Annotated in this window: 44 protein-coding genes, 1 tRNA gene and 1 pseudogene (1 of these 46 only partly in view); 29 read left to right on the top strand and 17 right to left on the bottom strand. The window is 64.3% G+C overall.

Annotated elements, in window-relative coordinates; genetic code table 11:
• Positions 1–245: 245 nt before the first annotated feature.
• Complete coding sequence (gene lpxK, locus KF886_15170) at positions 246–1,262, top strand: tetraacyldisaccharide 4'-kinase (GenBank protein MBX3178698.1); 1,017 nt, start codon at positions 246–248, stop codon at positions 1,260–1,262.
• 3 nt (positions 1,263–1,265) lie between these two features.
• Positions 1,266–2,609: a hypothetical protein gene (locus tag KF886_15165; GenBank protein ID MBX3178697.1), complete on the top strand. Its 1,344-nt coding sequence runs from the start codon at positions 1,266–1,268 to the stop codon at positions 2,607–2,609.
• A gap of 427 nt (positions 2,610–3,036) precedes the next feature.
• Here KF886_15165 and KF886_15160 read toward each other — a convergent pair whose 3' ends face one another.
• The 3 genes from KF886_15160 to KF886_15150 form a co-directional block, all read right to left on the bottom strand.
• Complete coding sequence (locus KF886_15160; protein MBX3178696.1) at positions 3,037–5,055, bottom strand: hypothetical protein; 2,019 nt, start codon at positions 5,053–5,055, stop codon at positions 3,037–3,039.
• Positions 5,056–5,158: 103 nt separating this feature from the next.
• Positions 5,159–7,636, bottom strand: coding sequence for a trypsin-like peptidase domain-containing protein (locus KF886_15155; protein ID MBX3178695.1), 2,478 nt, complete (start codon positions 7,634–7,636; stop codon positions 5,159–5,161).
• A gap of 285 nt (positions 7,637–7,921) precedes the next feature.
• Entirely contained in the window at positions 7,922–9,841 is a 1,920-nt protein-coding gene (locus KF886_15150; protein MBX3178694.1) for a glycosyltransferase family 1 protein, read from the bottom strand.
• Between the two features lie 354 nt (positions 9,842–10,195).
• On the opposite strand from KF886_15150, the gene KF886_15145 reads away from it, so the two are divergent.
• The 8 genes from KF886_15145 to KF886_15110 all read left to right on the top strand — a co-directional run bounded on the left by KF886_15145 (position 10,196) and on the right by KF886_15110 (position 21,448).
• Positions 10,196–11,929 carry a DUF1080 domain-containing protein gene (locus KF886_15145; GenBank protein MBX3178693.1) on the top strand — a complete coding sequence of 578 codons (1,734 nt, stop codon included), beginning with the start codon at positions 10,196–10,198 and terminating at the stop codon, positions 11,927–11,929.
• Positions 11,930–12,000: 71 nt separating this feature from the next.
• The gene (locus KF886_15140; GenBank protein ID MBX3178692.1) at positions 12,001–12,669 is read left to right on the top strand and encodes a hypothetical protein; all 669 of its coding nucleotides are present in this window, start codon (positions 12,001–12,003) and stop codon (positions 12,667–12,669) included.
• An 87-nt stretch (positions 12,670–12,756) separates the two neighbouring features.
• Positions 12,757–13,995, top strand: coding sequence for a hypothetical protein (locus KF886_15135; GenBank protein ID MBX3178691.1), 1,239 nt, complete (start codon positions 12,757–12,759; stop codon positions 13,993–13,995).
• Positions 13,996–14,576: 581 nt separating this feature from the next.
• Positions 14,577–14,858: a HigA family addiction module antidote protein gene (locus KF886_15130; protein ID MBX3178690.1), complete on the top strand. Its 282-nt coding sequence runs from the start codon at positions 14,577–14,579 to the stop codon at positions 14,856–14,858.
• 103 nt (positions 14,859–14,961) lie between these two features.
• Positions 14,962–17,481 (top strand): hypothetical protein, encoded by a 2,520-nt coding sequence (locus tag KF886_15125; GenBank protein ID MBX3178689.1) that lies wholly within the window; start codon positions 14,962–14,964, stop codon positions 17,479–17,481.
• 188 nt (positions 17,482–17,669) lie between these two features.
• Positions 17,670–19,211 (top strand): sodium/solute symporter, encoded by a 1,542-nt coding sequence (locus KF886_15120; GenBank protein ID MBX3178688.1) that lies wholly within the window; start codon positions 17,670–17,672, stop codon positions 19,209–19,211.
• Positions 19,212–19,334: 123 nt separating this feature from the next.
• A complete protein-coding gene (gene nrfH / locus KF886_15115; protein MBX3178687.1) occupies positions 19,335–19,835 on the top strand; it encodes a cytochrome c nitrite reductase small subunit in 501 nt (166 codons plus the stop codon).
• A 77-nt stretch (positions 19,836–19,912) separates the two neighbouring features.
• A complete protein-coding gene (locus KF886_15110) occupies positions 19,913–21,448 on the top strand; it encodes an ammonia-forming cytochrome c nitrite reductase subunit c552 (protein ID MBX3178686.1) in 1,536 nt (511 codons plus the stop codon).
• A gap of 299 nt (positions 21,449–21,747) precedes the next feature.
• Here the strand turns inward: KF886_15110 and ltrA are convergent, their stop codons facing one another.
• A complete protein-coding gene (gene ltrA / locus KF886_15105) occupies positions 21,748–23,139 on the bottom strand; it encodes a group II intron reverse transcriptase/maturase (protein ID MBX3178685.1) in 1,392 nt (463 codons plus the stop codon).
• A 786-nt stretch (positions 23,140–23,925) separates the two neighbouring features.
• Here ltrA and KF886_15100 point away from each other — a divergent pair.
• Positions 23,926–24,909, top strand: a complete 984-nt coding sequence (locus tag KF886_15100) for a type II secretion system protein (GenBank protein MBX3178684.1) — start codon at positions 23,926–23,928, stop codon at positions 24,907–24,909.
• Here KF886_15100 and KF886_15095 read toward each other — a convergent pair.
• Positions 24,906–25,385, bottom strand: a complete 480-nt coding sequence (locus tag KF886_15095) for a GNAT family N-acetyltransferase (protein ID MBX3178683.1) — start codon at positions 25,383–25,385, stop codon at positions 24,906–24,908. The genes KF886_15100 and KF886_15095 overlap by 4 nt on opposite strands.
• A gap of 117 nt (positions 25,386–25,502) precedes the next feature.
• Here KF886_15095 and KF886_15090 point away from each other — a divergent pair.
• Positions 25,503–25,589: pseudogene (locus KF886_15090) on the top strand (prepilin-type N-terminal cleavage/methylation domain-containing protein).
• A 336-nt stretch (positions 25,590–25,925) separates the two neighbouring features.
• Complete coding sequence (locus KF886_15085; protein MBX3178682.1) at positions 25,926–26,399, top strand: hypothetical protein; 474 nt, start codon at positions 25,926–25,928, stop codon at positions 26,397–26,399.
• Positions 26,400–26,664: 265 nt separating this feature from the next.
• Here KF886_15085 and KF886_15080 read toward each other — a convergent pair whose 3' ends face one another.
• From KF886_15080 to KF886_15070, 3 genes are read right to left on the bottom strand one after another with little or no spacing between them, the layout of a single operon-like run.
• Complete coding sequence (locus KF886_15080; GenBank protein ID MBX3178681.1) at positions 26,665–28,524, bottom strand: HAMP domain-containing histidine kinase; 1,860 nt, start codon at positions 28,522–28,524, stop codon at positions 26,665–26,667.
• Complete coding sequence (locus KF886_15075; protein ID MBX3178680.1) at positions 28,521–29,231, bottom strand: response regulator transcription factor; 711 nt, start codon at positions 29,229–29,231, stop codon at positions 28,521–28,523. Before KF886_15075 ends, KF886_15080 begins: the two co-directional genes overlap by 4 nt.
• 3 nt (positions 29,232–29,234) lie before the next feature.
• Positions 29,235–30,365, bottom strand: a complete 1,131-nt coding sequence (locus KF886_15070) for a VWA domain-containing protein (protein ID MBX3178679.1) — start codon at positions 30,363–30,365, stop codon at positions 29,235–29,237.
• Between the two features lie 360 nt (positions 30,366–30,725).
• On the opposite strand from KF886_15070, the gene KF886_15065 reads away from it, so the two are divergent.
• Positions 30,726–32,165, top strand: coding sequence for an arylsulfatase (locus tag KF886_15065; GenBank protein MBX3178678.1), 1,440 nt, complete (start codon positions 30,726–30,728; stop codon positions 32,163–32,165).
• Between the two features lie 22 nt (positions 32,166–32,187).
• Here the strand turns inward: KF886_15065 and KF886_15060 are convergent, their stop codons facing one another.
• Entirely contained in the window at positions 32,188–32,583 is a 396-nt protein-coding gene (locus KF886_15060; GenBank protein ID MBX3178677.1) for a type II toxin-antitoxin system VapC family toxin, read from the bottom strand.
• Positions 32,580–32,849, bottom strand: a complete 270-nt coding sequence (locus tag KF886_15055) for a DUF2281 domain-containing protein (GenBank protein MBX3178676.1) — start codon at positions 32,847–32,849, stop codon at positions 32,580–32,582. The genes KF886_15060 and KF886_15055 overlap by 4 nt, the downstream gene beginning before the upstream one ends.
• Positions 32,850–32,856: 7 nt before the next feature.
• On the opposite strand from KF886_15055, the gene KF886_15050 reads away from it, so the two are divergent.
• The gene (locus tag KF886_15050) at positions 32,857–33,129 is read left to right on the top strand and encodes a hypothetical protein (GenBank protein ID MBX3178675.1); all 273 of its coding nucleotides are present in this window, start codon (positions 32,857–32,859) and stop codon (positions 33,127–33,129) included.
• Positions 33,130–33,181: 52 nt separating this feature from the next.
• Here KF886_15050 and KF886_15045 read toward each other — a convergent pair whose 3' ends face one another.
• Together KF886_15045 and KF886_15040 are read right to left on the bottom strand one after the other, a co-directional pair.
• On the bottom strand, positions 33,182–34,570 hold the full coding sequence (locus KF886_15045) for a HAMP domain-containing protein (GenBank protein ID MBX3178674.1): 1,389 nt from the start codon (positions 34,568–34,570) through the stop codon (positions 33,182–33,184).
• Positions 34,557–35,234: a response regulator transcription factor gene (locus tag KF886_15040; GenBank protein MBX3178673.1), complete on the bottom strand. Its 678-nt coding sequence runs from the start codon at positions 35,232–35,234 to the stop codon at positions 34,557–34,559. The genes KF886_15045 and KF886_15040 overlap by 14 nt, the downstream gene beginning before the upstream one ends.
• A gap of 188 nt (positions 35,235–35,422) precedes the next feature.
• Here KF886_15040 and KF886_15035 point away from each other — a divergent pair, with 188 nt between their 5' ends.
• Positions 35,423–35,989, top strand: a complete 567-nt coding sequence (locus KF886_15035; GenBank protein MBX3178672.1) for an isoprenylcysteine carboxylmethyltransferase family protein — start codon at positions 35,423–35,425, stop codon at positions 35,987–35,989.
• Positions 35,990–36,010: 21 nt separating this feature from the next.
• On the opposite strand, the gene KF886_15030 is transcribed toward KF886_15035, so the two are convergent.
• Complete coding sequence (locus tag KF886_15030) at positions 36,011–37,450, bottom strand: deoxyribodipyrimidine photo-lyase (protein ID MBX3178671.1); 1,440 nt, start codon at positions 37,448–37,450, stop codon at positions 36,011–36,013.
• A gap of 289 nt (positions 37,451–37,739) precedes the next feature.
• Here KF886_15030 and KF886_15025 point away from each other — a divergent pair, with 289 nt between their 5' ends.
• Together KF886_15025 and KF886_15020 are read left to right on the top strand one after the other, a co-directional pair.
• The gene (locus tag KF886_15025; protein ID MBX3178670.1) at positions 37,740–38,360 is read left to right on the top strand and encodes a hypothetical protein; all 621 of its coding nucleotides are present in this window, start codon (positions 37,740–37,742) and stop codon (positions 38,358–38,360) included.
• Entirely contained in the window at positions 38,357–38,647 is a 291-nt protein-coding gene (locus tag KF886_15020) for a transcriptional regulator (GenBank protein MBX3178669.1), read from the top strand. The genes KF886_15025 and KF886_15020 overlap by 4 nt, the downstream gene beginning before the upstream one ends.
• A gap of 115 nt (positions 38,648–38,762) precedes the next feature.
• Here the strand turns inward: KF886_15020 and KF886_15015 are convergent, their stop codons facing one another.
• The 4 genes from KF886_15015 to KF886_15000 all read right to left on the bottom strand — a co-directional run bounded on the left by KF886_15015 (position 38,763) and on the right by KF886_15000 (position 41,263).
• Positions 38,763–38,975: a hypothetical protein gene (locus tag KF886_15015; protein ID MBX3178668.1), complete on the bottom strand. Its 213-nt coding sequence runs from the start codon at positions 38,973–38,975 to the stop codon at positions 38,763–38,765.
• 92 nt (positions 38,976–39,067) lie between these two features.
• Complete coding sequence (locus tag KF886_15010) at positions 39,068–40,126, bottom strand: uroporphyrinogen decarboxylase (protein ID MBX3178667.1); 1,059 nt, start codon at positions 40,124–40,126, stop codon at positions 39,068–39,070.
• A 113-nt stretch (positions 40,127–40,239) separates the two neighbouring features.
• Positions 40,240–41,079, bottom strand: coding sequence for an SRPBCC domain-containing protein (locus KF886_15005; protein MBX3178666.1), 840 nt, complete (start codon positions 41,077–41,079; stop codon positions 40,240–40,242).
• Positions 41,080–41,186: 107 nt separating this feature from the next.
• Positions 41,187–41,263, bottom strand: a tRNA-Pro gene (locus KF886_15000).
• 316 nt (positions 41,264–41,579) lie between these two features.
• Here KF886_15000 and KF886_14995 point away from each other — a divergent pair.
• From KF886_14995 to nuoE, 11 genes are all read left to right on the top strand, one after another.
• Entirely contained in the window at positions 41,580–43,817 is a 2,238-nt protein-coding gene (locus KF886_14995) for a PAS domain S-box protein (protein MBX3178665.1), read from the top strand.
• A complete protein-coding gene (locus tag KF886_14990; protein MBX3178664.1) occupies positions 43,814–45,046 on the top strand; it encodes a tetratricopeptide repeat protein in 1,233 nt (410 codons plus the stop codon). The genes KF886_14995 and KF886_14990 overlap by 4 nt, the downstream gene beginning before the upstream one ends.
• A 38-nt stretch (positions 45,047–45,084) precedes the next feature.
• The gene (locus tag KF886_14985; GenBank protein MBX3178663.1) at positions 45,085–47,196 is read left to right on the top strand and encodes a hypothetical protein; all 2,112 of its coding nucleotides are present in this window, start codon (positions 45,085–45,087) and stop codon (positions 47,194–47,196) included.
• A 360-nt stretch (positions 47,197–47,556) separates the two neighbouring features.
• Positions 47,557–48,927: a VCBS repeat-containing protein gene (locus KF886_14980; protein ID MBX3178662.1), complete on the top strand. Its 1,371-nt coding sequence runs from the start codon at positions 47,557–47,559 to the stop codon at positions 48,925–48,927.
• 530 nt (positions 48,928–49,457) lie between these two features.
• Positions 49,458–50,939, top strand: coding sequence for a PQQ-binding-like beta-propeller repeat protein (locus KF886_14975; protein MBX3178661.1), 1,482 nt, complete (start codon positions 49,458–49,460; stop codon positions 50,937–50,939).
• Between the two features lie 10 nt (positions 50,940–50,949).
• Positions 50,950–51,966, top strand: coding sequence for a hypothetical protein (locus tag KF886_14970; protein ID MBX3178660.1), 1,017 nt, complete (start codon positions 50,950–50,952; stop codon positions 51,964–51,966).
• Between the two features lie 58 nt (positions 51,967–52,024).
• Positions 52,025–52,252: a hypothetical protein gene (locus tag KF886_14965; GenBank protein MBX3178659.1), complete on the top strand. Its 228-nt coding sequence runs from the start codon at positions 52,025–52,027 to the stop codon at positions 52,250–52,252.
• Positions 52,221–52,793, top strand: a complete 573-nt coding sequence (locus KF886_14960; protein MBX3178658.1) for a ferredoxin — start codon at positions 52,221–52,223, stop codon at positions 52,791–52,793. The genes KF886_14965 and KF886_14960 overlap by 32 nt, the downstream gene beginning before the upstream one ends.
• Entirely contained in the window at positions 52,790–54,055 is a 1,266-nt protein-coding gene (locus KF886_14955; GenBank protein MBX3178657.1) for a 4Fe-4S binding protein, read from the top strand. Before KF886_14960 ends, KF886_14955 begins: the two co-directional genes overlap by 4 nt.
• Positions 54,056–54,064: 9 nt before the next feature.
• Complete coding sequence (locus tag KF886_14950; GenBank protein MBX3178656.1) at positions 54,065–55,825, top strand: PQQ-like beta-propeller repeat protein; 1,761 nt, start codon at positions 54,065–54,067, stop codon at positions 55,823–55,825.
• Positions 55,822–57,671 carry the 5' portion of an NADH-quinone oxidoreductase subunit NuoE gene (nuoE, locus tag KF886_14945; GenBank protein ID MBX3178655.1) on the top strand. Its footprint extends 601 nt past the window's final position, so only the first 1,850 of its 2,451 coding nucleotides appear in the window; it begins with the start codon at positions 55,822–55,824; its stop codon lies off the right edge, out of view. The genes KF886_14950 and nuoE overlap by 4 nt, the downstream gene beginning before the upstream one ends.

The following is a 57,671-nucleotide window of genomic DNA, read 5'->3' as shown; positions in this document are numbered from 1 at the left end:
TGGCGGGAATCAATTTGCACCGCGCTGAGGAGGTTAGGCATCCTTGCCTGACCCAGGGGGCGCCCGAGAATCCATTGGAACCGGCGGATTTTGACCATCGGCGAGACTTCCAGCAGGTTTCCAGAAATCTTTGGCTTGAACAAAAATGAAATCGTTCCCAAGTCGTCGTGCCTTCTGATATCGAGCGCATGCCTTGGGTCAGGCGGGTCGAAGATGCGCCGTGGCGGAATGCCTAACCTCCTATTATGTCTCATTTCAACGATATAGCCGCCCGCGTTCGGCGGGGGGAGCCTCTCCCCCGCTTCTGGGACCTGCTCCTCCGCGCCGCCACGCCCGCAACCCGCATCGGGATGCACTGGCGCCTTCGCCAGCCCGCGGAGCGCATCGACGCCACCGTCATCAGTTTTGGCAACATCACGGCCGGCGGCACAGGCAAGACCCCCGCCGTCATTGAATGCATCCAGCAGCAAATCGCGGCGGGCCATCGCGTGGCGGTCGTCACGCGGGGCTACGGCAGCGATCGCGTCCCAGAGCCCTTCGTCGTTCTGCCCGACATGCCGCGGGCCGATATCGTGCGCCAGGTGGGCGACGAACCGGCTCTGATCCGCTGCCACGCGCCGGAATGCATTCTCGTGAAAGCGGCTCGCCGCGCCGACGGGGCGCGCGCCGCCATGAAACAGCACGGTTGCGACGTCATCGTATTGGACGACGCCTACCAGCACGTGCAGCTTGCCCGGGACCGCAACATCTGCCTGATCGACGCCACGAACCCCTTCGGCAATGGCTATCTCGTCCCCCGCGGCATCCTCCGCGAACCGCTGGACGCGCTGAAACGGGCGACGGAGATTGTATTGACCCGCTGCGATCAGGCCATTGGCCTGAACGGGTTGCGCGCGCGCCTGGCGGAATACGCCCCCGGCGCGCCTGTGCGCGAAACCATCCACGCCCCCGACGGCCTGTGGCGCGTCGCCGATGGCGCCCCCGTTTCCCTGCAGAACGCCTGCGCGGAACCGGTCACCGCCATCGCGGCCATCGGCAATCCGGAGGCCTTTTACCAGACCCTCGCGTCGCTGGGCTTCACCTTGAAAGAGACCTTCGCCTTCCCGGATCATGCCGTCATTCCGGGGGAAGTCCTGAAACGTCCAGGACTCATTATAACGACGGAAAAAGACGCGATGCGCCTCAACGCCGCGCCGGACAATGTGCTGGCGTTGCGCATCGCCCTGCGGGACTTCACCGGGCCACCCCGGTCAGGAGAGTGAAGCATGCATGCTGGATTGGTCGGACTGGCCCTGATGGCCGCCCTGTCGGGCGCGCCGGAACTGCCGGTGGTTGAGGAGGATGTTGTGGTGTTCAAGGCAGGCTACGCGGAAGTGGATATTACCCCCCAGGCGTCCGTGCCGCTCTGGGGCTATGGCGTCATGCACCGCCCGGAGAACAACTCGACCGGCGTCCACGATCCGCTCTTCGCCAAGGCCCTCGTCCTGCAAGCCGGCGAGACGCGCGCCGCGCTCGTCGGACTGGATCTCGGCCGCGCCCCCTTCGAGCCGATGGTGTTGCGCATCGAACACGCCGTGCTGGAGCGCGCGGGGATCGATCACGTCTTCCTGGTCGGCTCCCACACCCACCACGCCCCGGCGCTGGAACTCGTGCCGGTGGAAGGCCTCAACGATCCCGCGCTGGACAACGCCCTGTCGTACTACGCCGAGCTGGAAGAGAAGCTCGTGGGCGTCATCGTGGCGGCGGCCAACGGGCTGAAGCCCGCGAAGATCGGCTGGGCTTCCGCCGAGAGCAACGTTAACCGCAACCGCCACACGGAGGAGGAGCCCATCCCCCGCGACCCGGAGTTGTTCGTGCTGCGCGCCGACGATCTCGCGGGCAATCCCATCGCCATCGCGGTCAATTTCGCCGCGCACCCGACCAACCACCCCCACGCCAGCAACCAGATCAGCGCGGATTTCCCGGGGGTCATGATGGCGGCGGTCACGGAGGCCACGGGCGCGCCCTGCATGTTCCTCCAGGGCGCCGCCGGCGACCTCCAGTGCGATATCGACGACAGCCGCTGGGGCGAGGTCGATCTCATGCGCGAGCCGGGCGAACGCCTGGCCCGCGACGTCATCGCGCTGAACGGCAGCCTCGCTACCGCCGTCCCCGACCAGCCGGACCTGCGCGGCGTGAAAAACACCTTCTCCTTCCAGATGCGCCTCGACCTGAGCAGCGGGCCCGTCAGTGAAGGGCTCCGCGCGCGCTACGGAGAACCCCTCTACCACAGCTACCACCTGAAATACCCCGCGGGGATGATGCACCCCAAACTGACCACGCTGCTGATTAACGGCGAACTCGCCATCGCGGGCGGGTCCGGCGAGTTCTTCAGCGATCTCTCCGTCGACTTCAAGCGCCGTGTAGAGGGGGCCAAGGGCGTTTTCGTCGGCTACTGCAACGGCCACGATATGTACTTCCCCACCCGCCGCGCCATGGCCCAGGGCGGCTACGGCGCCGACCCCTCGACCGCCTGGGTGACGGAAGGCGGCCCGGAGAGGATGATCGACCGGGCGCTATGGAATTTCCAGAAGCTTATCGCGGAGGCCCCCGGCGCGCCCGCGCCCTGAGTCCGGCGACGCCCGATCAAAGCAGGACATGCGTCTCGCCTGTGTATTTTCGGAGCAGTCTCGCACGCTCCAGCCTTCGCGGCGGAGCCACGGAGCCACGGAGCTTGAACGTCGGAGATCTGCCGCAGGAGGATGGCGCGCGTGGCTCCCTTTGAGGTTTCAGAGCCGCCCCCGCGATTTGGGGGTGGTTTGGAGCGCTTTCGCGGCTGGATTGGAATTCGGCTGCTTCGCAACCGGTACACAGCCGGGACGGCTGTGCCACGTTCTTTGGACGCTTCACCTTGGTTATTAAGGGTACCTTTAAAGGAATGTGGCACAGGCGTCCCGCCTGTGTATTTTCGGAGCAGGCCCCCGCGATGCTGGGATGGGATGCGGCGCTTTCGCGGCTGGGGTGTTCGTCGTCGCTGTTGCCAGTCCCCGCGAGGGCTCAGCTGTGGCGGCCGCTCTTCTCGGTGGGTTCGATGCGCCAGACGGCCTCGTCGCCGAATCGGAACTGCTGGTTGGCGTGGCCGGCGAAGTTGCCGCCATACATGGCGCGGACGATGGCGGTCATGCCGAAGGCCGTGATTAGAACGGCGACCAGCCCGCCCCAGGCCGTGCGCAGGAGGGTGTCGCCGTATCGGATCTGCCCGTGTTCCGGGGGCTGGAATCCGGGCCGGGGCAGGATCAGGATCAGGACGGTGGCCAGGGTGGCGTTCAGAAAGATCATGCCTTCGGTGATGAGGCGCTGATCGGTGAAGCCGGTGAGCGCGCGCTCGAAGTTCATGACGCACACGGCCGCCAGGAACGCCACGTAGAGCATTTGTCCGCGCCCCAGGGCGGATCGGGGCACGAGGTCAATCGGCGCGCGCTGGTGACGCCAGAGGAGGGCGATCCCGGCGATGGCGGCGGCGGCGAAGATGAGGTTGAACCAGCCCCAGGCGCTCAACTGGATCGCGCCGAAAAGGGGCATTGGCATGGCCTCTGGCATCAAGTCGTTCTTTACCCACTCGAGCACGTTCTTGTACATGTTGAGGTAGGTGACGCCGAATAGGACGAAGGCGGCGGCGAAGGCGGCGGTCCAGCGGGCCTCGGCGGGGACGCCGTCGTTGCGGCTGGTGCGGCGCGCGAGAAGGCCCATGGCGATGGCCAGGGCGACGCCGTGGAGAAAACCGTGGGTCTGTTCCATGACGCTGTGCCAGTTGGCGCGCTGCCAGTGCTCCCACTGGGCGATGATCGCGGGGTCGATTTCCACGTGCGGGTTGCCCGGACGGACCAACATCAGCTTGATAAGCGCACCGCCGGCGAATCCCACGCCGCCGAGAATTCCGGTGAGCAGCATGCCGAAGAGCACGGGCACGTAGCCGTTGCGCAGGAGCCAGACGCCGGTTCCGACGACCACACCGAGGACGCCGGCCCAGTTGTCGCCGCGGGGCGGGGTCATGCGGAATAGTGTGGGGCCGCTTTCGATCGGGTGGCCGAGGAGGACGGGGAAGAGTAGAAAACAGGCGAACCAGCCGAGGGCCATGTGCATGAAAAGGGATGCGCCCGACGCGAATCGCCCGTAGCGGAAGAAATAGAGCCCGAGCCCCACGAGCGCGCCCACGAACCAGCCGACATGGTGCGGGAAGAAGAGCACGGCGTTGGGCCAGTTGATGAGCTGGTCGGCGAGCACTTCGGCCTCGGCCAGGCCGCGTTCTTCCGCCGCGCGGGCGACGAATTCGGGGCTGACCTGGTATTGAACCAGGGCGGCGGCCGCGTGCGGCGCGGCGCCGGTGGTGTTCAGGACGGCCTGCGCGCCGTAGCCCAGCAGGGCGCCCGCCGCAATGCAGAGCGGCAGGAGCACGATCGCGCGGCCCCGACGGAAGTGGTCCCAGCGGTTGTCCCAGAGTTCAAAGAGGAGAAGCGCGAGGATCGCGGTGGTGGTTTCCATCCAGTCGGCGTCGAACCAGTAGGTGTGCGCGGCCTGGCGGGACCAGGTGGGGTCGTACCCCTCCGGGAAGAGGGTTTCGAGCTCATGGAGGACGAATTTCTTGAAGATAACCCAGGCGATGAAGATCCAGCAGAGGGGCCGGAAGACTTCCGCCAGGCGCGCGCGATCCGCGATTGCGCCGAAGGCCGTGCCGGCGCCGCCCATGGCCGCCCAGAGAAAGCCGAGCACAAAGACGCCAAAGAAGCCGTAGATCTGGCTGGGCAGGTGGCCGGAATGGGTGTAGGAGACGACCTGCATGTAGGACATGGAGCCGCCGAAGGCCCAGCCGAGCGCGCCGAAAAAGGCCAGGTAGGGGGCGCGCGCCCGCCAGTCTTCGCGGCCGGAAAGCAGCGCCACCGCGAGGCCCGCGAGTGCGCCGGGAATCATCGCGCCGTATTCGTGCCCGAAATTGCCGCGAATGCCCCAGCCGATACTCAGGGAGAGTGCGACAAGAAAGATGGTGGCTGGCCGCATGGCCGTCAGGCCCGGATTCATGGCAACGGGGTCTCCTTCCGGTGGTTGCGCGGGAACGTAAACCCCGTAGTGTACCGGAAAGATGCGGACCGGCTCCCGTTTTTCTGCAATTGTCGCGGGGGGGTTACCGCGCAACCAGCGGCACGAATCCGTCCTCCGTGCCGGCGCCGGGATCATGGCTGTAGCCGGCGGCATTGAAGAACTGCACGAGCCGGAGGACTTCCGACAGGCTCACCTGCCAGTCCTGCGGGTTATAGTCGATATCGTGCGGATCGCAGTCCTCGACGCCCGGACCCGTCGCATAGCCGTCTTCGCCCGCCGCATCACAGTGATAGCCGTCCAGGTTGTAGAACTGGATGATGCGGAGCAATTCCTGGAGGCTGATCGCGTTGTTCTGGTCCGTGTCCGCGCTATGGAAGCGATCGCCCGACACGATGCACGATTGGGAAGCGGAAAAATCGTCCGAGACAAAATCGGGCATCAGGCCCAGCCCGGCGGACAGGCCCACAAAAGCCGTTCCGGTGGTCAATGCGCGGTACGAGAAACGGATGCGCCCGTCTGTGAAAAGTTCCACCTGCATCGTGTTCGGCGAACTGCTGGAAAACCGGGGGACGGCGTTCCACGTCACGACGAAACGGTCGGACAGGGATTTGTGCCAGACCTGCCCTCCGGCGGCCGGGTTCAAGTCGCAGAAGAAGGGCGAGACGCGCGGGGCGTCAAAATGCTCTTCGATGGACGTTCCGAAGGATGAGTCGCCGCTTTCAAAGGTAATATTTCCATTGGAATTCACGAAGAGGCTGGAATACGCGATCCCCTGGAAGACCACGGGCGCCTTGCCCTCCAGCGAGACCTGGACCGTGGCGTCGTCGCCGAGCACGAGGGGCGTCGCGCCAGTGCTGTCCACCGGCAGGGAAGAAATGCTCTCGCGGCAAACATCGTAGCTGCCGTTTCCATCGGGAATGAACGTGAGCGCCAGGTTGGCCAGGTCCACGGCGCGACCGGGGCCGAACGCCTCCGTGTAGTACCGCACACTTTCCACGGTGTTCAGTTCAAAGCAGGCCCCGCCGTTGTTTGCGACGGCCGGGTTGCCCGCTTCATCCTCCAGAGTGATGTGGAAGCGGTAGGCGGTCAGCGGAAGGAGCCCGGTAACGGTCACCCGGTGGTCGGTATCCAGAATAAACGGCGCCTGCGCAAGGATCTCACCGCAAGACTCGCCCACCCGTATGAATCCAGACGCGGGCTCGGTCGTTGTGAACGAAATGATGGCGAACTGGCTGCCCGCCATGGTGACCTCGACACTCGCAACGCCGGGCGGCGTGCAATCGACTGTGGCGGTGGCGGTCACTTCATCGGGCGCTTCCGGCCCGTGCATGGCGTCCAGGTAAATTACCGTGATGGTTTCGCCTTCCGCCGTCTGGAGGGCGCCGTCCCCCGGAACTGGCGCGGCCGCCGTAATTTCCAACATGCCCGAGAACTCGCCCGAAAGCATGCCGGGCGAAAGGACAATCGATTCCATGTCGCCGCCGCTCGTTTCGACGGAGACGGTGGCCGAACCCTCGCCCGCGAGGTCGCTGTCGCGAAGCGTGACCATCAGCATGTCATTACAGCCGTAGGTCTCGCGGTCCAGCGCGACAGCGCCGTCACCGCTGATCAATTGGGGCACGATATCCGCGAAAACGGAGGTCTTGGTTACATCCTCGCCGCGCCCGCCCGTATTGCTGACGACATTGGAGCGCATGCAGCCGCCGTCGAATATGAAATCGGTATCGCCCCGAACGAGAATGCCCTCAACGATTCCGGTGAGCGGATTTATCACGGGCGAGCCCGAATTGCCGCCGTAGGTGTCCAGGTTGGCGACGAAAAAGGAGGGATTACTGTTGTTCCGGACCACCGTATTGTCGCCGAACGCGATCTTCATGGGAAGCCCGGAGGGATGGCCGATCACGCCCACATTCGCGCCCACGGGCACGACGCCCTCGCGGCGGATTTCGAAGGGCACGGCGCCGGGCGCGGTGATATTGCGATCCACGCGCACGACAGCGTAGTCGAGGTCCCCGGAGAGGGCCTGTCCAACCAGTTCGACGCCGGTATACACGTTTTCGGCGTCCACATTCAGGACGGCGTTGTTGGCGTCCCGCATGACGTAGCCGAATACGAATCGGGCGTTGCCGATGTCTCCGGAGTCGTAACAGTGCCCGGCGGTGGCGATGAGATCGGGGCCGACCATGAAGCCGGAGCAAAAGGCGGCGGTGGGCTGGTTTGCGAAGGGTTCGTCCGGGCACACCCCGTAGGCGGAGGTGCGAATATTAAACGAGCCATCCGGATTCGAGGTGAGGCTGCTGCTGCTCATGAGCGCGCAGGTGGAAGCGGCCCAGGCGAGGCGCTGCGGATCGGTTTCCTGGTACACATCGATCCGGTCGTCGCTGCCATAGATGATTTTGGGCGCCGCGCCCGGCGGGGACGGGACCCAGGGATCGCCGCTGATGACCGTGCGGGAGGGCTTGCCTTCGCCCGCGAACGCGGGAACCGCGGCAACGACAATGAAACCGGCGATTACCCGCCCGAACGCTGATTGTTGTATGCGCAAGAGCCTGTCCCTCATCACTACGCCTACCTTCCTCTTCTCGCCGCCCCACGAATCGAAAACCTACCGTTACTATACCAAATCCCGCCTCAAAGTGTAGTCTTGCGGAAAATTCAGCCGAGGGCAATCGCAGATAACGTTTCGGTACGAGCCAAGCGCCATACGAACCACCCGCAACGTCAAAAGGGGCCGTGTTGGCGCGCTGGCATTTCGCCTGCGGCGAATCCGTGACTTTGCCGGCCGAGATGCCGGCGCTCCAACACGCTCACTTTCATTAATTCAAGGCTCCAAATTGACCCACGTTTACGCCCCAATGCCGCGATCCCGTTTCGATGTGATTGCCCTGGACATCCAGCCCAGGGCCTGGCGGGCGCGGGCGGCGTTGGTATGGCGTTCAAGGAAATGCGCCCGCCCCGCCGCCGCGATGGCTTCGGCCTCCGCCGGGTGCGCCAGGTAGTGGTCGATCTTTTCGATTAGTTCCGGCAGGGTGTCGAAAAAGACGGCGTGGCGCCCGTCCACGAAATTGTGCGGGATCTGTATGGGCAGGCGGTCGCTGAGCAGGAGGCAGCCATGCGCCGGCAACTCCCAGTAGCGGACGGTGTCGAACCCCATGCCGAAGCAATTGAGCCCGATCCGGCTTTCCCGCAGGCGACGCTGGTATTCGGCCTGGTCGAAGCGCTCGTTGAGATCCCAGCCGTAGCGCGCTTCCAGGGCTTCGAGGTAGAGCCGCCGCTGGCCGAATTGCCGGTGGCCCGCCCAGAAAAAGGGGCGCGGGCGCTCCGTGATCGGGCGAAAGTCGCCGGTGGGGGTGGCGTAGGCGAAGGGCAGTGGCCAGGCGTTGGGGCCGTAGTCGACGTTGTGGAGCATCTCGCGCTTGAAATAGCCGTGAAAACGTTCCAGGCCGAGGCGGTTCCGGACGAGATCGCGGAAATTACAGGGCTGATCGAGCGCGTCCATGAGAAACACCGGGCAATCCCCGCGCGCCGCCAACAGGGCCCGAATATGGTCAGGGGGCAAGTCCCCTTCGACATCGCCGTAGAGGATCGCGTCGAAATGTCCCGCCCGCAAGGCCTCCACCAGCGCCGTAACGCCCTCCGGCGCGCCGCGCCGCTGGTAACGGCAGGGGTAATCCCGGTGGGCCTCGGATTCCTGGCCGTGCAGGGTGGGTTTCCACGGAAAATCGACCACATTTTCATCGCCCAGGCAATCACAGAGGCCATCGAACAGGGCGTCCAGGCCGAAATGGGGGCGGGGATGCAGCAGGAACAGTACCCGCGCGGGGCGGCCGGGCATCCATTCGGGCGGATCCGATATATGTTCGCGGGGAAGAGTCACCTCCGGCAGGGCCGCGAGCCGGGCGTCGATTTCCGAGCCGGGCGCGGCGTATCCGATCGACTGAAGCAGCCGGCGCGCCATATCGGGAGCGCCCGCACTTGCCCAGCAGTCGGCCATGGCGAGATACGCATCTGGATCGCGCGGCGATTCGTTGGTCAGCAGGTAGAAGGCGTCCAGCGCGCGGCTGATGAGGTGGGACACATCGCGCCCGCGATCGTGGTGGATCCAGGCGGCGAGTATGGCAAGTTTTTCCAGGGCGGCGGGCCGACGCGCGTGGGGGGGCGGGGGGACAAGCTCCAGGACGGTATACGCGTACTCGAAGAGGCCCTGATTGCGGAGGCTGCGCGCGTGGGCAACCGGATCGTAGCCCGCGGGGGCCGCGAGATGGAGCATTCCCGCGTCCGGCGGCCCGTCGGGGTAGCGGCGAATGGCCGGAAAACCCGCGTTCGCGAGCCGTTCCGTCACATCGCTGGCCAGGGTCTCGGTGTTCCCGGGGCGCCCGCCCAGCGCGGGATTTCCGTGGAGCGCGAAGATCCAGGTATTCGGGCCGAGCCCGGGCGCCAGCATGGACAGAGCGGCGAAGACGGCATCCGCGCTGGTTTCGAGGCCACAGAGCAGCAGTGCGTCGAAGGGTTCTTCTTGTGCGGCGCCCGAAGCGGGGGACAGAGGACGGACGGCATCCAGAATTTCACCGGCGATGGCCGCGGCCTTCGGGTCGTCGATGAAGCCCGTGACGCAGCCGCCGCGCTTCCTGAGGAGGTAGCCGAGCGCCGCGCAGGGATCGCCCAGCAGGGCAATCCTCTTTGCCCACGGCGGGACGTGGCCCAGCAGGCGCAGGTAGTCCGCGTGGCGATCGGGCGGGATCCACTGGAGGAGTCGGTCGAGCATGGCGATACGGTAGCACAGGGTTGGGGCGCGAATTCGAGCGCGGAATCGGCGGGCAGGGCAATCGCATTTAAACTCGATCTCGGTATATGGGCGTAAACTTGAGTCGATTTGGAACCTTGAATCAACGATAGTGAGCGTTTTGGAGCGCCGGCATCTGTGCCGGCAGGGATGCCAGCGCTCCAACACGCGCCCTTTATAAGATTGAAGGTGGTTCATGTGGCGCTCGGATCGAGTTGGAAGTTTAAATGCGATTGCCCTGTATCGGCGGGGCGCGTTGCAATCCCGCCGGGGCGTTCTTATACTTGGACAAACCATGCGCGAATCGCGCCCAACCCAGAGGATTACCCGGATTTTATGCGAAAAACACTCCGATACCTTTTAATCACCGCGATGCTCCTGGTGGCCGCGCCGCGCCATGCCGCCCCGAACACCATCGACCTGCTCGAAGACGGCACGCTTAAGCACTGGTACACGTGGCTCAAGGAAAGCGGGCGCGACAACGACCCGAAGCAGGTTTTCACGATGCAGGATGGGGTCCTGCGGATTTCCGGCGAGGAGTGGGGCTGCATCACGACCAACGAGGAGTACGAGAACTACCACCTGGTGCTGGAGTTCAAGTGGGGCGAGAAAACCTGGGAGCCCCGCCTGGACCGCGCGCGGGACTCGGGGCTGCTGATCCACTCGGTGGGCGAGGATGGCGGCTACAGCAATACCTGGATGCATTCGCTGGAGGTGCAGATGATCGAGGGCGGCACGGGCGACTTCATCGTGGTGGGCGATAAATCCGACAACTACCAGATCACGGCGCCGGTGGCCGAAGAGCGGCACGGGACCGTGCCGGTGTTCAGCCCGGACGGGGACCCGATCACCGTGAACGGCGGGCGCATCAACTGGTGGGGCCGCGATCCGAACTGGGAGGACAAGCTCGACTTCCGTGGGCCGAAGGACGTGGAGAAGCCGGTGGGCGAGTGGAACCGGCTTGAAGTGATCGCCGACGGCGGCAAGATCACGGTGCTGCTCAATGGGATCGTGGTGAACCGCGCGATCGACTGCAAACCCCAAAAGGGACGGATCCAGGTGCAATCCGAGGCGGCGGAGCTGTTTGTCCGGCGCATCGAGCTGACGCCGCTCGCGCAGGCCGCCGCGGCGGTTTCGGGCCCGATCAGCGATGGGCCGATGCTGCTCGTGGCCAACAAGCACAGCGACACCTTAAGCTACGTCCATCCCGAGAGCCTCCAAGTCGAACAGACGATTACGGTCGGCCCGAACCCGCACGAAATGACGATCACTCCGGACCAGCGCTTCATGTACCTCTCCAACTACGCCGCGCCGGGCGACACGATATCGGTGGTGGATCTGGTGGCGCGCAACCACATCAAGCAGATCCCGACGGGCGAGTACACCCGGATCCATGGCGCGACCATGGCCCCGGACGGCAAGCATGCCTATTTCACCGCCGGCCAGACCGGCTGGGTGGTGGAAGTGGATACAGCCACGCACGCGGTGACGCGGGGTATCCCGACGCACGGGAAGATCTCGCACATGGTGCTGGTGTCGCCGGACAACCAGCGGATCTACACGGCGAATATCACCAGCGAGAATGTGTCCGTGATCGACCGTGAAAGCGGAGAACTGATTACCCAGGTTTCCTGCGAGGAAGGCGCGGAGGGCATGGCCTTCACGCCCGACGGCAAGTATCTGTGGGTCGCGAACCAGAGCGGCGGGTCGATGTCCATCATCGAACTGGCCAGCCATACGGTCGTCGAACGCTTTGATGTGCCCGGGATGCCGGTGCGCATTAAGTTTACGAAGGATGGATCGCGGGCCTTCGTTCCGAGCTGGACGCCCGAGGGCGAACTTATCGTGATCGACGTGGCGTCGCGCAAGGAGATCAAGCGGGTGAAGGTGGGGGGGCATGCGATCGGCGTGGAGCTGAGCCCGGACGAAAAACGCGCATTCGTGGGCTGTGAATACACCGATGGCCTGCATGTCGTGAACACGGAAACCCTGGAGGTGGAGGCGACCGTGGACACCGGCGACGGCCCGGATCCGATGTTGATGTGGTATCCTGAGCGTATTGCGGCGTAGCGCCGCTTGTTCCAGTTCGCCACCTTCAACGGTGAGCCTGGTGAGGTATACAACGAAAGTGAGGGAGCATCATGGGCAATGAGGAATCGGGGGGCGCAACGCCTCCGCAAGCTTCAGCGAAAGGGCGCCGTTGGACGACGGGGGACCTGGATCGCGACTGGACCCGGTACGAGGGCCTGTTCGACCGACTGGACGCCCGAATGCAAAAGGGCTTGCTGGGTTTGCTTGGGCTCAACGCCGTGCTGGTAATTCCGTTGTCCGTCCTTGCCGTTTCTGGCGGGCCGGACCGGCCGCTGGAACTGGCGCTTAAGACGCTCCTTCCATTGCCTGGCTTCGTTGTGTCGCTGGCGATCTACTGGAGCCTCTTCCGCATCAACACCTATCGTAGCGAACTCGCCTCCCGTTGGATTGAGGCCCATCCAGCCGTGCGCCCCGTGCCTATCGGCCACCGAAATGCGTTCATACCCTCGAACGCGTGGGCGCCACAACCCTTGATCGCGATGCTTACGGCCTGCTTCTGGCTCGCCGTTATTTTTGTCCGACTCTGGGATTACTTCGGGCCGGCAAATTCCACAGAACGGCTGCTTTCGTGGGGACTGTTGATCGCCACCCTGTGCGCGATCGCGGTCTTATATGCCGTTGCGGTCTCGTATGTGAACAACCGGAGCCTGGACCCGGCAGATGAGTGTTCATCTGATGGCGAATCAACACACGCCGAGATTGCCGCGCAAGACGACTAGAAGCAAGCCGAGTTCGCGACTCGTCGATTCCGATAACGCTATACCATTCCGCTCTCGCCGAACAGACCCGGCACAGAAAGCTCTGACATGAAGATGAACCACCTTCGCTGGTCAGCCAAGCCACGCCTGTTTGTCCCTTATGTCCTTTCCGTCCTTTGGGTCCTTTCCACCTCCGTCGCCACCGCCCAACCTCAAACTCTTGCGACCGCCGAAAAACTTGCCGCCAACCAATCCGTCACAGTCATCTGCTTTGGGGATAGCGTCACCGGGCTCTACTACCATACCGGCGGACGGCGGGCCTATACGGACATGGTGGCGACAGGACTCCAGCAGGCCTTCCCGGACGCGAAAGTCACCGCGATCAACGCCGGCGTGAGCGGCCACACGACCGCCAAGGCCTTGGAACGTATTGACAAGGATGTACTCGCGCACAGGCCGGACCTGGTGACGGTGATGTTCGGCCTCAACGATATGACCCGTGTGCCGCTGGAAGACTATCGCGCCAACCTCCGGGAAATCGTGGCTCAATGCCGCGCCATCGGGGCGGAGGTGATGCTCTGCACCCCCAACAACGTCCGCGACACCGAAAGTCGCCCCACGGCGAAGCTGCTGGAGTACGCCGCCGCGGTCCGCGAGGTCGCGGCTGCGGAGCAGACGGCGCTGGCGGATTGCTACAACGCCTTTGAGGCGGTGCGTGACGGGGACGCGCGGGCGTGGGCCTTCCTCATGAGCGACGAGATCCACCCCAACATGGCGGGGCACAAGCTGATCGCCGAGACCATCGTGGCGGCGGCCACGGGCGAGGCGGTCGCGCTTGCGGATGTCCCCGCACCCGAGCCGATGATCCCGCATACCCTCGCGCTCATCGACGCGAAGCAGACCATCCGCATCCTCGCCATGCCGCCCTACGACACGCTGCTGCCGGCGGTGTTGAAGGAGGCCGCCCCGGAATCCGAGGTCACGGTCACCACCTGGACGGTGGCCGGGAAGTCGATGGCGGATTTCGAGGCCGAAGCGAAGGCCGTGCGGGACAATCCGCCGGACCTGGTGTTTATCGCCGTGCCGGCAGAAGCGCCCGCCGAGGGTATTGAGGATTTCAAGCGCCACTTCACCTGGACCATGAACTGGTCGCTCAGCTTCGGGCGGCAGGAATGGGACGTGGTGGCCGTGCCGCCGTCGTTCACAGGGCCGGTGGACGGGGAAGCCGCCGAGCGGGATGGATGGCAGCGGCAGCTGATACGCGCGCAGGATTTCAACGTGCTGGAAGGAAGCCCCGCGCCCCTGGAGGAGCGCCTGCGGGCGTGGCTGGCGGGGCAGTTGGAATAGTGTGGTTTCCAGCTACGTGAAAGTAGTCGATACGGTTTTGGTCTCATCCACCGTCGGTGAGCGAAATCGAGGTTGCCCTCCGTATGCTGTGCCGCGGGAGCGGCACGGTACGCAGTACCACAGTGGACCGTGGTAACGAGGGAGCGGACGCGCTGGCAGGGGGACTGGCTCCCGAGCCCCGTTGCGCCCGGTCGCGAACGCGTCAAAGAGACCGACGCGCGAGGGTGCCTGTACCCGCAAGGAAACGCCATTCCGTACAGACTGAACTTCATTTTCCTTCGATTGGCAGACCACAAGCCGCTTGTGTCATGCTGATGCGATGAGGCAACCATGAAGTCACGAAGAACACGAATCAGGCACATCCGAGAAGGGCGCTACCTCGCTGAAGTTGTCGTCGATTTGATGGAATATAACGACGCGTGCTCACCCTATCTTTCCGTAGAAGACGCCTACCGATTGGACGATGTCCGGACAGCGCTACGCGACCGGGATTTTGAAGCTGCATCAAGAATTGGCAAAGTTTATACGTTGACGCCCGTGGACGTCTGACGGAAATCGATAGAGAAGGCGTATTGTAACCTATGCATAATCCAGCCCATCCCGGAGAAATCCTTCGTGAACTTGTACTTGATCCATTGGGCCTCACGGTTACCGATGCCGCCGGTCATCTGGGCGTGAGCCGGAAGACGCTTTCCAAAGTGCTGAACGGCCGTGGCGCGGTGACGCCGGAAATGGCGTTGCGGCTTGAACTGGTGTTCGAGAGGCCTTCGGCCGATCACTGGCTTCGACTTCAAAACGCCCACGATCTTTGGCAGTGCCGGAAGTCCCAATCAAGCATTCACGTTGTACCCATCGGTGTGTGAGTGACGGCATACCTCGTTGAAGTACAGCCGTTTAGGGGCGACGCGTCATACGCAGCTATACTCGCAAACATTCTCTAACCCAATCACGCGGATGATCATTTCCATGGCCTTGAAACGCATCAACCTCCTGGCCGTTGGCGCGCTGTTGTTCGCTCTGGCTTCGTCGGTCCACGCCGCCACCCCCTTCCTCGCGCCGCGCAACACGGAGGTCCCGTTTCCCTATCTCGCCGGCGAGACGCGGACATGGCCCATTCTCACGCGGCCGGTTCCGGCGGGCGGGCGGATGACCTTTGTGGCGAAGGCGGGGGAGGCGACCCTGGCGCAGGGCAACGCGATCACGTTGCCGGGGTTGCGGGTGGACCTGGCGGAGGATCGCTATTTGCGCGTGGCGGCGGAGGCGGACGCGCCGGACACGACCTTTCAACTGGAAGTGGCCCTGGCGCTGCCGGGGGGCGCTATCGAATACCAGACCCTGACCATCCAGCCCGGGCCGCCCGCGCGGCCGCTGTCGTATCTGGCGGATTTCGGCGACGATCTCATCCGCATCTTCCAGGCGCCCGACGGGTCGTGGCGTCCGGTGACGAAGGACGCCTTCGATCAGTATTTCCGGCGCTGCCAGGCGCACGGCGTCACCCGCATGATCTTCTGGCTGAGCCCGATGCCGTACATCGCCGACCCGGAGAACTACGCACCGGAAGACTGGGCGCGCTATGCGGCGCAGGCCCACGCGATGAACGGAAGTCCGCTATTTCAGGCGCTGATCGCGGAGCGGATGAAGGGCGCGGAGGCGGGCCACTGGGGCCGCCACATCTCGTGGGACTGGATCCGGCAGTTGAACGAATACCGGTTGATGCGGGATTTCGGGCCGATGCTATCCCAGAGCGCCGCGCAGCATGGCGTGCGGTTGACGGTGAGCTTTCGCCCGTTTGAGACGGCGCTGACGAAATACTACGAGATTCCGTCCTTCGACGAACAGGGCGGTTTCCTGTGGAGCTTCCTGCCGATGGCCACGCCGCTGGTGAACTACCAGATGGAGGCTGCGTGCTTCGCCCATTACCGCACCATCCTGCGCGCGATGGGCCACGAGGACAAGGGGCGATTGGGCCGCATCGCCGTCCCCGGCGTGGAGAACGCGGAGGCCTTCCTGGCGCGCTTCCGGGCCGGCGGCGACAACCTCCGCATCGAGGCGCGGGGCTATCCGCCGCTGCAACACGATTCGCTGGTGCTGCAACGGCGGGCCGACGCCTCCTTCGCGCTCGTCCCCTACGCGGACCTTGCCGGTCAGGCCGCATCCCGCTGCGCGGCGCTCAGCGGCTTCGATCTGCGCGTGGAGGATGGCGCACTGGTGATTGACGGCCTGGAGGTCCCCTTTGAAACGCGTTTTCTGGTGCTTTCCAACCCATCGGGCGCGGAGGAAGCGCTGGACTTCCCCGCGTTGGCGCCGGTAACGCTGTATGCCCGCGCGGGCAACCGGATCGGGCGGGAGAACGTGTACTGGGTCCTCGACAACGACCCAGAGGCCGAGCGCCAGACCCGCGTGCCGGGCATTCCACCGGACGGCGCCCAGGCGACGACGTTTAATGCGACCGAGACCGGTGCGCGGCTGATTTACGAGTCCGGGGCGGCGCGCCTTCCGCTGCGGGAACGCCAGCTGGTAATTGACCTGGGCGATCCGTACTCCGTGGAGATGATCGACCTCCAGCGCCCCGCCGCCCGCGCGAACGTCCTGCGGGAGATGAAGACCCTGCTCGATCTGGAGGCCGTGGACGAGCTCTTTGTCAACACGCGGTCGCACGTGCAGCTCGCGGCCTACCAGGCCGATGGCGACGCGGGCCTCCAGCCGCTGGTGACCTATCGTCAGGCGCGAAAGGGCTACACCCACCTGGGCATCGACCGCGCCTATGCGCCAATTTCTTTGGCCGAGGATCCCGTGCTTCGGGAATGGGCCGCGGACCCGGCGCTGGTCGAGCGCATCACCACGTGGCAGCCCGGGGAGTGGGAAGGCGACTGCCAGGATCCCGACACCCCGTTCCGGTGGCGTTACGCGCGCAACCGGGCCGTGGCCGATGGCGTCCGGGCGCTGCTAATCGACTACGAAGCCGCGTTCCCCGGCGTGCGCACCCGCGCGGTTGTCCCGATGGGCGCCGAGGCCGCCGCGCGCGCCCGCGCCGCCATCGCGGCCCTGCCACGTCCGGACGGAACCCCGTACGGCGCGTATGGGGGCGTCTGGAGCACGATCAACCACATCCACAGCATCGGCGAGGGCATGGCCATGCTCGACTTGAGCGGACTGGCCACGGAACCCGTGCTGTTTGGGGTGCGCGATATCCCGGAGCCGGGCCCGTTCCAGATTCACCTGCGCGAATCCCTGCGGGACCTCGAGGGCAACCGCGGGTCCAGCTTCCGCGGGCCACGGAGCTTCTTTTTCGAGGCGCAATACACCCTGCGCCGGCAGGACTACGACACCGCCCGCGCCGAGCGGGAAGCGCTCATCTGCGAGGTGCTCGCGCACGAGGAAATCGGGGAGGTCATCCTCTATGAGTCGGCGGACTGGCTGTATTATCTTCCGATCGGCGATCCGGACTACAGCGGGAACTATTTTGTCGAGCGATGCGCGGACTGAAGCGAGCGCTTCGAGCCGGGGATTGACCGGCAGGGATGCCAGCGCTCCTTCGGGCTCGGTTCGCTTGAGTCGGGGTCCCGAATACGCCCGGGCGCCGCTCCTTCCACGGGTCGCGCGGGCATGTTCCGGCGCGGTAAGATAGCGGCCCTCGCAAGCCGCAGCCCGCACGCATTCAAGAAAGCCATTGCATGGAACACGCCATCCGCCCGCTGGACGCCGCCGCCATCGGCCTGTACCTCCTGGCCATGGTGGCCGCGGGGATCTATTTCGCGCGGAAGAACGACACCACGGAAGCGTATTTCGTGGGGAACCGGAACTTTTCCGGGTGGGTGCTGGGGCTGTCCATGCTGGGCACAATTGTGAGCTCGGCGACGTTTCTGGCGCTGCCCGCCGCGGCGTATGTGCTGGACTGGCGGCAGTTGAACGTGAACCTGGTGCTGCCCTTCGTGGCGGTGCTGGCGGTGCTGGTGTTTATTCCGTTTTTCCGGCAGGGCAACCTGACAACCGCCTTTGAGTACCTGGGCCGCCGCTACGGCGCGGCGCCGCGCGTCTACGGCACGCTCAGTTTCATCCTCATGCAGGTGATCCGCATGGCGCAGATCCTGTTTCTCGTGAGCCTGCCGATCCAGGTGCTTACGGGGGCGCCGATGACCGCCGTCATCGTGGCCTGCGGCCTGTTTATCGCCTTCTACACCATTGCCGGCGGGATCGAGGCCGTGGTCTGGACGGACGTGATCCAGGCGATCATCCTCATGCTGGGCGGCGCGATCTGCTTCTGTGTAATCGCGTTCGATCTGCCCGGGGGCTTCCGCCAGATCTTCGAGGTGGGGGCCGCGCAAGACAAGTTCAGCCTGGGGAGCTTCGACTGGAACTTACACGAGCGAACTTTCTGGACCGTGGCCATTCTCGGCGTGATCAACTGGCTGGCGATTTACGGGGGTGACCAGAACATGGTCCAGCGCTACGCCGCCGCGCGATCCACCCGCGAAGCGCGGAAGGCCACGATCCTCTACTCGGTCATCGCGCTGCCGCTGTGGATCATGTTCTTCTTCGTGGGGACGAGCCTGTTCGTCTACTTCCAGGCCTTTCCCGACCCGGCCGTGGCGGCGCTGGAGTCCGATCAGGTCCTGCCGTATTTCATCCTCAACCGGGTGCCCGCCGGCATCGCCGGGATCATGATCGCCGCGGTCATGGCCGCCGCCATGAGTTCGCTGGATTCCGGCATTAACGCGATTTCCACCGTCACCGTGGTTGACCTTCTCCGTCCCTGGATTGCGCCCGGCCGCGAAGACCGCTTCTACCTGCGCGCCGCGCGCCTCGTGGCGTCCGCCGTGACCATGCTCGTGGTCATTGGGGCCATCACCTTCAGCTACCTGCCCAAGGAGAGCATGAACGACGTGAGTCTGATTGTGACCAGTGTTTTCGGCGGCTGCCTGATGGGCCTGTTCATGCTGGGCTTCTTCACCACCCGCGTGGACGGATTTGCGGCGACCATCGCCATGTTCCTGGCCATTCTCTTCAATATCTACCTTGCGCTGGGACTCGCCGGCAAACTGCCCGCCGCCATTACCCTCGAAATTCACAGCTACTGGACCGGCGCACTCGTCAACGGCGTGTTTCTCATCTGCGCCTACGCAATCGGCTGTCTTCGCGGCAACACGCGCGACCTGGCCGGGCTTACAATCTGGACCACATCCAGCGAAAACGAGACCGTAACGCCGCTCAAATAGTGCATTTTATATACATTATTTCTTGACATGGGCGCGGCCTGTTTACTATGATGGGGGCGGTCACGCGCTGACCTGCGGAAGTGCCGGCAGGGAGCGCGATGCCTCAGCCGAAAAGGGACCCAGATGAACGACGGCAGCGACCCTGTGACCGCCCGCCCGACGCGGGCCATGCTCGTGCGGCGGGCAATCCTCGTGGGGGCCGTGCTGGCTTGCGGCGCGCTGGCGGGAGTGGGGACCTTCACCTTCGGCTACGCCAATGGCTTCAGCTACCTGAGCACGGATCCGCGGGCCTGCGCGAATTGCCACATCATGCAGGACTATTACGACACGTGGCAGAAATCGAGCCACCACCACGTTGCGGCGTGTGTGGACTGCCACCTGCCGCATGATTTCGTGGGAAAGTATGTCTCCAAGGCCGACAACGGTTTCTTCCACTCGGTGGCGTTTACGCTGGACAACTTCCACGAGCCGATCCAGATCAAGCCACGCAACCGGCGCATCACGCAGAACAACTGCCTGGAATGCCACCAGGACGTCGTGCACAACATGTTCCCCGTGCAGGCGGGGGGTGAAATGGCGAGCTGTATCCAGTGCCACGCGGATGTGGGCCACGGGCCGCGCTGAAACACCGACAGCAACGGAAGGAAAGACAGGGCATCATGAGCAATAGCGAAAAAACGGGACTTCTGGATCGGATCAACATGCCGGTGCTGATTGGGCTCTTCGCCGGGGCGGCGGTGGCGACGGTGGCGGTGGCGGCGCTTCTGGTGAACATTTTCGGGCGCAAGCAAGAGGCGCGCACGCCCTTTATACGCCTGGTGGAGGTGAACGAGATTTCGACCGACCCCGAGCCGTGGGGCATGAACTGGCCGCGCCAGCACGACAGCTACAAGCGGACGGCCGACACGGCGCGCTTCTACGGGGGGTCGAGCGCAATGCCCGCGCAGAAGCTTGAAGAGCACCCGTGGCTGGTGCGCCTGTATTCGGGCTACGCGTTTTCGATCGATTACCGCGAAGCGCGGGGCCACGCGTATATGCTTTCCGATCAGCTCGCGACGAAACGCGTTACCGAGCGATCGCAACCGGGCGCATGCCTGCACTGCCACTCCAGCGTGGTTCCGACCTACCGCCGCCTCGGCCTGGAAGCGATGGGGCAGTCCGCGGACGCTGAGGCGCTCGCCGCCGACTTCAACTGGCCCGCCGTCCAGAAAGGCTTCGAGATTCTCGGCGCGATGGACTACCCGGATGCCCATGCCGAGCTGGTCAAAACGCCGGATGGACACGGCGATCCGGGCGGCCACCCGGTGAGCTGCGTGGACTGCCACGATCCGAAGACGATGGCGATGCGGGTCACGCGGCCCGGCCTGGTAAACGGCATTGCGGCGCTGGCCGCGGGCGATGCGGAGGTTCCGCACCTGCCGAGTATCGATCGCTGGCGGAAAGGGGACCGGAAAACCCCCTACGACCCGAACCGGGACGCGTCCCGCCAGGAAATGCGTAGTCTCGTGTGCGCGCAGTGCCACGTGGAGTACTACTGCGGCCCGAAGGAGACATTGTTCTTCCCATGGGACAAAGGCCTGACGGTTGATCTTATTGAGGCGATGTACGACGAGCATAAGTTCCCCGACGGCACGCCGTTCAACGACTGGAAGCACGGCGAGACCGGCGCGCCGCTGTATAAGGCGCAACACCCCGAATTCGAGCTTTGGAGCCAGGGTATCCATGCGCGCAGCGGGGTCTCCTGCGCGGACTGCCACATGCCCTACGAGCGCGAGGGCGCGATGAAGGTCAGCAGCCACTGGGTCCAGAGCCCGATGAACAACATCAACAACGCCTGCCAGACCTGCCACAACGTGCCCGAATCCGAGCTGAAAGCCCGGGTTGACACGATCCAGTCACGCCACAAGGCGCTCATGGAGAAGGCGGCGGTGGCGATGACGGACATGCTGGACGCGATCCTGGCGGCGCAGGCGGCGGGCGTCTCGGAGGAAGCCCTGGCGCCTGTGCTGGAGCTGCAACGCAAGTCGCAGTGGCGCCTCGACTTCATCAGCAGCGAGAACTCGCTCGGGTTCCACGCGGATCAGGAGGCGGCGCGGGTGTTGGCCGAGTCTATCGACTATTCGCGCCAGGCGACCATCGCCGCGATCAGCCTGCGCGCCCCCGAGGCCCCGGCGTCGACGGTACAGCCCGAACCGCTGCACGGCGTGACCCCGGCAGGGCAGTCCCCCGCGTCGTAGGGCTTGGAAAACGCGTCGGCTCAGCGAGCGGGATGCGAAGTGCAATCGAAATACGGAATGACAGCCCATCACCCCGGGAGGGGTGGTGGGCTTTTTTCCGAAATGGCATGGAAGAAAGTAGGAGTCGAGTAGGCGGAGGGCTCCCGAATTTGAGGACAGGGTTTGTTTTCTCTGTTTGCCGCCTGATTTCTCGGCGGTGCCACGTTATTCCGTCCATTTTCGGTTGTCCCTCCGCCCCTCCCAGAACCGTGCTTGCGCTATTCACGCACACGGCTCCTCACAGTGCCATTCACATGCTGTCATAACAGGTCGATTTGTACGGGGGCTTTGGGCCGCGCAAACAGGTTTACTGTTATACGCGGCCGCGGCAGCGGAAATCGCCCTTCCATCAGGTTGAACTTCTCCCAGGTCATGGCTTTTCGTTGGCTTCGGCGATTGAGCCACTTGTACAGCAGCTTCTTCACCGCTTCGTGGAATCGGCCAATTCCCCGAGAGTTGTCCGTGACCCCATAGTAGCCATAGTGGCCGCGCAGTTTCTCGCAGACCTTCTGCCATAGTTCCAGTGTGGTCATCTTCGCCCGATTTTCCTTCAGCCACTCTTTCATGGCCGCGAGTTTGACGCGGAATTTCTTGCGCGCCGTCACCCGCTTCATGCGATACCGCCGCCCGTTGCGTGTTCTGCTGCAATAGTGGGTAAAGCCCAGAAAATCAAACGTTTCCGGTTTCCTCTTCCCTTCTCGCCGCGCACGCCTTGCCGCGTCAGGCCCAAACGCCAGCACCTTGGTCTTGGCGGGCTCCACCTCAAGGCCGAATCTGGCCAGACGTGTGACGAGTTCGCGGTTAAACCGTTCCGCATCCGCCTGCGTGGCGAAACAGGCCACAAAATCGTCGGCATAGCGAATCAGTCGCGCCGCTCCACCGCACACGCGGCGAAACCCTTTCTCGAACCATAGGTCTAGAACGTAGTGAAGGTAGATGTTGCTGAGTATGGGCGATATGCTGCCGCCTTGCGGCACCCCTTCCTCGCTGGCGTACAACTTGCCTTCTTCGAGCACGCCCGCCTTGAGAAATCGCTTTACCATGCGCAGCATACGCCTGTCACCGATCCGGAGCGCCAGAAAGCGCATGAGCCAATCGTGATCGACGTTGTCAAAGAACCCTTTGATGTCCGCCTCCACAATCCACCCTATCCGGCCCGATTCCACGGTCACGCTCAAGGCGCGCAACGCGTCGTGGCAGCTGCGTTTCGCCCGGAACCCATAGGAGTCCTCTATGAAATCTTGCTCATAGATTTGCTCCAGTATGCGGGACATCCCGGACTGCACAAGCTTATCCTCAAGGGCAGGTATACCCAGTGGCCTGCCTTTGTCGCTGCCCGGCTTGGGAATGTACACCCGCCGGACCGCTTGCGGTCGATACGCCATCCGGTGGAGCCGGCTTACCAGACCGGCCACATTCGCCTCCAGATTCTCGGCGTATTCCGCCTTCGTCTTCCCGTCTATTCCGGCAGCCGCATCTCCTCGCAGCTGCGCGAAACATCCCCGCAACAGGTCCTCGTTCATCAGATGATATAGACTGGTGAACTTGAATTCCGGTTCCTTGCGGGCCTTGCATGCTATGCGATGCAATTTCGTGGCCACCGGTTCCCTGCGTCTGCGCGCAGCCGGTGTGTCCTCACATCGCCCGACCATGTGTCATCTCCTTTCCTCCAGCGGAATTACCCGCCTTCATCGGTACTACGAGACAATCCGACTCCCTGTGCCCGATAAACTCCGCCTTTCCAGTTACGGTTGTTGGAGTCCTCTCCCATCCCTGGAAGCGGAACACAGGGCCTCCCGGGTTGCCGTGTTTTCGTGGTGTCATGCATGCCATGGTCTCTGACCCCGGGGCGCGGACGGAGCAAGGCCACTTAAGCTCCGCCCGTGTTGACTTCCGACAGGCTAAAAGCGTCGTCCTACCCAATGACCGGATTTCGGGGCTCAATCCCTTCAACCCTACGGACTACGGGTCCGCGCTTAACGGCTTACGGCCTACATGCTTGCGGCCCTACGCTTAAAGTTGGGGATTACTCCCCGCCCTCCAAGGACTCGCTACCCGGCGGCGGCCAACCTTACCGGGGCGGGATTCTCACCCGCTAGAAAAAAACACGACCTTGCCCGGCCGCACCAGCCGTCCCGGCTGTGTACCGGTTGCGAAGCAACCGGAACTTCATCCGTAATCGGTGACCTCACCCATCCTGAACGACTGTACCCACAATTGTCTGCGGGTACAGCCACCGGCTGGTTCGACACATCTCTGCCAAAGATTGAGCGGCCTGGCCAGCCGGAGGCAGTCCCCCGGCGCACTGGCCAGCCGGTGGCAGTTCCCAGAACACCCCTCTTGACAGGAGTAGGCCATAAATTATAAATTAGTGTCAACTAATTGATAAATTATTAATAAATCATCACAAATAACAAACACCTAAAAGGAACCCCGAAATGTCGCCTAAATCCGCCTTCACGCTCATCGAACTCCTCGTCGTTATCGCCATCATCGGCGTGCTCGCCGCCATTCTCCTCCCCGCGCTGAGCCGTGCGCGCGAGGCCGCCCGCCGGGCGCACTGCCAGAACAACCTCAAGCAGATGGGGCTCGTCTTCACGATGTACGCCGCCGAAAGCCGCGGCCAGCACTATCCCCCGATGAAGAACTACCATTGCGACGGCACCGTGAGCGCGTGGGAGCAGATTTATGATCCGTCAGTCCTGTACCCCGACTACTTGAACGACTTCAATCTCGGGATCTGCCCCAGCAATCCCAACGGCGCATCGGCCCTGGAAACCTGGGACCAGCACAACACCGGCAGCGACAACGCCCTGTCGAACCAGGTGGCGCCGTACCTCAAGAACGGTCGGGTCGATTTCTGCGAGGTCACGGACCACCCGTATACCTACCTGGGCTGGACCATCTCGCCGGAAATGACCAGCGATGCGGCGCGGGTGGGCGCCTTCGAGGCGGAGATCATCGCCCAGGGACAGCGGATCTTCGCGCAACCCGATGTGGTGGACGCCGACTGGCCGGTGGCGCACGGCCTCGGAAACGGGGGCGGCGACACCGTATTCCGCCTGCGCGATGGGATCGAGCGCTTTCTCATCACGGACATCAACAATCCAGGGGCCTCGGCGCGCGCCCAGTCGGAGATCTTCGTGCTGGGCGACAACATCGCCGACGACGGGCACTTCAACCACGTGCCGGGCGGCTGCAACCTGCTGTACATGGACGGGCATGTGGAATTCGTGAAATGGGGCCAGGCGGACCTCGGCCACGCGGACTTTCAGGGCGTGGACTACCCGAACAACCGGAGGTTCCCCATGAACGTCTACGGGATCGTCTTCCACACCATGCTGCACCGCTTCAGCAACGGCCCCGAAGCGGAATTCTACGTGTCCGTGCCCTATCCGGGGCGCTTCCCGGGCCAGATCTAACGCGCGTTCGGCGGTTCCAGGCGCTTCTCCATCTGGTACCGCTCGAACGCGACCCCCTGGCGGATGGTCTGCTCCGTGCGCCTGACCGAGAAGCCCTGCCGCTCGAAAAAGGGGCGCGATATCTTGCTCGCGTCCGTCGTGAGCACGCGCTGCCCAAGTTCCCGCGCATGCGCCTCGACGGCCTGGTAGACCGAAGTCGCCAGGCCCCGGCGCGCATGCCGGGGGTCCGTGTAGAGCAGCGAGACATGGTCGGCTGGATGCAGATGGCAAAAGGCCGCCGGCCGGCCGTCTAGCTCGGCCACTACCGCAACCCCCTTTTCCAGTAAGCCCGCGAATGCCGACCGGTCGTCCGGAAAGGAGGCCCAGACCGCCGCCTGCTCGGGGCTGTACGCGGTAATCCCGATGCGCAGCACGGCGTCGCGGTAAATGGCCGCAAGCGCGTCGAGGTCGCCGGGCGTGTAGGGTCGGAGGATCATGCGGCGCAGTATGCGCTATCACCCCGCGCGTTTGCATCTACACGGCGTTGAACATAACCTACACGCCGTGATACGGTGTCGAACGGATGGGTGGGAGTAACGAAAAGGTAGCAGCGCTTGAAGTCACCCCGGGGCTTTACCCTCATCGAACTTCTGGTCGTAATCGCCATCATCGGCATCCTCGCGGCGGTGCTGCTTCCGGCCCTGTCCCGGGCGCGCGAGGCGGCGCGGCGGGCCTCCTGCCAGAACAACCTCAAACAAATTGGCCTCGCGCTGCACATGTACGCCAACGAGAGCGCCGGAAATCGTTTCCCGCCGCGGCTCATTCGCAACGTCTTCGGCGACCTGAGCGCCGAACACATTTTCAACGGCCCCGATGTCTACCCGGAGTACCTCTCGGACCTGGAGGTGGTCTGGTGTCCCTCCACCCCGCGCGGCACCCCGCTGGAGCGCTACGACGGAGACAAGGGCAATGGCGACGGTGAAATTCAGCCCGAGGAACTCGCCCGCGGGCCCTACAACTACACCGGCTGGCTCGTGATGGAAGACGTGAACGTCCTCGGGGCGCTGCTGGGTACGCCGGGATCGGATACGGCCAATGGCGGGCGCTACACGACCGCCGAAATGCTGACGACGCCCTTCGGCGAGCTCGGCCTCGAAAACATCGCGACGTACGGCGCCGCCAGCGATCGCGACTACACCTTCTCGGGCGCCCACGCGGGCACCCAGGCCGGCGGCGGAGATACGCTCTACCGGCTGCGCCAGGGCATCGAGCGCTTTCTGATCACCGACATCAACAACCCCGGCGCCTCCAGCAAAGCCGCCAGCGAAGTCCCCCTCATGTGGGACCATATCAGCGGCAACGTCGAGCCCTTTTCCCACGTCCCGGGCGGCGGCAACGTCCTCTACCTGGACGGGCACGCCACGTTCATCAGGTACCCCTCGGATCGCTTTCCGGTAAGCCCGGACAGCGCCCTGTTCATGGGTCGCTACGACCGCGTGTTTAGCCCGTGATCGCTTTCAAAACATCGTCGCCTCCGCCAGCATCTACCGCGCATTGCGGAGACTCGCCAGCAGGCCGATGAGCGTGTTCTGGGCGGGTTCGGGTCATCAGGCCGTGATCCACGGCGCGGTCGACGAGATGCGAGACATCGGGCACTCGCGCAACGAGCCGTTCGCCGACGGTGGCATGGTCACACCTCCATGGATGAATGGTTACGCGCGGAGTTACTTGTAGTAAACAAGTAAGTTCGTGGCGCTGGAAGCGGGAGGGCGGGCATCAGCCCTGGCGGGGCACACGGAGTGTGAAGCAGGCGCCTTCCCCGTGCGGTTCCAGCCGGAGGGTGGCGCCGATGGAGGCGGCCAGCCTCCGGCTGAGGCCGAGCCCGAGGCCCACGCCGGGCGCGGAGCGGGCGGCCTCATGGACGGACTTGGTGAAGGGCCTGAAGATGCGCCTGGCGTCGCGCGGCGGGATCCCGGGGCCGTGATCGCTTACGCGGATGGCCACGAAGCGCCCTTCCAGCGCGGTGCGGACATGGATGCGCCGGTCTCCTGCCGCCGATGCATATTTACAGGCGTTATCGACCAGGTTGTAGAGGATCTGCTCCACGAGGTCGGGATCGACGCGAATGGGGGCTTCGGAGTCGGAGATTTCGAGGGCGAGTGACATGCCACCCTGTGCGGCGCGCGCTTCGAGGCGGGGGGCGACTTTTTCCAGCACCTTGCCTGCCGGGAGTGTTTCGAGCCGGTCCGGGAGCCGCACCCGCTCCAGGCGCGCGTAGGCGAGCACGTTTTCCACGAGGTGGGACAGTCGCGCGGATTCCTCGTGCAAAGTTTCGTAGTACTGCTGGCGTTTTTCGGGATCGCACACCATGCCGCCCGCGAGCATTTCCGTGTAGAGGCGGAAGGTGGTGAGGGGGGTGCGGAGTTCGTGGGTGACGGCGGAGACAAAGCGTCCGCGGCGCTCGCTGAGGGAGACCGCGCCCCACAGCAGCGCCGTCAGGGCGAGCGTGGCCACGGCGATGCCGCCGACGGAGGCGAGCAGGTAGATCCGCACCGGTGAGGTCCGGCCTGCGGTTCCCGTGGGCTGCGGGCCGGGCACGAGGCGGGCGGGGAGGGAGGCGAGTTGTCTTCCGGGCATTTCAGTGTTCCACGCGGTGCTGTTGTCCGCCGGTACGAGCCGAGCGCCGGGCAGCAGGTCTTCGCACAATCCGAGCAGCCAGGCATTGATGGCGGGCCAATCGAGCCAGCATCCCTGGAGAAGGATGGGGCCGCCGTTGCGCACGGTGCGCGCGAGGAGCAGTTCGCCACCCGCCCAGAGCGGGATCATCGGGTCCTCGTTCCAGCCGGGCGCGCCGGGGGCCCGCTCCGTGTCGGGCATGGACGGCGTGGGGGGGGCGGCAGGCGGGCTTTCTACAACCCATCCGAGGTCGCCACTCCGTCCGCCGGTGCGGCCCCCGCGGCCGCCGCCCTTGATAGAAAGTTTTGTGGGGGGCGCTTGCTGTTGGGCGGTCGCTTGATTTCTCCGTGACAATAGCTCGGAGATGTTGCTGGTCGCCTGCGCCGGGTCCGTGGCCGGCTGCGCCATGCTGGCCTGCTCGATCGGCGGCGGGCCCGTGCCGGTTTGCTGGAGCTGCGCGAGGAGCGGCTCGTATTGCACGAGCGGGCGGAGTTCCCGCAGGCGGTCGAGTGCCTCCACCAGCGCGCCGGGTGCGAGATACGCTTCCTGCGCGAGCGGGCGTTGTTCTTCATCGGGCAACTGGGGCGAGCTAAGTTGCCCCGCGGCGTCTATCTGGAAATGGAGGCGGATATAGGGCGAACTGAAGGTCAGGAGGGGCGAGGGCAACAGTACCGGATCGTGAATGACGGCGTTGCTTGCGATGTCGACCGCCTCGGCCGTCGGGTAAAATGCGCTGTAGAGGTTGTAGGGCCGCATGCTCTCCGCCGCGATGAAGGGGCCCAGCGCGGAGTCCATCCGCCACAGGGCGAGCCGTACCTTTTCCTCCAGCGCCGCACGCTGCTGGTATTCCCGCTGTTCCCGGTCCAGCCGGAAAATGGTCGCGCCCAGCCACAGGGTGGCGGCGGCGCCGACGGCGAGGCAAGCGGCAACGAGTGCGCCGATGTACAGCGGATGTTTCATGGCGCGCCCCTGGTCCGCGCCAGCATGTAGCCCTTTCCCCGGACGGTCAACAGGAGCGCGGGGTGCGCGGCGTCGTCCCCGAGTTTCTCGCGCAGCCGCTTCACGTGCATGTCGATGGTTCGCGTTTCGAGGATCGCGCGCGGGTCGACGCGCCATACGTTGGCGAGGAGTTCGTCGCGCGAGACGGCGCGGCCGCCGTGTTGCGCCAGGTAGCGGAGCAATTCCAGTTCCCGGTCGGAGAGTTCCGCGCGGGCGCCGCCGGGCAGCCGCGCTTCGCGGCGCTCGAAGTCAATGGTGACCCCCGCGATCCGCAGTACGTTGAATTCTCCGGGCCGCGCCGGCGAACGCCGCAGGACGGCCTCGACGCGCGCGAGGAGTTCTTTGACGCTGAAGGGCTTCACGACGTAGTCATCCGCCCCGGCCTTGAGTCCGCGCACACGATCATCTTCCTGGCCCAGGGCGGTAAGGATGATGACGGGGACCGTGGGTTTGGCGCGGCGCAGGTCCGCCAGGATGTCGAGGCCCTGACCGTCGGGCAGGACGAGGTCGAGCAGCAAGAGGTCGAACGCGGCATCCAGGGCGATCTGGCGCCCGTCCGCCACGTTGCCGGCCTGCAGGATCTGGTAGCCGTCGAACTCCAATGCGTCGGCGATGCCCCGACGGATCGGGGCATCGTCTTCGACAACCAATATGCGTTGCTTTGTCATGATCTATTCAAACCGGAAACCTTTCGACGCGGCCAGGTCGCGCACGGTGGCTATGATAGCAGCATCGAGGCCGTCCTGGCTCGCGCCGCCCTGCTTCCGCTGTTGCTCCGCGATGTAGACGTCGCGCGCGGCGCTCAGCACGCGGATCTGTTCCTGGATCGCATTGCGCTCCTTCTGCTTTTGCTCCACGTAGGCCGCGCGCTCCTCCGGCGACATGGCGCGCATGATCGCTGGGAGCTCCCCGTCCGGTATTTCGCGCACCTTGACGCCTTTGCCCGCCGCGTCCACGAGATCCCAGTGGTCGTTGCTGTAGTAGCGTGAGCCCTTGACCTTCTGGCGCTCCACGGCCACGGAACGGCTGCGCGACGCGGCGTTGCTGTCCTGCCGGATCTGGTTCGACGCGCCTGCGGCGCCCGATGCGCCGTACGGGATGTAGGTCTGGTTCAGTTCGAGGCCCAGGCGCGTGATCTCGCTGTCCTGCGGGGCGTCGATGTGGCGGATCTCCTTGTTCTGGTCGATATGGAGGAAGCGCCCGCCGCCGAGGTTTGCGCCATCCTGCCAGAAGGTCGCGACCCCTTCCTGGCGTTCGCCGCAGAAGATGGTGTTGATGGCGATGCCCCGCTCCCGCGCACGCGGGCAAATGACGCGGTAGTCCGCGTGGCCCTGGTTGAAAGGTTCATTGCCCGCGATGAACACGGCCTTGAGGTCGCTGGCGGCTCCGCTCCAGGCGAGTCCGCCCGCGGCGCGCTCAATCACCGCGCCGCAGAACTCTTTGCCGCCGTTGGTGCGCAGGCCGAAGAGCATCTCGGAGAAAAGGTCGAGATCCGTGGTGAAGGGGAGGACCAGTCGCACCCAGTCCGATTCCGCGCTCAGGCCGTTGTTGCCATACTCGTACAAAGCGACCTCCAGCACGGGCGACCGGTCCCCAAGTCTTGCCGGGACGAATTCATTGACGATGCGCCACAGGTGCGACTTCGCCTGATCGATCAGGCCGTCCATACTGTTGCTGGTGTCCAGCAGCAGGGCGAGCTGGATGCGCGGCGGTGGCGTACCGACCGGCGGGTCCGATGCGACAACCGCCGGCCCCGCCGCCGCCAGAAGAAGTACCGCCACCCACCGTACGCCCTGCCGCAGCCCGCCGGTATTTCGTGATGTCCTCGCGCTTCCCCTTGTGTTTCCGTGCAGCGTCTCGATAAGCATAATCTGCTCCTTTCCGGGCGATTCGCCCTGCTGGTTCCAGGTACAACGCTATCACGCGGCGCGCGAAATTTTTGTAACTCGTTTGTAACGCGGGCCTGGAGCGTCCGTTGGCCGCGATCAAATTGTTGAACCACGAATGCACACGAGTAGGAAAAAGAAGCGAAAATAGGAGGAGAAGTTGAACAGTTCCGCAGAATTCCGTGCCCACGCGCTGGATGAATCTTGAGGGACATCCCGGTGGATGCGTACCATGGCCTGAAATGCACCGGCACAGCGCCCAGAAAGGAACCGTTCATGCGGTACGCATTTGCATTCGTGATGTTGATGGCCGCCCTGTTTAGTTCAGGGGACCTGGCCGCGGAGCGCCCGCCGAACATCGTCTATATCCTGGCGGACGATCTGGGCTATGCGGAACTCGGCTGCTACGGGCAGAAGCACATCAAGACGCCCCACATCGACCGGCTCGCCGCCGAAGGCATGCGCTTCACACAACACTACACGGCCCAGGCGGTCTGCGCGCCCGCGCGCAGCGGCCTGATGACGGGCCTGCACATGGGCCACGCCCCCATCCGCAACAACGCCAGCAACCGCGAACGCGTAAAGGATCCCGAGAACTGGCAGTGGCTTGGCCAGGTCCCGATCCCGGACGATACCCTCACCATCGCGGAGGTCCTGCAGGCGCGCGGCTACGCGACGGCGGCCTACGGCAAATGGGGCCTGGGCTACGAGGGCTCCAGCGGCGACCCGCTGAAGCAGGGCTTCGACGATTTCGGCGGCTTCCTCTGCCAGGAGCACGCGCATAACCATTATCCACGCTTCCTCTGGAAAGGCGGCCGGCAGATCGCTATGCCGGGCAACGATCGCACGCTGCACGGCGAAAGCTACTCGCAGGATTACTTCGTCCAGTGGGGCAAGGATTTCATCCGCGAGAACCGGGAGCGCCCCTTCTTCCTCTACCTGCCCTTCGCCATCCCGCACCTCTCCATCCAGGCCCCCGATTCATCCGTCGCCGAATACCGGGGCGCGCTTCCGGAGGCGCCCTATGAGCACCGGGACAACTACCTGGAGCATCCGCACCCCCGCGCGGGATACGCCGCGATGATCACGCACATGGACCGGGGCATCGGCGAGCTCATGGCCCTGCTGAGGGAACTCGGCCTCGACGAGAACACGCTCGTGGTGTTCAGCAGCGACAACGGCCCCACCTTCGACCGGCTGGGCGGATCGGACTCCGACTACTTCGAAAGTTCCGGCCCCTTCCGCGGGCGCAAGGGATCGCTGCTCGAAGGCGGTATCCGGGTTCCCTTCGTGGCGCGCTGGCCCGGAAAAATTGCCGCCGGTGGCGCCTCGGACCACGTCTCCGCCATGTGGGACCTCTTCCCCACCTTCGCGGAGCTGGCGGGCGCGGCATACGACGTGAAGGTCGACGGGATATCCATGGTTCCCGCGCTTCTGGGAACGGGCGATCAGCCCGCGCACGATTACCTCTACTGGGAATTCGTCGCCTACGGCGGCCAGCAGGCCCTGCGCGAGGGCGACTGGAAAGCGCTCCGCCTGGACATCCGCAAGAACGGAAAGCTCGAAACGGAACTCTACAACCTCGCGGAGGACCCCGGCGAAACCCGAAACCGGGCCGCCGAACACCCCGATATCGTCGCGCGCCTTGAGGGCCTCATGCGCGAAGCGCGGACGCCGTCCGAGCTGTTTCCCTTCCCCGAACTGGATGCGGAGTAGTCACGGATAGTGAGGGTTTGACCTACTCGCCCAACGGAAAGGTTGGCGCCGGGTACTTTCGCAGGAGATCGTCGACGGTAACCATTATCAGGTCGTGATTCAGGCACTGGCATACCAGGATGCGGTCAAAGGGATCGCGATGGATATCGGGGAGCGACGGAAGCCGGCTGACGCTTGATTCATCAAGGTACAAGGTTTCGATTTGGTGCTTTACCCGATGTTGCGTGAGGTATGCTGCTGGCGGGGCGGGTAGCGGAAGCTTTCCGAGCCGTTCCTTCACAAGGCATTCCCAAATTGACACAACGCTGAGAAAGACGGCGTTGCTTGTGTCCGCGATCGCCGCATTCATCGCCGCGGGCAGGCGGGGGTCTCCGCTGATGTACCAGAGGAATATATGCGTATCGAGCAGCATCCTCATCCCTCGAATTCCCGAAGTACTTCGTCGGGCAACGGCGCGTCAAAGCCGTCCGGTACGATGAATTCTCCACGGCAGAGACCGGCGGGGCGCATGATCTGGCTCGCTGAAGTGCGGCTCTTCAGGAATTCGACGAATTCCAGCACTTCAAACTGCCGCTCGGGCGGAAGAGCTCGCAGCGATTCGATTACTTTCGCTTCGATATTCACGGGCAGTCTCCGAGTAAACGGACCGCTACCGGCGCTGAAGTCCACGCCTTTCTGGTCCATCGTTTCCATGATGGTACCACGCTGCAAACCGCCGGGTGAAACATCGGCTGCCCGTCACGAAGCCCGATATTACCGCGAGGGCGGCTGGAAAGCGCTCCGCCTGGACATCCGCAAGAACGGAAAGCTCGAAACGGAACTCTACAACCTCGCCGAGGACCCCGGCGAAACCCGAAACCGGGCCGCCGAACACCCCGACATCGTCGCGCGCCTTGAGGGCCTCATGCGCGAAGCGCGGACGCCGTCCGAGCCGTTTCCCTTCCCCGAACTGGATGCGGAATAGGGGGCTCCCGATCGCGGCAGGCGCGCGGTAAACAGAATGCTCGCAGAAGCGATCAAATAGGCAGGCGTATCTTGAATGTGGCCCCGCGCCCGGCTTCGCTTTGGACCTCGATATCCCCGCCATGCGCGCGAACGATGGCCCGCGCCAGGCTCAAACCGAGCCCATTCCCTGCCGCCGATCGGCTCGCTTCGGCGCGGTAGAAGCGATTGAACACCTTTCCGAGTGATGCGGCGGGTATTCCGGCGCCGGTGTCCACCACCGTGACCGCCACCTCGGCGCCTTCCCGGTGGACGCGTACATGGACAGATCCGCCCTCGGGCGTGTACTTGATCGCGTTATCCAGCAAATGGGCAAGCGCCCGCTTCAGACGGGACGCCTCCCCCAGGATTTCCGGGGCCGGTTCGATGCGGGTCTCCAGGCGGATGCCCCGGTCCTCCGCGGCGGGCCTGAAAAGTTCCGCCACATCGTCCGCGACGCCAGCCAGGTCCACGGGATAGCGTGTAATGGGCTGGACTCCGGCCTCGGTCTGAGAGATTTCGAGCATGGTATTAATGAGTTGCAGCATCTGATCGCATTCTTCGAGAACGCTGCCGTATCGCTCCGGGAGCCCGGTAAGGTCGGAGCCCTCCCGCAACGCGAGCTCCGCTTCCCCGCGTATCCGCATCAGCGGCGTTCGGAGGTCGTGGGCGATGTCGTCCGTAACGTCGCGCAACTCCTTAAACAGGACCTGGATCCGGTCCACCATGGTGTTGAACGCCGACGCGAGTTCGTCGATCTCGTCGCCGCGCCTGCTGATGGGTACACGGTGGTCCCAGGCGCCCGCCGCGATATCGTCCGCCGCCGCGGTCAGCCGCTGTATCCGGCTCAGCGAGCGGCCTCCGGCAATGGCGCCCGCGAAAATCGAGCACACGAAAAAGGCGGCGGCGGCGCCGAAGAACAGCTGTTTGAAGTGCCGCAGCATCAACCCGTCCGCCGTGCTCGACTGGCCGGTCTGCAGCACGAAGCCGCCGCCGAGATCGCCGTAGGCCACGCGGACCGCGAAGCCCCGGTCCGGGTGGTTGTGAACTGTGAACGCGGAACCCCATTCCCGGGCCTCCGCAATCAATACTGGCTCCGCGTTTACGCCAGGCCACGCGGCCATATCCGTCTCGCAATGGATCACACCAGAATGGTCGATTATCCGGAAGAAGCTCTCTGAGGACTCGTGGGATTGCGCCTCGTGTTGCAGCAACTCACAAATGAAGTCCAGGTCCTGGCTTTCCAGCAGGGTGCGGTATTCGTGTATCTCTTCGAGCAGATGGTTGTCGATGCGATTCCACAAGTAGTCGTCCAGGTACTCATACGAAATGAAAAGCACGGCCGCCATGGCAACGAAGCATAGGGACGCGTACAGGGCGCTCAGGCGCAGGGCGAGCGATCCTGGAACCCTACGCCTTGTCATCAATCGTGTACCCCGCCCCGCGCACCGTTTTGATGAGGGCGTGCGGGAATCCCCGGTCCACCTTGTCGCGGAGCCGGCTCATCCGAGATTCAACCACGTTTGTGCTGGGGTCGAAATCGTAGCCCCATACGCGGTCCATGATGAGGGTTTTGGAGATGACCCGCCCCCGGTTGCGAACCAGAAATTCGAGAAGCGCGAACTCGCGCGGTTGCAGCTCGATGGGTACGCCCGCGCGGCTGACGGTCCGGCGGGCGAGATCCAGCTGTAAATCACCCGCCGCAAGCGTGACGGGATCGGCTACGGAGCGCGCGCGCCGGACCAGCGCCTGGACGCGCGCGATGAGCTCGGCAAACGAGAAGGGCTTGACCAGGTAGTCGTCGCCCCCGGCCCGCAGCCCCGAGATCCGGTCGTCCACCGAGGACCGGGCGCTGAGAATCAAGACGGGAACCAGGTTGTCCTCCTTGCGCAGGTCCCGGATAAGGTCCAGCCCGCCGAGGCGGGGCAGCATAACGTCAACGATGGCGGCGTCGTAGTGCTCCTCCATGGCGCGGTGGAAACCATCGATCCCGTTGTCCGCCGTATCGACCGCGCAGCCCTCCTGGCGGAGGCCGCGCGCGATGAATGACGCGATTTTCTCGTCGTCCTCTACAACCAATACATGCATGGTTCCGTGCTCGAAATGCCTGGCCCGCCCCGCTTTGTTGCTTGCCGCAGTATAGCAGATGACGCCGCCGGGAGAGATTGCCAAATGGCAATCTTGCCGCAAGGTTCCGGCGCATCGCCGGGCGGTACACTGCGGATGAAAACACTCTCCGTGTACGACAATCTCCGATCCGGAAAGGCAGTATCTCCATGGACAAGCCGTACAATTTCATCTACAAGAAGCGCGGGCTTCTCATGCTTCCGCCCTGCTTCGCGATTCTCGTGGGCTTTTACCTGAACGACAGCCACAACGCGCTGTTCTGGGCGGCGGGGCTCGCCCTGTTTGCGGCGGGGGTGCTCGTGCGCGTATGGGCGCAGATGCACCTCCACTACCGGCTCCGGGTGAGAAAAAACCTCACCACCACCGGACCGTACCGCTTCGTGCGCAATCCGATCTATATCGCGAACACGGCAATGCTTCTCGCGCTTACCATCATTTCCGGGCTCCTCTGGTTTCTGCCGTTTATGCTGGCCTGGTGCGCGGCTGTCTACACCTTCGTGGTGCGTCGCGAGGAGGCCCACCTGGCCGAGAAATACGGAACCCCCTACCGCGCCTTTCTTGAAAGCACCCCGCGCTGGTTGCCGAAGTGGCCCGAAAGCGCCGGAGAGCACGCCGAGGTGCGGCGTTACGCCCGATCCAGCGTCGTCGCGGAGCTTCACTGCCTGCTCTGGCTGCTTCCCTTCGCCGCGGTTGAGCTTCTGACGATCTTGAACTGAGCCGATCAGCGAAGCCCGATATTACCGCCGGGCCGACTTGATCTCGTCGTAGATCGCCAGCGCCGTTTTTCGCGCTTCGTCGTGATCGACCATCGGCTGCGGGTAGTCCTTTCCGAGCGTGACGCCGCAGGCCGCGAGCTCGATCGGCGGCGTGGTCCACGGCGCGTGCAGGTACTTATCCGGAACCTTCGCCAGCTCCGGGACCCAGCGCCGGACATAGGCGCCTTCGGGATCAAACTTCATGCCCTGGGTGATAGGGTTGAACACGCGGAAGTACGGCGCCGCGTCGGCGCCGCACCCGGCCACCCACTGCCAGCCCAGCGTGTTGTTCGCCAGGTTCGCGTCGGCGAGGGTGTCCCAGAACCAGTCCGCGCCCGCGCGCCAGTGGATGCGCAGGTCCTTCACGAGGAACGACGCCACGACCATGCGCACGCGATTGTGCATCCAGCCGGTGACCCAGAGTTCGCGCATGCCCGCGTCCACAAACGGGTAACCGGTCTGGCCGCGCTGCCAGCGGCGCAGCGCGCCGGCGTCCCGCACCCACGGAAAGGGAGCGAACATATCCTTCAGCGGTTCCTCGGGCGTATGCGGGAAGTAGTAGAGCAGGTGGTGCGCGAACTCGCGCCAGTAGAGCTGGCGGATGCACGCTTCCCGCGCGGCGCCCAGCCCCGTCCCCCCGCCGCTGGCCACCGCGTGGAAGACCTGGCGCGGGGACACTTCGCCGAAGTGCAGGTGGGGCGACAGGCGCGACGTGCCCGTTTCACCCGGGCGGTCCCGGAGGTCCGGATACGATTCCACCGGTCCGGTGGCAAAGTCATCCAGCGCGCTCAGCGCGGCGGCTTCGCCCACACCCCAGTGGGACAGCATCGCATCGCCCCACGGGTGATCGGGCGCCAGGCGCAAGGCCTCCAGCCCATCGCTCGCGGGCCACGATTTCGGCGCTTTGATGCGTTCGGGCGCGGGATAGGGCTCGCCGGGATCCTTCCCGGCCAGGCAGGCCCTGTAGTACGGCGTGAACACCTTGTACGGCTCGCCCGCCTGCGTCGCGATGGCGTCGGGCGCGTTCAGCAAGCTGCCGTTGTACATCCGAAGCGCAATGCCGGCTTCCTTGAGCGCATCGCGCACGGACGCCTCCTGGCGCAGCGCGTCGGGCTCGTAGCGCCGGCTGGCGTACACCGCTTCCGCGCCTGTTTCCGCGCAGAGGGCGAGCAGGATTTCGGCCGTACGCCCCGCCCGCATGAGCAGCCGCGATCCCGCCGCCGCGTACGCCTCCGAAAGCGCCCGCAGAGACGCATCCAGCCAGGCCCGTGAGGCCCCGCCGGGCGTCCAGGCCCCCTCCTCCGCAGGCGACCAGATATACACCGGGATCACGGTGCCCGCCTTCACCGCGGCGGTAAGCGCGGGATTGTCGGCGAGCCGCAAATCGTTGCGAATCCAGTAGATGACGGACGTGTCGGGCATGGCTTGGCCTCGGATCTGGCGGCTTTTGACTACGGGTGTTCGCCCCAACCTTACCATTTTGTCTAATATTTGTCAAATATATGCGGTTTTTTGGATCACCTCAGGAAACCGCAACCGGCAGACGCGCGTGGCGCGTCCCCTGGCTTGCCGGGGGGCCTTGTTTCGGGCACACCGACGACGCGCCGTGGCGGAAGCGCCCGACCTCCTCAAAGGCCTTGACAACGGACATACAATAGAGTACTCTGAATTACAGAGTTTATGGAAAACTAACCTTCAGGAGACTGGCGCCATGAACAAGACCGACGCAGTCGCCGCCATGGGCGACATCGAATCCTCGCAGAAACGCACCCGGGCGCGGGCCCATTACAAAGGTGCGGATATCATTTACGTGCTGTGGGGCGCACTCTGGATTGCCGCATTCACCACCCAGCATCTCGGCCGTGACTTCCACTACCAGTCCGGGAACGTCTCCATCCACGGCATGGGAATGGTGTGGCTCCCCCTGGTGCTCCTCGGCATCGTGTTGACCCTTGTGATCGCGCGCGGGCGCGAATCCGTCGTCGACAAAGATGGTTGGAAATTCGGGATCCTCTGGCCGGTCGTCTTCGCCTATGTATACCTCTGGATTTTCCTGCTCGGTCCCCTGTTCAACGAATCGCTGATTCAAAGTCCCGACGCCACCATGCGATTTACGGCGGTATTTTCCACGGTGCCCATGTGCATCTATGTGCTGGGGGGCATCCTGAACAGCCAGGCCTACATCGCCTGCATCGGCGCCATCGTAACCGCGCTGACCGCCATCGGGTTCTATTTCGCGTACGATTATTTCTACTTGTGGATGGCCTTCTTCGGCGGCGGCGGCCTCATCGCGGCGGGCTACATCAGCCGCCGGAAGTGGCAGCGGGCATGAGCGCGCTGGACCCCTTGATCCACCAGGCGCTCCGGCTGAAGATCATGGCGGCGCTGGTGGCGCTGGAGCCCCGGCAGCAAATCAACTTCGTCGAATTGCGGGCGTGCACGGGCGCCACGGACGGCAACCTGGGCGCCCACCTGCAGAAGCTGGAAGAGGGTGGCTACATCGCCATGGAGAAAACCTTTGTGAAGAAAAAGCCGTGCAGTTTTGTCCAGGCCACGAACCAGGGGCGGGCGGCCTTCGAGAGGCATGTCGCGGCCTTGCGGGCGATTATTGGGTCGTAGCAAAGGCCAATGGGTTGGCGGGGGCCTTGTGCCGGGCACCCCGAAGACGCGCCATGGCGGAAGCGCCCGACCTTCTGTGCGCGGCTTGTGTGGCGCCATTGATCCGCGATGTGACTCAATCCATCTGGGTGGATTTCGCCTTGAGTCCACGAATCATCGCCCGGTTTTCGAGGATGGCGAGATTTGTTAAGAGCAACCACCCAAAAATGAGCATCTCGATGTTCCGTTGGGAGAAGATAGAGTAAACACAACTCAACGTTCCGACAACCGCGAAAAACGCTGCTTGAAGCTGTTCGCCACTAGTCGCGTCCTTGGTGAGAATCTTCATACGCGGAGTCCTCCAGGTTGGCATTGCGAAACAACACCTCAAATTGTTCAAACGTTCAGCAGGCGCGAACGAAACGTGGGGCGCCTGCCCGGTTAGCCGCATCTCTTTGTGGCGCTTTCCGCGCGGCAGGCGTGGACCTGCTCGACGAGCCGGGTGACGCGATCGAAGGGGGTCTCGCGCAGGAGGCCGTGGCTCAGGTTGAAGATGTGGCCCCGGTGTTCGCCCGCGTTGACACATTCGACGACCGCGTCGGCGATGGCGGCCTCGTCGCCATGGGCGAGGAGGTGGTTGTCGAGGTTGCCCTGGAGGACCCGGCTTTCGCCGAGCTGTTCGCGTGCTTCCCGCACGGAGATGGAGGCGGGCAGGCTGATGACGTCGGCTCCCGCGGCGTCGAGATCGTCCAGATTGTTCCATTCCCGGGCGAAGTTGATCGTGGGGACGACGCCCTGGAGCGCAGCGAAGATCTGTTGCTGGTACGGCAGCGCAAACTCCCGGTACTGGGTCTCGGACAGCAGAAACGCGGCGGACTCGAACAGCTGCACCGCGGCGACGCCGCATTCGGCCTGATATTTCAGATAATCGACGGTCATGGCGGCGATGCGGTCGAGCAGGCGATGCACCTCGCGGGGATGTTCCTCCAGCGCCGCCATGGCGCGGGACGCCGACTCGCCGAAGCTTTTGCCTTCGAGAATGAACACGGCGAGGGTGAGCGGGGCGCCCGCAAAACCGAGGACGGGCAGCGCGCCGCCGAGGGCGCCGTGGATACGGTCGAAGGTTTCCCGAACGAACGGGAGTTCACCGGCCACGTCGTATTCGCGCAGCGCGTCGAGATCGGCGATCGCGTTTATCGGTTGAACGAGTTTCGGCCCCGGATCGAAGATGAAATGCGCGCCCATCGGCGTGAGCGGCGTGAGGATATCCTGAAAATAGATGAGCGCGTCGACGCCGAAGCGCTGGGGCAGCAACGTAATGGCCGTGGCGTGTTCCGGGTGGCGGAAGAGGTCTTCGAGGGGCAACCCGGTGGCCGCTTTGTACTTGAGATACTCCGGATCGGTGCGGCCCGCCTGCCGCATCATCCAGATCGGGGTGTAGGGGGTGGTCTCGCCGCGCAAGGCCTGGATAAGGGTATCGTTCACTACTGCCTGGGTCATGTGCTGCCTCTCGGGTGGGATGTCCGCGCGCTGTTGGCCGCGCGCTCGCCCGAGAGAATATCAAGGGCAAGTATGTGAAGTATAGCCGCCGATCACGTTGCGCGCCCGCGCCATCAGGGTTCGGGCGTCGTATCCGGCGGCATCGGATATCCGCTTCGCATCCAGCCTTTCCAACGCGGCGCCCAGCGTTCCGCGGCGGCGGCGGCCTGCGTCCCGTAGAAGAAGAAATCGAGCACGAGGTACACGTGGTCGCCCATGGGCAGGGCGAACGCCGAGAGGATGCCGGCGCAGGGGTCGTCCAGCCGCAGCACGACGCCGAAGTCCCCTTCCCCAGGCGCGACATGCGCGACGCGACCCCGCACCGGCGGATGTTCCGGCGGCGCGGCGCGGCGGGCGCCAGGCTCGGCCCCGGCGATGCCGAGCGTCTTGGCAAAGGCCTCCCAGGCGTCGTCCGCGGGCGGGGCGGCGGCGCCCATGGCGCGAAATGCGACGCAGGGCTGGCTGGGAAACTCGCCGAGGTAGAGCCGCAGGATTTGGAAGAACCAGGGCCAGCCTCCCTCCCACTGCTCGAGTTGGGCATCCCAATCGTGGCTGTCCGTCGCAATGATGTGGGTAACTTCGACCCGGGCAGTGCTCCCGGACACCGGCGTGACGCGCCACTCGGTAATGACCTCTGGCGCATCCGGACCCAGATCCGCACTGGCCGCGCGGAAACAACGGGGCGGATCCCACGTGACGACCGCCGCGACCGCGTCCATGCTTCCATCGGGGCTGAAGTGCGAAACAACCCGGACCGGCGCGCCGTCGGGTCCCGATTCAAATTCAGTGGGGACAAACCAGGAAGAAATTCCCGGGCCGGTCGCGATAGCGTCCCAGACCTGTTCGGCGGCGCCGGGGACGGTAATCGATACCGAAACGGCGCGCCCGCCCGCGGGATGGTTGTACACGGCCATTTGCTTGCCCTCCCATGGAATGGCTGGAGGGTCATGGTAGCCGCGCGGCCAGCCCAACGCAAAAAAACCGCATCTGGACTGGCCAGATGCGGCGGATGACCAAAAAATGGTCGGGGTGAGAGGATTTGAACCTCCGGCCCCTTCGTCCCGAACGAAGTGCGCTACCGGACTGCGCTACACCCCGGATTTCCGTAAGTATAGAATAAATCCGCGGGCCGTATCAAGGCGCGGGATCGGCCAGGGATGGGGGCGTTGTGAAATGGGTTTCGTCACGGATCGTGCGGGGCATGCGGGGTTTGACATGAAGGCGCCCAGCGGATACGCTAGCGCTGGCCGGGCGGTTTCCGGTGATCGCGTGCGGCGGTCGCGGTCGCGCAACATTATTTTGGGCAAAACCCAGGCGCACCAGCGCGAGATCGTGCGAGGGGTAGTTGTGTTTATTGCCACCTTCCAGCGTTGAACCGTAACCGGATGGGGCCGCGCCTCATGGGAATCCGTTCTTGCTAAACCTCGTATCCAGGTTGTACCCGTTGCGGGCGCCAAACTGGCCCCTCGCGGCGCGCGCGTCACTGGCGCTGTTTCTCGTGTTTGGGGCGGCGCCCGCCGCGATTCGCCTGGCGGACTCCGGCGCGCCGGCGGTGCTATTGGCGCAGGCAGGGCCGGCGGATGAAGTCCCGTTGCCACCCCCACGTCCGATTCTTCCAGCGGTGTTCTTTGCGGGGTCCGCAGGGCTGTTGCTGTGCGGGGCTGGGGTTGTGATCGTGCTGGCGCGACGCCTGGCGGAGGTGCGGCGGCAGGCGGAGGCGCTTTCCGCGGAGAACCGGGCGCTTCTCGAGGCGCTTGAGGGCCTCCGGGCGTCCGAGAGCGCGCTGCGCGAGCGCGAGGCGCTGAGCCGGTCGCTGCTGGCGTCGTTTCCCGATCTGCTGTTTCGTGTGGATCCAACGGGGGTGATTGAAGATGTGCTTGCGTCCAATGATGACCTGCTTTACGCAAACGTCGCGGAAATTGTCGGGCGACGGGTTGATGAACTGATCCCGGGGCCTGTCGCGGCGCGCTGCCTGGAGCGGATCGCGGCGGCCTTTGAAAGTGGCGAGGTCACGGTGTTCGAATATGATCTGGACTTCGGGCCGGATGACCGCCGGAGTTACGAGGCGCGGATCGTTCCGGGCGCGGACCGCGCGGCGCTCGCGCTTATCCGCAACATCACGGATCGGAAGCGCCTGGAAATCGAACGCGAACGTCTCCGGCTGGCGGTGGAGCACGCGGCGGAGTCCATCGTCCTGACGGACCTGGATGGCATCATCGAGTATGTGAACCCGGCCTTCGAAGAATGCACCGGCTACACGCGCGAGGAGGTGATCGGCCAGAACACGCGCATCCTGAAGAGCGGACGCCAGACGCCGGATTACTACGCACGGATGTGGCAGAACATTCAGGGGGGCGAAACCTGGCGGGGCCAATTTGTGAACCGGCGGAAGGACGGCCAGCTCTTTACCGAGGAGGCGACGATTTCGCCGATCCGGGACGCCGCCGGCGCGGTCGTGAGCTATGTTTCGGTCAAGCGGGATGTGACGCGGGAACTGGATCTCGAGCGGCAGCTGATCCAGGCGCAGAAGATGGAATCGCTGGGAACGCTGGCGGGGGGTATCGCGCATGACTTCAACAATATTCTCCAGGCCATCCTGGGCTTCGCGCATTTGGCGCGGCAGGGGCCGGCCGGACGCGACGACACGGTGGCGCTTTGCCTGCGGGAGATCGAGACCGCGGCCCAGCGGGCGCGGGACCTGGTTGCGCAGATCCTGACCTTCAGCCGCAAATCCGACGTGGCGCGGGACCCGATCCCGCTGGGGCCGGAAATCGAACACGCGCTGCGATTCCTCCGCAGCGCCCTGCCGTCGTCGATCCGGATCGAGCGCGCCATCGCGGCGGACTGCCCGCCGGTGCTCGCGAACGCAACCCAGATCCACCAGCTGGTCGCGAACCTGTGCACCAACGCCATGTACGCAATGGAAAAGGGCGGCGGCGTGTTGCGGGTGTCGCTGACGCCGGTCCGAATCGAGACGCCCCTGGAGACGCTTTCCGGGCCGATTGAGCCGGGCGACTATGTCCAGTTGGAGATTGCGGATACGGGCGCCGGCATTCCCCCGGAGCTGTTCGACCGGCTGCTCGACCCGTTCTTCACGACACGGGAGGTCGGCCAGGGCACGGGGCTTGGCCTCGCAATCGTGCACGGGATTGTGCGGTCCATGCAGGGTGGCTTGATGATCGAGAGCAGCCCGGGGAACGGCGCCACCGTTCGCGCGCTGTTCCCGGTTTGCCGGGCCGTGGTCCGGGACGAGGCGCCCCAAGAGGGTGAAGCGCCTCCCACGCCGCGTCCGGCGCGGGTGCTGGTGGTCGATGACGAGGTCTCCATCACGCAGCTTGCGGAGTTGGTGCTGTCGCGTTACGGGTATATCCCGGAGGTGTTCAACGATCCGCTGGCGGCGCTGGCCTCCTTCGAGTCCAATCCCGGCCGCTTCGCGATCGCGATCGTGGACTACACCATGCCGGAGAAGAACGGGTTTGAACTGGCGGCGGATTTCTACGCGATCGCGCCGGACATGCCGGTGCTCATGGCCACGGGCGTCATGGATCAGGAGCGTATTCGACGCCCCCATCCACCGAATATAATGGAAGTCCTGAACAAGCCTTTCCTTACCACCGGATTGATTGAAGCTGTAGGGAGGTGTCTCCAATGAGCCATTCCACCGCGCGCATGCTGCCCCTGCTCCTAGTGTTCCTCGCGGCGGCGTGCGCGGAAGCGCAGCCCGCGCGCGGCCTGAACGAACTCGGGATCATCGCGTTCAGCGCGAAGCGGTATCCCGAGGCGCTGGAGCACTTCGAGAAGGCGCTTGCGCTGGACCCACAGAATCCTTCTTTGCGCCGGAATGTGTGCCGCGTCCACCAGGCGATGGCGAACGATCTGACGGATGCGGGGCAGTTTGAAGAGGCGCTGGCGCGGGTATTGCTCGGGGCCGAAGCGGATCCGGAGAACCCGGAGCCGAAGGCGCAGGCGGGATCCTACGCCTTGCGCCTGGGCCGGGTGGACGAGGCGATCGGGCTGCTGGACGAGGCGCTTTCGCGCGCGCCAGACAACGTGGAGGCGCTGGCGCTGATCGGTGAGGCGCGCTACCAGAAAAACAACCTGAACGGCGCGCGGGAGGCCTGGGAGAAGGCCCTCGCGGGGCGTCCGGACTGGCCGGATTTGCAGGGCAAGTACGACAAGCTCATGCGGGAGGCGCCGGTGGAGGCGGGCTTCGCGCAATACGCCGAGGGCCACTTCCAAATCAGCTACGCGAAGGCGCTTTCGGAGGAAACGCGGGATCTGGTGTTTTCCGTGCTGGAGGAAGCGTGGGAAAGCGTCGCCGCGCGGCTGGGCGGGCTCACGCCGCCGGGCACGGTGCAGGTGGTGCTGTACGACGGCGCGCAATTTGCCGAGGCCACCGACACCGCCGCCCACGTGGGCGCGCTGTATGACGGCAAGATCCGCGCGCCGATCACCGACCGGCGGGGGCGCTTCCTGCCCCGGCGCACGTTGTCGGCGCGGCTTACCCACGAGTTTGTGCATGTTGTGGTGGTGAGCCATCTGGGGCCGAAGGCGCCGTGGTGGCTGAACGAGGGGCTGGCGGATACCTTTTCGCGGGAGATGGATCAGTCCCGGGCGCGCCTGCTGAGCCGCGCGGCGCACGCGGGGGCCTTGCACGCGCTTCGTGACCTCGAATCGAACCAGCTTCAGGCGCTGGAGAAGGACGCGCTGGCCGTGGCCTACGCGCAGGCCCATGCCGCGGTGCAGCGCCTCTGGGACGCGGGCGGCGCGGAGAAGATGGCGGCGTTTATCAGTAAACTGAAAGGCGGCGCGGCGGTGGAAGCGGCCCTGCGCGCGGTGTACGGGTTGGATTATGCCGCGCTGGGGGAAGTCAGGCTGTAGGCTTTAGATTTTAGGCTGTAGTGGAAAACGAGGTAGGTATGGTTCGGATTCTTGGGCTGGTTGGCATGTTGCTGGCGCTGGATGTGAAGGCGGAGGAGGTTGCCCTCAGTTTTGTGCCGGAAGGCGCGCATGACGCGGTGGTGCGGGATGCGGACGGGGGCGCGGTGGAAATCGAGACTACAGGGAGCGATCCGTATGTCTACACGACACCCTTCCCCGAAGGGACGGATCTCCGGTCGGCGCCGGTGCTGGCCTTTGAATACTTCTCGCTGACGGGGACCGGACCGGTACAGGTTTTCGCCGATCCGCCGGTGCGCGAGGACGCGAGCCTGCACGCGCCGGGTCTGGGCGCGAGCCAGGGATGGTCGGCGCACCGCATCGATCTGGCGCCGCTACTGGATCAATTGGAGGCGCCGGTCCGCCGGCTGCGGATCGATTTCGGGCGCGCCGCCGGGCATACCGTGCAGATCCGGAATATGGCCGTGCGCCCGCTCAACGCCGAGGAGCAGGCCCTGGCGGCGCGCGCGGCCGAGGCGAAAGAGCGGGAGGCCGCGCTGGACGCGGCGCTGTCGGCGTACTTGCGCAGCCCCGGCGGCGCGGCGCTGGATATCGAAGTGACCGAGGACCAGATTCGTATTCGGGGCGCCCTCCCCCCCGCTTCGGGCGACGCCATAGCGTTCTATCTCGTGGAGATACCCGTCGAAGCGACGCTTCCAGACGCTTCGGGTCCGCGCTGGCCCGTCACGGCGCCGGCGGGATCGGCCTTTTCGAAGACCATCCCGCGTTATGCGGAGGACGGTCGCGACCGGCTGTATTCGCGCTGGGCCCTCGCATCGGGCGAAGCCGGGGCGCTGGCGCTGCAATCGCACGCGCAGTACGCCGGGCGCGTTGCCGCGCGGCCCGGGCTAACACCGGCGCAACCCCGGAACCGCAAGGGGCTCGGGGCCTTCTCGCCGGGGCGTCCCGTGGAGGATGTGGTGGAACTCGATGTCTCTGCGGTGACGGTAAACATTCTGCTGGACCATTTCATGCGCACGGCGCCGGGGGACGGCCGAACGCCCTGCGCCTATGGCGGGCGCACGTGGTATACCGACGACGGCGCGGTGGCGCAGCTGGACAACACGATGCGCGGCGCGGCCGCGCACGGCCTGATCGTGTCGGCGATCATCCTGGTGAACCAGGCGACAGGCGCGGCGGAGGGCGATTTCCGCCGGCTCGTCGCGCATCCGGACGCGGACCCGGCGGGGATTTTTGTCATGCCGAATTTCACGGGCCCCGAGGGTGTGGCGGCGTATGCGGCGGCGCTGAACTTCCTCGCGGAGCGCTACAGCCGCCCGGACGGGGCGTTTGGCCGGATCCACCACTGGATCCTGCACAACGAAGTAAACTCCGGGTGGGTCTGGACGAACATGGGCGAGAAATCGGCCCTGCGCTATATGGACGCATACCACAAGTCGATGCGGATGGCGCAGCTGATCGCGTGGCAGTACGATCCGCATGCGCGGGTGTATATCTCCCTGGAGCACCACTGGAACTCGATCTACAACCCGCACTGCTACAAGGGGCGCGACCTGCTGGCGCTCCTGCTGGAATTCAGCCAGGCCGAGGGCGATTTCCCGTGGGGCGTCGCGCTGCACCCCTACCCCGAGGACCTGCGCGACCCGCGCGCCTGGGAAGACGAGACCGCGTGGTATTCCTTCGACACGCCACGCATCACCTTCAAGAACCTCGAGGTGATCGATGCGTGGGCGCACCGTCCCGAAGCGCGCTACAAGGACGAGATCGTGCGCGATGTGCAATTCACCGAACAGGGGCCCAACTCGCCGGACTATTCCGAGGCGTCGCTCCGCGATCAGGCGGCCTCGATGGCCTACGCCTGGAAAAAGTTGGCGCCGCTGAAGTCGGTTTCGATGTTTCACTTCCACAACTGGGTGGACAACCGGCACGAGGGCGGCCTGCGCATCGGCCTGCGGCGATTCCCCGACGACGAAGACGAGCCCCTCGGGAAAAAGCCCGTCTGGTATGTGTTTCAGGCGCTGGAAACCGACGCGCAGGAGGAGGCCATCGCCTTCGCCAAAGAGGTCATCGGGATCGAGGACTGGGACAACGTGGTGTATACCGGGGAGATTACGGAGACAAAAATCGACTGACCCGGCAAGAGCCTCCAAAGGCCAGCGGAGAGACGCAACTAAGGGAGTTTTTTTCCAAAGATCTGTGTGCAAATCTGTGGGAAAATTCCCCTCTTCAAACGGCTCGAATGGCGGACCTGCAATCGTTCCATTCGAGTCTTCGAACCCGGCCAATCGTCTCTCTTATTCGTGTGAATTCGTGTTCATTCGTGGTTGAAAAACTTCTTTGCTTCAGACGGCTAAACTGTTACCAAAAAATGAAACCTGGCGGCCCTTCAGGGCATCTTATAGTGGGGGGCTTGCTCCGCGAATACTGGCTCGGGCGCCTATCGCCCGATCCGGCGCGCGCGCCAACAAACCGACACAGAGGGTAAATCCAGCATGATCAGACCAATCGCCGCCATCATCGGGATCGCGCTCGCCGCCGCGGCAACCGCCACGCAATACCCCGCCAACCCCTTCGTCATCGATCTCGCCTTCCCCGTAGCGGAGGATTCCGCCGGCGGCATCCTGGTGGCCGATCTGAACGGGGATGGGCGCTTCGACTACCTCGTTACCGCCCCCGGCGTCATCGGCGCCTACAGCCACGATGGCGCGGAGCTCTGGCTCCGGAAGGCCGACGTGCGCGTGGGCGGCTCCTCGGAGCGGGTGGGACTGCCCGGCCACAATGCCCCGGGCGTAACCGCCGTCGATATCGACGGCGACGGCAAGACGGAGGTCCTCTATCTTCTCGGCGGCGCGACCGAAGCCAAGGGCCTCGAAGTGCTGGACGGCGCCACCGGCGAACTCCGCTGGACCGCCAACCCGCCCCACCCCGAGGGAACGGACCGCTGGGAACACCTCGTTGTCGCCAATTTCCGGGGCCAGGGCGAGCGCGACCTGTTGCTCCAGGCCACCAACAACCAGGGCTACCGCGTCGGACACCACATCGCGGCCTACGCGCTGGACGCCCTCCAATCCGGCGACACGACGCCCCTCTGGCAGCGTGCCGACTTCACCACCTGCGCCCACAACGGCGCGCGCGTGGCGGATCTCGACGGCGACGGACGCGACGAGGTCCTGGGCGGCACGATGGTGAGCCACACCGGCGAATTCCTGACCATTATCCCCCTCAAGGGGCACATCGATTCCATCTTCGTCTATGACGTGCGCCCCGACCTGCCCGGTCTCGAAGTGGTGGCCCTGGAAGAGGGCGGAGGCAACCGGATCTTCCTGTATAACGAGAAAGAATTACTCTGGGAAACCCACTACGACCACCAGGAACCCCAGAACGCCGCGGTGGGCGACTTCGACCCCGATCGGCCCGGCCTCGAAATCTGGTGCCGCAGCCGCTACAACACCGGCCAGAAACCCTGGGTACACGACGCCATGGGCGAGATCATCGCGCACTATGAACTCGACGCCGTAAAACCCGAAGGCTGGACGGCGTCGGGCGTCGAGCTCATCTACTGCATCGACTGGACCGGCGGCGAAAAACAACTCGCAGCCGCCAAAGAGCGACACGGCGCGGGCGATCTCGGCGTGTTTGACCCGATGACGGGCAAGTTCGTCGCCCGATTCGACGATAACGCCACGCGCCTGCACGTCGCGGATGTTTCCGGCGACTGGCGAGAAGAGCTGATCTCCTGGGAGGGCAACCGCCTCAAGATTTACCACAATCCCGACCCGAATCCGCGCCCGGACCAGCCCCGCCTCTGGGAACAGCGCCATTACCGCCAGAACAAGCTGACCTACAATTACTACAGCCCGTGAACACCCCGATCAAGGACAAAGGGGACAGATTTGATGATATTACCGATGAATTTCGAGCGCTATGAAGCGGGCCTTCAGCCCTCAGTACCTATTGGATTCCGTTGCCTGAACCGATAGCCCAGGCTGATTTGAAACAGGCCTTCAGCCTTGAATCTCGTTTCTTCAGCGCCGAAGGCGCAGATCATACCAGCCTGGGCCGCAGGCCCAGGAAATGACGACGAATTCGGCCAGGGCTGAAGGCCCGTATCATGGTGGGCCTCAGTCGAACCGAAAAACCAGGGCTTTTCTTACTTCCCCGCTGTCGACGCGCGATACTACCAGACCGCCACCCAAAATAAAATGATCCTCTTTTGGAACACATAACACGCTTTTCGAGCTTTACGGAATGGATCGAAAGCGTACCGTGTTCCGTCTACAGGTAGATTTCACGCCTTGTAAACGCGTACAGTAAGTGCGGCGCGTGACGCCCTTGCCTGCGGTGGCTGACGCACGAGGGCGGCGGGCCGGAACTATAGGTAGTTTGTTGTACCGTGACGATGCGATTTGATGTAAACGCGCTCGATCAGGACCGCCGGGCCAACCTGATTGCGATGTGGTCCGCGGGCGCGGTCTGCACCCTCCTCGGTTTCTCCTCCCTCATCTTCTGGCTGTCGAGCAGCCCCTCGCTCGTCGTCGCTGTCCAGGTCCCGGGCGCGGACGGACAACCCGACCAGAGCGCCTTGATGGCGCGCGGCCCGGATCTATCCGGCGTCTTCTTCGCGGGCGAAGGCGAACCGGCCAACCTTCCCGGCATGTGGACGCAATTCCGGGGCCCACGCTCCGACAATGTCGTGCTGGACGGCCCCCCGCTCGCGTCCGATTGGGGCGCGGACGGCCCGAAAATCGAGTGGACCCTGCCCATCGGCGATGGGTACGCCGCGCCGGCTGTCCTGGGCGGCCGCGTATTCCTGATGGACTACGACATGGAGGGCCGCGCCGACGTCCTGCGGTGCCTTTCGCTCGCGGATGGCAAGGAAATCTGGCGCCGCTCGTATGAAATTGCCATTAAGCGAAACCACGGCATGTCCCGCACCATCCCGGCGGTGACCGAAAAATACGTCGTGACCATGGGCCCCAAATGCCACGTGGTGTGTCTCGACACGGACACCGGGGACTTCCGGTGGGGCATCGACCTCCAGCGCGACTACGGCTCCGACGAGCCGCTCTGGTACGCCGGCCAGTGCCCCCCGATTGTGGACGACGCCGTCATCCTGGCGCCCGCAGGCCCCGAGGTGCTGATGATGGCCGTCAGTTGCGAAACCGGCGAGGTGCTCTGGAAAGCCCCGAACCCGCGCGGCTGGAAAATGTCCCACTCCTCCGTCATTCCCATGACCATGCTGGGACGCAATATCTACGTCTACAGCGCCATCGGCGGCGTCGCCGGCGTGGCGGCGGATGGCCCCGACGCGGGCAAGCTGCTTTGGGACGTGCCCTGGGAAGCCAAAGTGGTGGCGCCCTCCCCGGTTCCAGCCGGTGATGACAAAATCTACGTCACCGCCGGCTACAGCACCGGCGCCATGATGTTGCAGATAAAGGACGGCGGCGCCGGCGGACAAACCGCGGAGATCCTCGCGCGCACCGCGCCGGAGGAAGGGCTGGCCTGCGAACAGCAAACCCCCATCTTCCACGACGGCTACCTCTACTCCATCATGCCCAAGGATGCCGGCGCGCTGAAGGCGCAATTTGTCTGTTTTGACACCGAAGGCAATTTGGTCTGGTCAAGTGGTAATGACAATCGCTTCGGGCTGGGTCCCTTCTTGCTGGCGGATGGAAAGTTCTATATACTGGACGACGACGGCACACTGACCATGATCGACGCGACGGCCCGGGAATTCAGGAAACTGGGCGAGGCGCAGGTGCTCCACGGCCACGATGCGTGGGGGCCACTGGCCATTGCGGGCGACCGGCTATTGCTCCGCGATATGAACAACCTCGCGTGCGTCAATCTTGGAACCGGCCAGGCAGCAGGCTGACAGGCGTGATATGAAAGAACCGGTACACAAGCCCAAATACCCCTATGCGTGGGGCGTGGTCATGGCGGCCATCGCCGGGCTCTACTTCTATCTCACCACCACCGGGAACAAGTTTCCCGAACCCGGACCCAACCTCGAGTACGATATCACCGCGCTACTCGCGGTCGATCAGGTCGATACCCGTTTCGCCGAGACCGGCGAAATCACACCGGCAGTCGAAATGCCCCGCGCCCTCAAAACCGATGCCTCGGGCAACATCTATATCGGCGGCAAGGACGCCATCGCCGTCTACGACGCATCGGGAAAGGAAATCGAACGCATCCCCGTGGACGGCGCCGTGACCTGCCTCGACTTCACACCCGACGGGCGCCTCCTGGCCGGCCTCGACGATCGCGTGGCGCTCATCGGAACCGACCGAAAGATTGAGGCCGTCTGGGGCGATTTCACCGCGCGCTCCCTCATTACCGCCATCGCGGCGGGCGAAGACGAGATCTTCCTGGCCGACGCCGCAAGCCGGTGCGTGCTCCGGATCGACTACAACGGAACCGTGCTCAATCGCATCGGCGAGACCGACGAGGCGCGCGACGTTCCGGGCCTCGAAGTGCCCAGCCCCTACTTCGACCTGGCGTTCGACAGCGACGGGCACCTCTGGGTTGTCAATCCCGGCAAGCTCGGCCTCGAGCGCTACCGCAGCAACGGGGATATCGTGACCTCCTGGTACCGCGCGGATGTGACCCGGCTCGACAGCTTCTCGGGCTGCTGCAACCCCGTCCAAATCGCGTTCAACAGCGAGGGCCGCCTGGTAACCGGCGAAAAGGGCCCCGTGCGGGTCAAGATTTTCGAAGTGACTTCCGGCGAATTCGAGGAGTTGGTCGTCGGCTCCAGCGCGTTCCAGCTCCCCCAGGGCATCGGCGACCTGGCCGTTGACCCCGACGACCGGATCCTCGTGCTCGATCCGAAGAAAAACAGCGTCCGCATTTTCGAGGCGAACGAAACGAAGATGGCGGCGAAGCCCAACACGCAGTGAACCGGGGATCGCTCCCGCGCCACAACCGGCGCGCGGCCGCCCCGAGGAGGTGAGATCGATGACTCAGGATATGAACCGGCAAGAGTTCCTGAACAGTCTCGTGCGCAGGGGCGCAATGCTGGGCATGGGCGGCGTGGCGCTGGCCGCGGTCCATGGCTCCCGAAGCCCCGAGGAATGTTTTGAGACCACCACGCTCTGTAATGAGTGCTGGGCCAACCATAGCTGTTCCCTGCCGGAGAAAGGGCTGGATCCCGATGAGCGAGCGAAAAAAAATCGACCGGCGTGATTTCATGCGCTTTACCGGCGCGGCGGCGTTCACCGGTGCGACCTGGATGGCCGTGGGCGAGAAGGCCGAGGCGAAGTACTGGCAGCTCGACCCGGCCAAGTGCACGCAGTGCGGCCAGTGCACCACCCACTGCGTCCTGAACCCCAGCGCGGTCAAATGCCTCAACCAGTTCGATATCTGCGGCTACTGCGACCTGTGCTTCGGCTACCTCCAGCCGGGATCGCGCGATCTCGACTCGGGCGCGGAAAACCAGCTCTGCCCCACCGCCGCGATCGAGCGGAAATACATCGAGGCCCCGTACTACGAGTACAAGATCCACGAAGACAAGTGCATTGGCTGCGCCAAGTGCGTTAAAGCCTGCCTCATTTTCGGCAACGGATCCTTCTACCTGCAAATCCGGCAGGACATCTGCATCAACTGCAACGAATGTTCGATCGCGAAATCCTGCCCCTCCGATTGCTTCAGCGAAGTTCCCCAGTCCCAGCCCTATATGTTCCTGACCGGCGACACCTACCTCGCCCACCCACCGGCACTGTCATGAGAACCCCAGTTGCACCCATCGCGGCCGCCGCCGCATTCCTCGTAAGCACGGCACACGCTATCGAGCTCAAGTTCGCGCCGCCGGACTTCGAGACCGAGTACGCCATGCCGTACCTCTTCATACCGCCCCCGGACGGGCGCAATACCTGGTGGGAAGCGCTCATTCTGTTCGGCGCGCTCTCCCTCACCACCTGGCTCGTGTTCAAGGCCCGATCGCGGCGCGGCCTCTTCGGGGTCAGTGTGTTTTCCCTGCTCTTCTTCGGATTTTACCGCCAGGGCTGCATATGCCCCGTCGGCTCGACGCAAAACGTCGCCGCCGCCATTTTCCTGCCCGATGTGGCGGTTTCCTGGATCATTGTCGCTTTCTTCGTATTGCCCCTGCTCTTCTCCCTGTTCTTCGGCCGCGTGTTCTGCGCCTCCGTCTGCCCGCTCGGGGCCATGCAGGAGCTCGTGGCCATTGCCCCCATCCGGATTTCACCGGCCCTGGAGCGCGTCCTGGGCCTGGGCAAGTACATCTACCTCGGCCTCGCGATTCTCGGCGTCGCCACCGGCGCCGGCTTCCTGATTTGCCGCTACGACCCCTTCGTGCGCCTCTACCGGCTGAACGACAACTTCGGCATGCTCATCGCCGCCGCACTGATCCTCCTGATCGGCGTTTTCATCGCACGGCCCTACTGCCGGTTCCTCTGCCCCTACGGCGTGCTGCTGGGCTGGATGTCCCGCTTCTCCAAGTTCCACCTCCAGATCCCCCCCTCCCCGTGCGTGGAATGCCGCCTCTGCGAGGATTCCTGCCCCTACAACGCCATCGACATGCCCACGCCGCGCCACCTCGTGGAAGACCCCGCGCAGGGCAAGAAACGCATCCGCGGGCTCGTCTTTCTCGCCCCGGTGTTCATCCTGCTCGGGGCCCTCGGCGGGTACATGATGTATGAGCCCCTTTCGCGCATGCACCCCACCGTAAGCCTCAGCGAGCGCATTGCGCTCGAGGATCGTGGTATTATCACCGAGCGCGGCAACTTGCAAGCAGATACCTTCCGCGTCGAAGGGAAGACGGCGGCGCAACTCCATGCGGAGTCGCTGGCGATAAAGGAACAGTTCAAGACGGGCGGCGCGCTCCTGGGCGCGTTCCTGGCCCTGATCATCAGCATCAAGCTGATCGAACTGTCGGTCATCAAGAAACGTACGATCTTCGAACCGCATAAGGAAACCTGCTTCAGCTGCGGGCGTTGTTATCCGTATTGCCCAGTTGAAGAAGGAGCGTAGTTTTTCCGAATGCTTGAAAAAAGGGAGTTTGACAAGAGCGACTTCCTCTGGCGTCTCTCTAGTACAATTACAATCGTTGCGGGCCTCTTTTCCCTGCTGGTGTTTATCCTGATCATCGTCAATTACTGGATGATCAAGCGCGCCGACCCGGTCAACCACGAATTGTTGACCTACCTGCGCGTGGAGTACGCAAACGCCCCGGAGAAGGACGAGGCCCTGGCCCAGCGAATCCGCGATCTGGACCTGATCACCCGGAAGGCGTTTTTCACAAGCCAGACGCACCTGCGCATCGGCGCCTGGGTGCTTCTGGGCAGTGTCTCCATCTTCCTGATCGCGTTCAAGAACATGATGCGCTGGCGCCCCCAATTGCCCGAACTGGCGGACGTGCCGACGGCCGACAAGGAGTTCCTGGCCTACGCGCAATCGCGCCATTTGATTACCTGGGCCGGCATCGGCCTGCTGGCGGGAGGCATGATGACCTCATACTTCAGCGAGACCGCGCTCACAGCCGAGCTGCTCGCGCAACCGGCCGCCGCGGAAGGCGGCGCGGAGAGCGCCGCGGGCGCGGGCCAGGCCGCCGCCGCCGTCACCGCGCCGGCGTGGGACGAAATGCTCGTCAACTGGCCCAGCTTCCGCGGGCCCGGCGCCAACGGCGTCGCCCACTTCACCACCGCCCCCGTCTCCTGGGATGTGGAGAGCGGCGAGGGCGTCCGCTGGTCCGCCGATCTCACTATGCCGGGCCACAACTCGCCCGTCATCTGGGGCAACCGCCTCTACATCTCCAGCGCCGACGAAACCGTGCGCGAGGTCGCATGTTACGATACCGAAACCGGCGATCTCGTTTGGAAAAAAACCATCAACGCATTGCCGACCTCGCCGCGAGAGGCCCCCGACGTCATGGAGGACACCGGACACGCCGCCTCCACCATGGCCGCCCATGGCGATCTCGTCTTCGCGCTATTCGCAAACGGCGACCTCGTCGCGCTCGACCAGGAAGGCAACCAGCGCTGGGGCCGGAGCTTCGGCATCCCCGACAACCACTACGGCCACTCCTCCTCCCTCCTCGCCTACGGAGACATCCTTTACGTCCAGTACGACCAGGCCGTGGAACCAAAACTCCATGGCGTGAATATCAGCACCGGAAAAGATGCCTGGGTCGCCGAACGCAACAAGATTTCCTGGGCCTCGCCCATCCTCGCCCAGACAACCTTTGGCCCCCAGGTGATCCTCGCTTCGGAACAGGACGCCGACGGCTACGACCCGGTTACCGGCAACCTGCTCTGGTCCGTCAAGTGCCTCGGCGGCGAGGTCTCCCCCTCGCCCGCCTACGCCAACGGCATGGTCTTCGTCGCCAACGAATACGCGGTCGCCTCCGGCGTTACCCTGGAAGGCGCCGAAGGCGCCGTCACCGCCACGGTCTCCTGGGAATTCAACGAGCTGCTTCCCGAAGTCTCCAGCCCCGTCGGCGACGGCGATCGCTTCTACTTCGGCACCGCCATCGGAGACATCGTCTGCCTGGACGCGAAGACCGGGGAAACCCTGTGGGTGGAGGAAGTGGAAGACGGCTTTTACGCATCCCCGATCCTCGTGGGCGACCGCATCTATATCGCCGACCTGAAGGGGAATATGTACGTCTTCCGCACCGGAAGCGCGTATGAGGAGCTGGCACGGTTCAGCCTCGGCGAGCCCGCGTTTGCGACGCCCGCCTTTATGGATAACCGGGTGTATCTGCGAACCCCGGAAAAACTTTACTGTATCGAGGCGCCATGACACAGGCAACGGTAGACCTGACCCGAATCGACGCAATTGTCGAAAAAGCCGGACACGGCCCGGAAGCGGTGATCCCGATCCTCCAGGCGATCCAGTCGGAATACCGCTACCTCCCGGGCGATGCGCTCCAGCGCGTCTGTGATTTGACCGACATCACCCCCGCCTCCATCGAGGGCGTCGCCTCCTTCTACTCGCAGTTCCGCCGCGACCCGGTCGGCGAACACGTCATCAGCCTGTGCGATGGCACCGCCTGCCACGTCAAGGGTTCCGAGGACGTGCACGAGGCAATGGCGGAGCACCTCAACCTCAAAAAGGGCGAAGACACCGACGCCGACGGCAAGTACACCATCCAGAAAGTGGCCTGTATCGGCTGCTGCTCCCTGGCCCCCGCCATGCAGGTCGATGGCGTCACCTACGCCAACGTCGCCCCCGATTCCGTCAAGGCCACCATGCGCGACTTCGAGCAGCGCGAGGGCCGGAAAGGCGATCGGCACAACGAGATTAAACGCGAGGTGGTCGAAAACGGGGCCGAAATCCGTATCGGGCTCGACTCGTGCTGCGTCGCCGGCGGCACCGACCGCATCGATGCCGCGGTCGAAGAGGCCCTCGCGTCCATCCACTCCACCGTGCCGGTAAAACACGTGAGTTGCGTGCACATGTGCCACCAGGTCCCGGTACTCGAAATTGTCGAGGGGGACAAGCCGCCCGCCATGTACCTCCGGGTTACCGTGGACGATGTGCCCACCATTATCTCGCGCCACTTCGCCCCGAAGAATCCCATCGCGCGCCTGCGTTCCGCCGCGCTCCGCTGGGCCGACAATCTCTATGTGGATGCCGACACCAGCGAGGACGCCGTGAAGCGGCACGACGGCGTGGTGCGCGACCCGCAGGTCACCGCCTTCCTGGGCAACCAGCTGCACATCGCCACCGAGCACCACGGCGAGATCGACCCGCACAACCTCGACGAATACTTGAAGAAGGGCGGCTTCGCCGCGCTGGAGCGCTGCCTCTTCGGGCGAATCACCGGCGATATTCTCCTGGCGCGCCACCAGGGCAAGTCCCTGCGCGACCTCCCCCGGAGCGATCAGGCCTGGACGCCACAGCGCATTATCGACGAGATCCTCGAAAGCGGCCTGCGCGGCCGCGGCGGCGCCGGTTTCCCCACGGGGCGCAAATGGCAGTTCGTCCACGACGCCCCGGCCCCCACCGGCAAGAAATATATCATCTGCAACGGTGACGAGGGCGATCCGGGCGCCTTCATGGACCGCATGATCCTCGAGTCCTACGCCTTCCGCGTGATCGAGGGCATGATCATCAGCGCCCTGGCGGTCGGCTCGGATGAAGGCATCCTCTACATCCGCGCGGAGTACCCCCTCGCCACAAAACAGATGCGCCGCGCGATCAACGACTGCATGGAAGCCGGCATCCTCGGCGACAATTTCCTCGGCTCCGGCAAGAACCTGCACCTGCGCGTGAAGGAAGGCGCCGGCGCCTTTGTCTGCGGCGAGGAAACCGCCCTGATCGCCTCCCTCGAAGGGAAGCGCGGCATGCCCACGATGCGCCCGCCCTTCCCGGCGACCTGCGGGCTCTACGGCTGCCCCACCCTCATTAACAACACCGAAACCCTCGCCGTCGTGCCCTGGATCGTCCGCAAAGGCGCGCAGGAGTTCGCGAAACTCGGCACCGAAAAGAGCAAGGGCACCAAGGTGTTCTCCCTGGCCGGGAAAATCCGCAACGGCGGCCTCATCGAGGTGCCCATGGGCATCACCATCCGCCAGATTGTCGAAGACATCGGCGGCGGCATCGCCGATGGCCGGAAATTCAAGGCCATGCTCGTCGGCGGCCC

Source organism: Candidatus Hydrogenedentota bacterium, assembly GCA_019637335.1.
GTDB lineage: Bacteria > Hydrogenedentota > Hydrogenedentia > Hydrogenedentales > JAEUWI01 > JAEUWI01.
This window is presented reverse-complemented; position numbering and strand designations above follow the sequence as displayed.

Excerpts from the sequence above, each read along its gene's own strand:
- KF886_15100 (MBX3178684.1), top strand. The coding sequence starts at position 23,926 with ATGTCGCCTAAATCCGCCTTCACGCTCATCGAACTCCTCGTCGTTATC.
- KF886_15140 (MBX3178692.1), top strand. The coding sequence starts at position 12,001 with ATGGGCAATGAGGAATCGGGGGGCGCAACGCCTCCGCAAGCTTCAGCG.
- KF886_15080 (MBX3178681.1), bottom strand. The coding sequence starts at position 28,524 with ATGAAACATCCGCTGTACATCGGCGCACTCGTTGCCGCTTGCCTCGCC.
- KF886_15150 (MBX3178694.1), bottom strand. The coding sequence starts at position 9,841 with ATGCTCGACCGACTCCTCCAGTGGATCCCGCCCGATCGCCACGCGGAC.
- KF886_15160 (MBX3178696.1), bottom strand. The coding sequence starts at position 5,055 with ATGAATCCGGGCCTGACGGCCATGCGGCCAGCCACCATCTTTCTTGTC.
- ltrA (MBX3178685.1), bottom strand. The coding sequence starts at position 23,139 with ATGGTCGGGCGATGTGAGGACACACCGGCTGCGCGCAGACGCAGGGAA.
- KF886_15125 (MBX3178689.1), top strand. The coding sequence starts at position 14,962 with ATGGCCTTGAAACGCATCAACCTCCTGGCCGTTGGCGCGCTGTTGTTC.
- KF886_14990 (MBX3178664.1), top strand. The coding sequence starts at position 43,814 with ATGAGCCATTCCACCGCGCGCATGCTGCCCCTGCTCCTAGTGTTCCTC.
- KF886_15075 (MBX3178680.1), bottom strand. The coding sequence starts at position 29,231 with ATGACAAAGCAACGCATATTGGTTGTCGAAGACGATGCCCCGATCCGT.
- KF886_15060 (MBX3178677.1), bottom strand. The coding sequence starts at position 32,583 with ATGAGGATGCTGCTCGATACGCATATATTCCTCTGGTACATCAGCGGA.
- nrfH (MBX3178687.1), top strand. The coding sequence starts at position 19,335 with ATGAACGACGGCAGCGACCCTGTGACCGCCCGCCCGACGCGGGCCATG.
- KF886_15040 (MBX3178673.1), bottom strand. The coding sequence starts at position 35,234 with ATGCATGTATTGGTTGTAGAGGACGACGAGAAAATCGCGTCATTCATC.
- KF886_14970 (MBX3178660.1), top strand. The coding sequence starts at position 50,950 with ATGAAAGAACCGGTACACAAGCCCAAATACCCCTATGCGTGGGGCGTG.
- KF886_15055 (MBX3178676.1), bottom strand. The coding sequence starts at position 32,849 with ATGGACCAGAAAGGCGTGGACTTCAGCGCCGGTAGCGGTCCGTTTACT.
- KF886_15145 (MBX3178693.1), top strand. The coding sequence starts at position 10,196 with ATGCGAAAAACACTCCGATACCTTTTAATCACCGCGATGCTCCTGGTG.
- KF886_14985 (MBX3178663.1), top strand. The coding sequence starts at position 45,085 with ATGGTTCGGATTCTTGGGCTGGTTGGCATGTTGCTGGCGCTGGATGTG.
- KF886_14950 (MBX3178656.1), top strand. The coding sequence starts at position 54,065 with ATGCTTGAAAAAAGGGAGTTTGACAAGAGCGACTTCCTCTGGCGTCTC.
- KF886_15030 (MBX3178671.1), bottom strand. The coding sequence starts at position 37,450 with ATGCCCGACACGTCCGTCATCTACTGGATTCGCAACGATTTGCGGCTC.
- KF886_15020 (MBX3178669.1), top strand. The coding sequence starts at position 38,357 with ATGAGCGCGCTGGACCCCTTGATCCACCAGGCGCTCCGGCTGAAGATC.
- KF886_15095 (MBX3178683.1), bottom strand. The coding sequence starts at position 25,385 with ATGATCCTCCGACCCTACACGCCCGGCGACCTCGACGCGCTTGCGGCC.
- KF886_15130 (MBX3178690.1), top strand. The coding sequence starts at position 14,577 with ATGCATAATCCAGCCCATCCCGGAGAAATCCTTCGTGAACTTGTACTT.
- lpxK (MBX3178698.1), top strand. The coding sequence starts at position 246 with ATGTCTCATTTCAACGATATAGCCGCCCGCGTTCGGCGGGGGGAGCCT.
- KF886_14980 (MBX3178662.1), top strand. The coding sequence starts at position 47,557 with ATGATCAGACCAATCGCCGCCATCATCGGGATCGCGCTCGCCGCCGCG.
- KF886_15110 (MBX3178686.1), top strand. The coding sequence starts at position 19,913 with ATGCCGGTGCTGATTGGGCTCTTCGCCGGGGCGGCGGTGGCGACGGTG.
- KF886_15085 (MBX3178682.1), top strand. The coding sequence starts at position 25,926 with ATGGAAGACGTGAACGTCCTCGGGGCGCTGCTGGGTACGCCGGGATCG.
- KF886_15165 (MBX3178697.1), top strand. The coding sequence starts at position 1,266 with ATGCATGCTGGATTGGTCGGACTGGCCCTGATGGCCGCCCTGTCGGGC.
- KF886_15120 (MBX3178688.1), top strand. The coding sequence starts at position 17,670 with ATGGAACACGCCATCCGCCCGCTGGACGCCGCCGCCATCGGCCTGTAC.
- KF886_14955 (MBX3178657.1), top strand. The coding sequence starts at position 52,790 with ATGAGAACCCCAGTTGCACCCATCGCGGCCGCCGCCGCATTCCTCGTA.
- KF886_15045 (MBX3178674.1), bottom strand. The coding sequence starts at position 34,570 with ATGACAAGGCGTAGGGTTCCAGGATCGCTCGCCCTGCGCCTGAGCGCC.
- KF886_15135 (MBX3178691.1), top strand. The coding sequence starts at position 12,757 with ATGAAGATGAACCACCTTCGCTGGTCAGCCAAGCCACGCCTGTTTGTC.
- KF886_15035 (MBX3178672.1), top strand. The coding sequence starts at position 35,423 with ATGGACAAGCCGTACAATTTCATCTACAAGAAGCGCGGGCTTCTCATG.
- KF886_15065 (MBX3178678.1), top strand. The coding sequence starts at position 30,726 with ATGCGGTACGCATTTGCATTCGTGATGTTGATGGCCGCCCTGTTTAGT.
- KF886_15005 (MBX3178666.1), bottom strand. The coding sequence starts at position 41,079 with ATGGCCGTGTACAACCATCCCGCGGGCGGGCGCGCCGTTTCGGTATCG.
- KF886_15050 (MBX3178675.1), top strand. The coding sequence starts at position 32,857 with ATGATGGTACCACGCTGCAAACCGCCGGGTGAAACATCGGCTGCCCGT.
- KF886_15155 (MBX3178695.1), bottom strand. The coding sequence starts at position 7,636 with ATGAGGGACAGGCTCTTGCGCATACAACAATCAGCGTTCGGGCGGGTA.
- KF886_15025 (MBX3178670.1), top strand. The coding sequence starts at position 37,740 with ATGAACAAGACCGACGCAGTCGCCGCCATGGGCGACATCGAATCCTCG.
- KF886_15015 (MBX3178668.1), bottom strand. The coding sequence starts at position 38,975 with ATGAAGATTCTCACCAAGGACGCGACTAGTGGCGAACAGCTTCAAGCA.
- KF886_14965 (MBX3178659.1), top strand. The coding sequence starts at position 52,025 with ATGACTCAGGATATGAACCGGCAAGAGTTCCTGAACAGTCTCGTGCGC.
- KF886_14960 (MBX3178658.1), top strand. The coding sequence starts at position 52,221 with ATGAGCGAGCGAAAAAAAATCGACCGGCGTGATTTCATGCGCTTTACC.
- KF886_15010 (MBX3178667.1), bottom strand. The coding sequence starts at position 40,126 with ATGACCCAGGCAGTAGTGAACGATACCCTTATCCAGGCCTTGCGCGGC.